At 45.3% G+C, this 57,671-nt stretch carries 48 protein-coding genes and 1 pseudogene (1 of these 49 running past the window's edge); 21 read left to right on the top strand and 28 right to left on the bottom strand.

The features are described from left to right. Nucleotides 1–534, bottom strand: the beginning of a protein-coding gene (locus QUA74_RS20695; protein ID WP_333333028.1) for a homocysteine biosynthesis protein. It extends 642 nt beyond the left edge of the window; 534 of the gene's 1,176 nt are visible here — the first part of the coding sequence; it begins with the start codon at nt 532–534; the stop codon falls past the left edge of the window. A 366-nt stretch (nt 535–900) separates the two neighbouring features. Between QUA74_RS20695 and QUA74_RS20690 the strand changes: the two are divergent. Next, a pseudogene (locus tag QUA74_RS20690) lies at nt 901–1,445 on the top strand (Uma2 family endonuclease). A gap of 121 nt (nt 1,446–1,566) precedes the next feature. On the opposite strand, the gene QUA74_RS20685 reads toward QUA74_RS20690, so the two are convergent. The 3 genes from QUA74_RS20685 to QUA74_RS20675 all read right to left on the bottom strand — a co-directional run bounded on the left by QUA74_RS20685 (nt 1,567) and on the right by QUA74_RS20675 (nt 3,836). Beyond that, nucleotides 1,567–2,742 (bottom strand): AI-2E family transporter, encoded by a 1,176-nt coding sequence (locus QUA74_RS20685; protein WP_333333026.1) that lies wholly within the window; start codon nt 2,740–2,742, stop codon nt 1,567–1,569. 179 nt (nt 2,743–2,921) lie between these two features. Continuing rightward, nucleotides 2,922–3,539 carry a Uma2 family endonuclease gene (locus tag QUA74_RS20680; protein WP_333333024.1) on the bottom strand — a complete coding sequence of 206 codons (618 nt, stop codon included), beginning with the start codon at nt 3,537–3,539 and terminating at the stop codon, nt 2,922–2,924. A 108-nt stretch (nt 3,540–3,647) separates the two neighbouring features. Further along, nucleotides 3,648–3,836, bottom strand: coding sequence for a hypothetical protein (locus QUA74_RS20675; RefSeq protein ID WP_333333022.1), 189 nt, complete (start codon nt 3,834–3,836; stop codon nt 3,648–3,650). Between the two features lie 99 nt (nt 3,837–3,935). Here QUA74_RS20675 and QUA74_RS20670 point away from each other — a divergent pair, with 99 nt between their 5' ends. Together QUA74_RS20670 and QUA74_RS20665 are read left to right on the top strand one after the other, a co-directional pair. Further along, a complete protein-coding gene (locus QUA74_RS20670) occupies nt 3,936–4,181 on the top strand; it encodes a type II toxin-antitoxin system ParD family antitoxin (RefSeq protein ID WP_333333020.1) in 246 nt (81 codons plus the stop codon). Further along, nucleotides 4,178–4,594, top strand: a complete 417-nt coding sequence (locus QUA74_RS20665; RefSeq protein ID WP_333333018.1) for a putative toxin-antitoxin system toxin component, PIN family — start codon at nt 4,178–4,180, stop codon at nt 4,592–4,594. The genes QUA74_RS20670 and QUA74_RS20665 overlap by 4 nt, the downstream gene beginning before the upstream one ends. Before the next feature lie 38 nt (nt 4,595–4,632). Here the strand turns inward: QUA74_RS20665 and QUA74_RS20660 are convergent, their stop codons facing one another. Continuing rightward, nucleotides 4,633–4,821, bottom strand: coding sequence for a hypothetical protein (locus QUA74_RS20660; protein ID WP_216670621.1), 189 nt, complete (start codon nt 4,819–4,821; stop codon nt 4,633–4,635). A 188-nt stretch (nt 4,822–5,009) separates the two neighbouring features. On the opposite strand from QUA74_RS20660, the gene QUA74_RS20655 reads away from it, so the two are divergent. The 3 genes from QUA74_RS20655 to QUA74_RS20645 all read left to right on the top strand — a co-directional run bounded on the left by QUA74_RS20655 (nt 5,010) and on the right by QUA74_RS20645 (nt 9,390). Further along, on the top strand, nt 5,010–6,332 hold the full coding sequence (locus QUA74_RS20655) for a class I SAM-dependent methyltransferase (protein ID WP_333333016.1): 1,323 nt from the start codon (nt 5,010–5,012) through the stop codon (nt 6,330–6,332). Nucleotides 6,333–6,462: 130 nt separating this feature from the next. Beyond that, on the top strand, nt 6,463–7,020 hold the full coding sequence (locus QUA74_RS20650) for a type IV pilin-like G/H family protein (protein ID WP_333333014.1): 558 nt from the start codon (nt 6,463–6,465) through the stop codon (nt 7,018–7,020). A gap of 132 nt (nt 7,021–7,152) precedes the next feature. Beyond that, on the top strand, nt 7,153–9,390 hold the full coding sequence (locus QUA74_RS20645; RefSeq protein WP_333333013.1) for an O-linked N-acetylglucosamine transferase family protein: 2,238 nt from the start codon (nt 7,153–7,155) through the stop codon (nt 9,388–9,390). Between the two features lie 5 nt (nt 9,391–9,395). On the opposite strand, the gene QUA74_RS20640 is transcribed toward QUA74_RS20645, so the two are convergent. The 8 genes from QUA74_RS20640 to QUA74_RS20605 form a co-directional block, all read right to left on the bottom strand. After that, on the bottom strand, nt 9,396–10,424 hold the full coding sequence (locus QUA74_RS20640) for an FkbM family methyltransferase (protein WP_333333011.1): 1,029 nt from the start codon (nt 10,422–10,424) through the stop codon (nt 9,396–9,398). A 6-nt stretch (nt 10,425–10,430) separates the two neighbouring features. Continuing rightward, nucleotides 10,431–15,257: an FkbM family methyltransferase gene (locus QUA74_RS20635; RefSeq protein WP_333333009.1), complete on the bottom strand. Its 4,827-nt coding sequence runs from the start codon at nt 15,255–15,257 to the stop codon at nt 10,431–10,433. A gap of 25 nt (nt 15,258–15,282) precedes the next feature. After that, nucleotides 15,283–18,558: an FkbM family methyltransferase gene (locus QUA74_RS20630; RefSeq protein ID WP_333333007.1), complete on the bottom strand. Its 3,276-nt coding sequence runs from the start codon at nt 18,556–18,558 to the stop codon at nt 15,283–15,285. A gap of 104 nt (nt 18,559–18,662) precedes the next feature. After that, nucleotides 18,663–19,055 (bottom strand): tetratricopeptide repeat protein, encoded by a 393-nt coding sequence (locus tag QUA74_RS20625; RefSeq protein ID WP_333333005.1) that lies wholly within the window; start codon nt 19,053–19,055, stop codon nt 18,663–18,665. Between the two features lie 614 nt (nt 19,056–19,669). After that, nucleotides 19,670–20,446: a Uma2 family endonuclease gene (locus tag QUA74_RS20620; protein WP_333333002.1), complete on the bottom strand. Its 777-nt coding sequence runs from the start codon at nt 20,444–20,446 to the stop codon at nt 19,670–19,672. Between the two features lie 179 nt (nt 20,447–20,625). Continuing rightward, complete coding sequence (locus QUA74_RS20615; RefSeq protein WP_333333001.1) at nt 20,626–22,116, bottom strand: MlaD family protein; 1,491 nt, start codon at nt 22,114–22,116, stop codon at nt 20,626–20,628. A 62-nt stretch (nt 22,117–22,178) separates the two neighbouring features. Continuing rightward, a complete protein-coding gene (locus tag QUA74_RS20610) occupies nt 22,179–22,553 on the bottom strand; it encodes a four helix bundle protein (protein ID WP_333332999.1) in 375 nt (124 codons plus the stop codon). 79 nt (nt 22,554–22,632) lie between these two features. Then, on the bottom strand, nt 22,633–23,415 hold the full coding sequence (locus QUA74_RS20605; protein ID WP_333332997.1) for an ATP-binding cassette domain-containing protein: 783 nt from the start codon (nt 23,413–23,415) through the stop codon (nt 22,633–22,635). A 167-nt stretch (nt 23,416–23,582) separates the two neighbouring features. Between QUA74_RS20605 and QUA74_RS20600 the strand changes: the two genes are divergently transcribed. Beyond that, entirely contained in the window at nt 23,583–24,983 is a 1,401-nt protein-coding gene (locus QUA74_RS20600) for a gluconeogenesis factor YvcK family protein (RefSeq protein ID WP_333332995.1), read from the top strand. 113 nt (nt 24,984–25,096) lie between these two features. Further along, nucleotides 25,097–25,540 carry a tRNA (adenosine(37)-N6)-threonylcarbamoyltransferase complex ATPase subunit type 1 TsaE gene (gene tsaE / locus QUA74_RS20595; protein WP_333332993.1) on the top strand — a complete coding sequence of 148 codons (444 nt, stop codon included), beginning with the start codon at nt 25,097–25,099 and terminating at the stop codon, nt 25,538–25,540. 157 nt (nt 25,541–25,697) lie between these two features. On the opposite strand, the gene QUA74_RS20590 is transcribed toward tsaE, so the two are convergent. Genes QUA74_RS20590 through QUA74_RS20580 form a run of 3 tightly spaced genes read right to left on the bottom strand, consistent with a single transcriptional unit; the run spans nt 25,698 to nt 27,758 of the window. Further along, nucleotides 25,698–26,030 (bottom strand): DUF5615 family PIN-like protein, encoded by a 333-nt coding sequence (locus tag QUA74_RS20590; RefSeq protein ID WP_333332992.1) that lies wholly within the window; start codon nt 26,028–26,030, stop codon nt 25,698–25,700. Between the two features lie 3 nt (nt 26,031–26,033). Then, on the bottom strand, nt 26,034–26,375 hold the full coding sequence (locus QUA74_RS20585) for a DUF433 domain-containing protein (RefSeq protein ID WP_333332990.1): 342 nt from the start codon (nt 26,373–26,375) through the stop codon (nt 26,034–26,036). A gap of 60 nt (nt 26,376–26,435) precedes the next feature. Beyond that, a complete protein-coding gene (locus QUA74_RS20580; protein WP_333332988.1) occupies nt 26,436–27,758 on the bottom strand; it encodes a dihydroorotase in 1,323 nt (440 codons plus the stop codon). An 89-nt stretch (nt 27,759–27,847) separates the two neighbouring features. On the opposite strand from QUA74_RS20580, the gene lepB reads away from it, so the two are divergent. After that, complete coding sequence (gene lepB / locus QUA74_RS20575) at nt 27,848–28,456, top strand: signal peptidase I (protein WP_333332985.1); 609 nt, start codon at nt 27,848–27,850, stop codon at nt 28,454–28,456. A gap of 104 nt (nt 28,457–28,560) precedes the next feature. On the opposite strand, the gene QUA74_RS20570 is transcribed toward lepB, so the two are convergent. From QUA74_RS20570 to QUA74_RS20560, 3 genes are all read right to left on the bottom strand, one after another. Then, a complete protein-coding gene (locus QUA74_RS20570) occupies nt 28,561–30,084 on the bottom strand; it encodes a peptide ligase PGM1-related protein (RefSeq protein ID WP_333332983.1) in 1,524 nt (507 codons plus the stop codon). A 19-nt stretch (nt 30,085–30,103) separates the two neighbouring features. Further along, nucleotides 30,104–30,259: a hypothetical protein gene (locus QUA74_RS20565; protein ID WP_333332982.1), complete on the bottom strand. Its 156-nt coding sequence runs from the start codon at nt 30,257–30,259 to the stop codon at nt 30,104–30,106. 190 nt (nt 30,260–30,449) lie between these two features. After that, a complete protein-coding gene (locus QUA74_RS20560; protein ID WP_333332980.1) occupies nt 30,450–32,066 on the bottom strand; it encodes a glycosyltransferase family 39 protein in 1,617 nt (538 codons plus the stop codon). A gap of 317 nt (nt 32,067–32,383) precedes the next feature. On the opposite strand from QUA74_RS20560, the gene recA reads away from it, so the two are divergent. The 3 genes from recA to QUA74_RS20545 all read left to right on the top strand — a co-directional run bounded on the left by recA (nt 32,384) and on the right by QUA74_RS20545 (nt 34,507). Beyond that, nucleotides 32,384–33,520 carry a recombinase RecA gene (gene recA / locus QUA74_RS20555; protein ID WP_333143579.1) on the top strand — a complete coding sequence of 379 codons (1,137 nt, stop codon included), beginning with the start codon at nt 32,384–32,386 and terminating at the stop codon, nt 33,518–33,520. Between the two features lie 473 nt (nt 33,521–33,993). Continuing rightward, nucleotides 33,994–34,248 (top strand): type II toxin-antitoxin system Phd/YefM family antitoxin, encoded by a 255-nt coding sequence (locus QUA74_RS20550; RefSeq protein WP_242720579.1) that lies wholly within the window; start codon nt 33,994–33,996, stop codon nt 34,246–34,248. Further along, a complete protein-coding gene (locus QUA74_RS20545) occupies nt 34,241–34,507 on the top strand; it encodes a Txe/YoeB family addiction module toxin (protein WP_333332978.1) in 267 nt (88 codons plus the stop codon). The genes QUA74_RS20550 and QUA74_RS20545 overlap by 8 nt, the downstream gene beginning before the upstream one ends. Before the next feature lie 548 nt (nt 34,508–35,055). On the opposite strand, the gene QUA74_RS20540 is transcribed toward QUA74_RS20545, so the two are convergent. Next, complete coding sequence (locus tag QUA74_RS20540) at nt 35,056–35,739, bottom strand: hypothetical protein (RefSeq protein ID WP_333332976.1); 684 nt, start codon at nt 35,737–35,739, stop codon at nt 35,056–35,058. A 648-nt stretch (nt 35,740–36,387) separates the two neighbouring features. Between QUA74_RS20540 and QUA74_RS20535 the strand changes: the two genes are divergently transcribed. Continuing rightward, nucleotides 36,388–36,861: a Coq4 family protein gene (locus QUA74_RS20535; protein WP_333332974.1), complete on the top strand. Its 474-nt coding sequence runs from the start codon at nt 36,388–36,390 to the stop codon at nt 36,859–36,861. Nucleotides 36,862–36,890: 29 nt separating this feature from the next. Beyond that, nucleotides 36,891–37,115: a response regulator transcription factor gene (locus QUA74_RS20530; RefSeq protein ID WP_083888111.1), complete on the top strand. Its 225-nt coding sequence runs from the start codon at nt 36,891–36,893 to the stop codon at nt 37,113–37,115. Between the two features lie 149 nt (nt 37,116–37,264). Here QUA74_RS20530 and QUA74_RS20525 read toward each other — a convergent pair whose 3' ends face one another. From QUA74_RS20525 to QUA74_RS20515, 3 genes are all read right to left on the bottom strand, one after another. Continuing rightward, nucleotides 37,265–38,161 carry an alpha/beta hydrolase gene (locus QUA74_RS20525; RefSeq protein WP_333224203.1) on the bottom strand — a complete coding sequence of 299 codons (897 nt, stop codon included), beginning with the start codon at nt 38,159–38,161 and terminating at the stop codon, nt 37,265–37,267. Between the two features lie 217 nt (nt 38,162–38,378). After that, nucleotides 38,379–39,821 (bottom strand): D-alanyl-D-alanine carboxypeptidase/D-alanyl-D-alanine endopeptidase, encoded by a 1,443-nt coding sequence (dacB, locus tag QUA74_RS20520; RefSeq protein WP_445302163.1) that lies wholly within the window; start codon nt 39,819–39,821, stop codon nt 38,379–38,381. Nucleotides 39,822–39,902: 81 nt separating this feature from the next. Then, nucleotides 39,903–40,229 carry a (2Fe-2S) ferredoxin domain-containing protein gene (locus tag QUA74_RS20515; protein WP_333332970.1) on the bottom strand — a complete coding sequence of 109 codons (327 nt, stop codon included), beginning with the start codon at nt 40,227–40,229 and terminating at the stop codon, nt 39,903–39,905. A 245-nt stretch (nt 40,230–40,474) separates the two neighbouring features. Between QUA74_RS20515 and QUA74_RS20510 the strand changes: the two genes are divergently transcribed. The 3 genes from QUA74_RS20510 (at nt 40,475) to QUA74_RS20500 (ending at nt 43,528) form a co-directional block, all read left to right on the top strand. After that, nucleotides 40,475–40,936, top strand: coding sequence for a CBS domain-containing protein (locus QUA74_RS20510; protein ID WP_333332968.1), 462 nt, complete (start codon nt 40,475–40,477; stop codon nt 40,934–40,936). 119 nt (nt 40,937–41,055) lie between these two features. After that, nucleotides 41,056–41,730 carry a phycobilisome degradation protein NblB gene (gene nblB, locus QUA74_RS20505; protein WP_333332967.1) on the top strand — a complete coding sequence of 225 codons (675 nt, stop codon included), beginning with the start codon at nt 41,056–41,058 and terminating at the stop codon, nt 41,728–41,730. Between the two features lie 508 nt (nt 41,731–42,238). Further along, complete coding sequence (locus QUA74_RS20500) at nt 42,239–43,528, top strand: CAP domain-containing protein (RefSeq protein WP_333332965.1); 1,290 nt, start codon at nt 42,239–42,241, stop codon at nt 43,526–43,528. 190 nt (nt 43,529–43,718) lie between these two features. On the opposite strand, the gene QUA74_RS20495 is transcribed toward QUA74_RS20500, so the two are convergent. Next, entirely contained in the window at nt 43,719–45,359 is a 1,641-nt protein-coding gene (locus tag QUA74_RS20495) for a bifunctional diguanylate cyclase/phosphodiesterase (protein ID WP_333332963.1), read from the bottom strand. A 445-nt stretch (nt 45,360–45,804) separates the two neighbouring features. On the opposite strand from QUA74_RS20495, the gene QUA74_RS20490 reads away from it, so the two are divergent. Continuing rightward, entirely contained in the window at nt 45,805–46,335 is a 531-nt protein-coding gene (locus QUA74_RS20490; protein WP_333332961.1) for an adenylate kinase, read from the top strand. A 97-nt stretch (nt 46,336–46,432) separates the two neighbouring features. On the opposite strand, the gene murQ is transcribed toward QUA74_RS20490, so the two are convergent. Both murQ and QUA74_RS20480 read right to left on the bottom strand, forming a co-directional pair. Further along, complete coding sequence (gene murQ / locus QUA74_RS20485; protein WP_333332960.1) at nt 46,433–47,347, bottom strand: N-acetylmuramic acid 6-phosphate etherase; 915 nt, start codon at nt 47,345–47,347, stop codon at nt 46,433–46,435. A 254-nt stretch (nt 47,348–47,601) separates the two neighbouring features. Beyond that, a complete protein-coding gene (locus QUA74_RS20480) occupies nt 47,602–47,976 on the bottom strand; it encodes a DUF3110 domain-containing protein (RefSeq protein WP_333332958.1) in 375 nt (124 codons plus the stop codon). A 458-nt stretch (nt 47,977–48,434) separates the two neighbouring features. On the opposite strand from QUA74_RS20480, the gene QUA74_RS20475 reads away from it, so the two are divergent. From QUA74_RS20475 to QUA74_RS20465, 3 genes are all read left to right on the top strand, one after another. After that, the gene (locus QUA74_RS20475; protein ID WP_333332956.1) at nt 48,435–55,100 is read left to right on the top strand and encodes a translocation/assembly module TamB domain-containing protein; all 6,666 of its coding nucleotides are present in this window, start codon (nt 48,435–48,437) and stop codon (nt 55,098–55,100) included. 117 nt (nt 55,101–55,217) lie between these two features. Then, nucleotides 55,218–55,583, top strand: coding sequence for a hypothetical protein (locus QUA74_RS20470; protein WP_333321168.1), 366 nt, complete (start codon nt 55,218–55,220; stop codon nt 55,581–55,583). A gap of 139 nt (nt 55,584–55,722) precedes the next feature. Next, nucleotides 55,723–56,694 (top strand): Rpn family recombination-promoting nuclease/putative transposase, encoded by a 972-nt coding sequence (locus QUA74_RS20465; RefSeq protein ID WP_333332954.1) that lies wholly within the window; start codon nt 55,723–55,725, stop codon nt 56,692–56,694. 71 nt (nt 56,695–56,765) lie between these two features. Here the strand turns inward: QUA74_RS20465 and QUA74_RS20460 are convergent, their stop codons facing one another. Both QUA74_RS20460 and QUA74_RS20455 read right to left on the bottom strand, forming a co-directional pair. Further along, nucleotides 56,766–57,269, bottom strand: coding sequence for a DUF2243 domain-containing protein (locus QUA74_RS20460; protein WP_333332952.1), 504 nt, complete (start codon nt 57,267–57,269; stop codon nt 56,766–56,768). 18 nt (nt 57,270–57,287) lie between these two features. After that, the gene (locus QUA74_RS20455) at nt 57,288–57,497 is read right to left on the bottom strand and encodes a hypothetical protein (RefSeq protein ID WP_333332950.1); all 210 of its coding nucleotides are present in this window, start codon (nt 57,495–57,497) and stop codon (nt 57,288–57,290) included. Between the last annotated feature and the right edge of the window lie 174 nt (nt 57,498–57,671).

Here is a 57,671-nt window from a genome sequence, read left to right as displayed (position 1 = left end):
GGGGCCGAGGTAGGTGAACAGCGGGCGATCGCCCCCGTTGACGCCAACAATAAAGTTTTGATATGCGTTGCGGGGATTGAATAAATAAAACTGGTTGATTGTATCGCGGGTAATCGTGGTTTCAAAGGAGGCGCGGGGGTAGCAGTCTGTTACTTGTCCGAGGGCGCGCAATTGTACGGGTTTGCCTGCTATTAAGTCTTCGATGACGTGTCCGCCGCCCCGTTCCCGGGATTCTTCGCCGTCTTCGGCTACTTGGGTGGCTCCCAGGTACAGGTCTACTGCTCCGAAGCCGGAGTAGGCTAAAACGCCGTCTAGCCAGCACTGGCGGATTTTTATCGGCGGGTCGGTATGGCCGAGGTTGATGATGGCGCCGGAGGATTCCATCGGCTCGAAGGTGCCGGTGGTAATCACATCGACTTCTTTGGCTGCTTGGGTAATGCTGGTTTCTTGAACTCTAGTTTTGAGTTCTTCTATTGTCCAGACTGTGGCTTTGCCCTGGCTGATTTTATCGTTGATTTCGTCGATCGATCGCATATATTTTATATTTTAGATTTGGGATTTTAGATTGATTTTGATTTTGGATTGATTTTGGATTGATGGATTGTCGATCGAGCTGGTTGTTTGAGATAAAAGCAATATATTATAACTGAGATGTTGCACCCTTCTCAATAAGCCTTTTATGAACAGGCATCTTGCCTGTTCCACAAGAAAATTCACTCTTCGTGGAACAGGCAAGATGCCTGTTCTTGATAATGAGGCAAGATGTAAATTATAACGGATACAATAACAATATCATAAATCAAATAAAGGGCGATCGCCATGACTCAAGCGATATTAAAACCAGTCACGTTTGATGAATTTATTGACTGGTATCCTGAAAATTCGGTAAACCGTTACGAACTGCACAATGGAACTATTGTTGAAATGCCTCCAGCAACCGGAGAACATTCAGAAGTAGCGGGCTTCCTCTGCCTGAAGCTAGGGATTGAAATCGAGAGGCTAGGGTTGCCCTACTTCGTTCCCAAAGAATGCGTTGTCAAAGCTGATAACGAGCTATCTGGTTACGAACCGGATGCGATCGTTTTAGACAGGCAAGGGACGGACAGCGAACCGAGATGGAAAAAGGAATCTATCATTACAATGGGTAGTTCTGTCCGGCTAATTGTCGAATTTGTCAGTACCACTTGGCGGGATGATTATGGATACAAATTGGTGATTACGAAGCTTTGGGCATTTCTGAATACTGGATTGCCGACTATTTACGACTTGGCGGCCGACGCTATATTGGCAATCCGAAACAGCCTACTTTTTCCGTTTACCAGTTGGTTGACGGTGAGTATCAGGTCTGTCAGTTTAGAGGGAACGAGCGGGTTTTATCGCCCACATTTCCGCAGTTAAATTTGACGGTTAAACAGATTTTTAGCGCTGGCAGAGATGCGATATAAAATGCGAGGCTTGAAAATAGTTATTTGATGGCGTTCGTACCACAATTTTCCTAACTTTTTAGTGAATACTTCTGTCCTCTACCTGGGAATGAATAAACACTTCAGTCCTTACAAACCTTAATTATTGATTGTCAGGAGCGTCATGTTCTGCACGCTCGGGAATGTCAGGTTTCTGTTCTGGTAAATATTTTTCTGGCAGGCTTTTGGCGACTCCTATAGAGTCTTGTTTTTCATGGATAGCAGAATCGATTGCTGCTAAGGTTTTAGGACTGGCACTCCACTGGTTTAAAATATCTTTAATTAGGGCTTCCCTAATCCAAACTTGAGCTACAACGGTGAGGGGGAGGGCTAGCAATAAGCCTAAAAATCCAAAGAAGGTGGCAAAGAATACTTGAGCTATTAATGTTACTGCTGGCAGCAGTGATACTTGCTGGGCCATGACGTAGGGGGTGAGGACGTTGCTTTCAAACTGTTGAATTAGAAAGTAAAGGATGAAGACAAAACCGGATTGCAAGGGAGAATCTAAAAGTGCGATCGTCATTGGGGGGATGACGCTCAGAGTGGGGCCTATATTGGGAATTAGGTTAAGAAATCCTGCTACTACAGCGTGAGCTAGTGGTAGGGGAACTTGCAAAACTGACAGACCAATTAAGCTCAAAAAAGCAATCACACTCATGCTAATGAGAGCGCCGATTACCCATCGACCGAGAGCTATTTCGCATTCATCTAAGATGCCATCGACTCGTCGCCGATAGAAAGAGGGAAATAGTTGGATGAATGATTTGCGGTAAGATAGAGGTTCGGCTAATGTCATCAAGGTCAAAACTATGACGAGCAAAAAGCTGAGGATAACGCCTAATGTGTTGCCGACAAAGGCTCCTGCACCGCCGACGAGTTGGTTGAATAAAGGTTGCAGTTGTTGCATGATGTCGTTAACATCAAGATTTGGTAGCCGCTGGCCCAATTGTCCGGAAAAGCGACTCTCAAATTGATCTATCCACTGATTTAATCTTTCTATTCCTTGAGGGGCTCTTTGGGTAAGTTGTTGAAACTGTTGGGTAAAGGGCGGTACAATTATCAGGAATAAGCCTACGAATACGAGGATTAGGAAGCTAACTGATAAGAGTACAGCGATCGATCTTTTGAGTCCGAATTTTTGCAAGTAGCGTGCTAGTCTGTTTAAGGCTGTGGCTAAGACGACGGCGGCAAACAGCAGCAGTAGGGCCTGCCTGATTTGCCACAGGATGTAACAAGATGCGATGAGGGCTAATAAGCCCATCCACTGTCCTAGCTTCATTAGATTTTAGATTTTAGATTTTAGATTTTAGATTGAGGAATAGGGTATGGGGAATTGCTGCTTGCTAATTGCTCTGCAGCCCAGAAGCGATGAATCGCCTTTATACAAGATACCTTAGATGCGCGCGATCGCATCTTTAATCAGATACCCCTACTCGGACATCAGTATAAGCAGCCTCCTCAATTCCCTTTGGCGAACACCTGCTGCGCTGTCAGCTTCAATTCTGGGAAAGTTGGGGACTCAATACCCTCGCCACCTCTGAACAGTTTGACTTGGTATTCCCCGTCAATTAGTTGGTAAACCGAAAAAGTGGGTTGTTTGGGGTTGCCTATGAACCGTCTGCCGCCCAATCCTAGATAGTCTATAATCCAATATTCTTGAATACCCATTGACTCATATGCCTCAAGCTTTAGGGCATAATCATCACCCCAATTAGTGCTAGTTACCTCGACGATTAGGGGGACTGATGAACCCATCGTGATAATTGATGATTTTTCCCATCGTGGCTCGTTTCCAATGGTTTGTTCGTTAAGTACAATAATATCTGGCTCATATCCCGACTCCTCGCGCATGGGTTTGATGACGCATTCTTTGGGGATAAAATATGGCAGTTGTAGCCTTCGGATTTCAAAGTATAGATCCGCTACAAGAAAACCTGTCAGTTTAGAATGTTTGCCTGTTGCTTTTGGCATCTCAACAATTTCTCCATTGTGTAGTTCGTAGTGGTGTTCTGAATTTTCGGGATACCAGTCAATGAATTCATCGAATGTTACTAATTCCGGTATGGTTTGAATCATGGTTAGTCCCTCAAGTTTGGTTTTGATAGCTGTACGGGGAATTAAGATTTTGGCTAAAACATAGTCTTTAGACCTACTGTAGATCGAGCGCACTTTTTGATTGCGTCTCTACTGCTGCTGTTGGCGCGATCGCCAGCCGAGGATAGCTGCTAGGATCAGACTGGGGGTAAAGACGGCGATCAGGGCGTTGAGGTCGGTAGAGGGGATGGATAAGCTAGGCCCTGCGTACTTGATGGCCAGGGAAAGTGCGGCGGAAAGGGTGAATACTTTGAGGATGGGGCTGATGTTGGTCTTCATGGACGTGGTAGTTGGTTGTATAATTAGGCATTGAGATTATTATGCCAAGTCTCTGCCGTTATTGCGATCGACATTACAGTTTTTAACAGGAAAGTGACGATGAATGTTGTTTTAAACCCAGAATTAGAACAGTTGATCCAATCTGAGTTAGATACGGGAAAATATGAAAATGTAGAAGCGGTGCTGAGAGAAGCGTTAAGGCTTTTATCTGAGCGAAATAGTCGCCGAATCATTGCTTGTAAAGTAAAGGATTTATTTGATAAAACGCAAGCGCTACCAGGGGTTCAAGAAATTACAGAGGAGGAGATTGCAGCGGAGATTGAAGCTTACCGGAGAGGTGAATGAAGATTGTTGTTGATACTAATATTTTAGTGTCTGCGATTTTGAGGGGACGGATGCCCAAAAAAGCGATTCAGTCAATCATCGATCGCCCGGACTGGAAGTGGCTGGTATCGCTAGAAATTATAGCGGAATATAAGGATGTTTTGTTACGTCCCAAGTTTAAGCTAAGCCAGAAAGTAATAGAAGAGTGGTGGGAGATTTTTGATACGGTAACGCAGTTGATTGAAGTGGAGGTTGACGTAGATTTTCCGAGGGATAGGAAAGATGCTAAATTTCTCGCTTGTGCTTTGGCTGGTAATGCAAATTTTTTAATAACTGGCGATCGAGATTTTACTGAGGTAGAAACTTTGGGCAATACTAAGATTGTTTCAGTTTCTGGTTTTCTGGATCAAATATTAGAAGAGAGGGAGGATTGAGAGTAAAGTATCAAGCTGCGATAGGGGTGCTCGCGCCCCTATCTTGGCTGTTGGCGCGATCGCCAGCCGAGGATAGCAGCTAGGATGATACTGGGGGTAAAGACGGCGATCAGGGCGTTGAGGTCGGTAGAGGGGATGGATAAGCTAGGCCCTGCGTACTTGATAGCCAGGGAAAGGGCGGCGGATAGGGTGAATACTTTGAGGATGGGGCTGATGTTGGTGTTCATGGACGTGGTAGTTGGTTAGGCGATCAGTTTTCAGACTATTATTGCAAGTATGTGTTGCGGGTGGGCTTGCAGTTGGGACGTGAGGTAGGGGCCATCGCTTTTTCCAGGCGATGCGCGGGTGAGATACCTTTACATCTTAGAATAGGGAGTACCACAGCACAATTTAGCAACATCAGGAGCGATTAAGAATGGATACCCAAGAATCAGAGTTAATAGAGAAAATTCGTCAACAATTTGACAATGCCCCTTATCCTAGAATTCCCCTAGAGACATCTCCTAAGAATAGCTATCAGACTCTCTATCTGCATAATTTGGTAACAGCTTACTATATAAGAAATCAGAAAGTCATAGAAACTGAAGGAAAAGTTATTTTAGATGCCGGCTGCGGCAGCGGGTACAAATCGTTAATTTTGGCAGAGGCAAATCCGGGAGCCAAAATTGTTGGCATCGATTTATCCGAAGAGTCTGTTAAGCTAGCCAGACAGCGCTTGCAATATCACGGCTTTGAGAATATGGAGTTTCATGCTCTGTCAATTGAAGAACTGCCTAGCTTAAACCAGCAGTTTGATTATATCAACTGTGACGAGGTGCTTTATCTCTTGCCAGACGCAGTTGTCGGATTGCAAGCCATGAAATCTGTTTTGAAACCAGATGGAATTATTCGCACCAACCTCCACAGCTCCCTCCAGCGAAGTTCTTACTTTGCAGTTCAAAAAGTATTCAAAATCATGGGATTAATGGATGATAATCCTAGAGAGATGGAAATAGAGTTAGCAAAAGAAATTATCCAAGACCTAAAAGATGACGTGGCTATTAAGGCAAGAACATGGGGTTCTCCAGCCGAAAAAAACGAAGAATGGATGCTGGCTAACTATTTGCTGTTGGGAGATCAGGGCTATACTGTACCTGAAGTGTTTTCAGCATTAAGAAATGCTGATTTAGAATTTATTAGCATGGTGAGTTGGCGATTGTGGGACTTGACGGATTTGTTCAAGGAGCCAAATAACATACCTGCGTTTCTGGCAATGAGCTTGCCAGACATTCCTGTGGAACAACGGCTGCACCTGTTTGAACTTTTACATCCAGTTCATCGTTTGATAGACTTTTGGTGCGGTCTTCCCAACCAAGCTCAGTCGTTTGTACCAGTTTCAGAATGGACTGTGGCTGACTGGCAGGCGGCAAAGGTGCATCTGCATCCTCAGCTCAGAACTCCCCAGTTAAAAGAAGATTTGATTAAATCTATCACTAACCAGAGTTCCTTCGAGATTAGCCGTTATGTCACTTCGCCAACCTTAGTGCCGATTTTAATAGAGAGCAGTGTGGCAGCTTGCTTGCTGCCTCTGTGGGAGGGCGCGCAGCCTGTGATATCGTTAGCGGAGCGCTGGCTCAAGCTTAGACCCCTAGACCTTGTAACCCTGGAACCTGTGAATCAGGAGAGAGCCTTCAATGAAATCAAGGAACTATTGATGAGCCTAGAAGTCTTTCTGTACGTGCTTTTGGAGCGTTCTTGATCTCTGTGTACCTTTCACTGAGACTGCTAAAAACATTTTTGCCGACAGTGATATGAAGTTGAGCAGAAGTGGGTAAGTTACATACAAGAGTTAGAAATCAAGCATCCCACCCCTCTAGGAGAAACAACCAATGAAAACTGAATTTAAAGCCAGATTCCTGCAACACCTCAATCAAAAAAGACAGGACAAGGGTTTTACCCTGATTGAACTGCTGGTCGTTATCATCATTATCGGTATTCTATCTGCTATTGCTTTGCCCTCCTTCCTTAACCAAGCTAACAAAGCCAAGCAATCAGAGGGTAAGCAGTACGCTGGTTCTATGAACCGTGCCCAGCAAGCAAATTTTGCTGAAAGCGGTAAATTTGGCTCAAACGTGGAGGTTCTGGGGCTGGGCATTAGAACTCAAACCGAGAACTATAAATACAGCGTTATAGCACCAGGTGCTATTGACTCAAACACCACTCAGGTTGGAAATGTCGCGCACGGTCAAAGCACTGTACTCAAATCGTATATAGGATCGGTAGCTCTGATTACTGCACCAGGCACAGTTGACAAAAGCAGCACGGCAGTATTGTGCGAGAGCGCTAAGGCTGGTGTAGAGATACCAGCATTGGGAAATACGCCTGCTGATGCTGCTGCTGGTAAGCTAACTTGCGACAACACTAACTATACTATAGTGTCGAAGTAGGAGACGCATCAAAGCAGGGATTCTTCCTGCAAGCCTAACCTGAATCTTTTAAGCAAGTGGGTAGTGTTGTTTACACTACCCATTGCTATTCAGGAGGTTTATAAAAACTGGAAATCTTTAATAACTATTACTATGACAATCTCTTTAGAAAACATTTCATCGACTGTTCTAGCTGATTGGCAGCAACAAGCCCGTCAATATCTAATCCAAGGAGATTGCACTCAGGCTGCAAACCTTTACGAGCAGGCAATGGCAGCGGAGCCGGAAACTAAGTCCCACTACTGGCACTTGGGGTTGATGTTGCTGTTGCAGGGGCAAGAGATGGAAGCCCAAACGACTTGGCTGCTGGGCATGGCCGACGGGGAACCGGAAGAAGTTGAGGAATGGACAGCTCAACTGTTAGATGTGCTGCAAATGGAAGCAGAGCGCCGGGAGGTTTTGTCAGACTACTCTGTTGCTTGGGCAATTCGGCAGCATATAAGGGAAATTAATCCGGCGGATGTTAGCAACTTGTTGCGTTTGATTGAGCTTTTCATCCGGCTTGAGACTTTTACAGGAGACGAACTGACTTCTGTTGGCTTAATCGAGTTGCTACAGGTAGAGCCAGCAATTGAGGTTGACGCAGGTCTGTTGATGCAAGTATTGCAAAGTGTTTTGGCTCGCGAACCCTCGCATCCGTCAACGCTGGAGTTTGCAGAAGCTTGTCTGGCTCATGTCCGCGAACCTCAAGTTTATATCAGAATTTTATTAGAAACCGCTTGCGAGCTAGGCTATATATTAAAAATAACTAGAGTAGCAATACGCTTGGGTGAACTGGTTTTGCGTTTAGATGCAGAGCATCCAGAGATGGTCCGCCACTTGGCTTGTTTTTATCAGAATGTCGGTGAATACGATGAGGGGATAAAGAAAGCTAAGCTTTTCTATTCATTAATACAAGAGTTACCCGCTAAAGTTTATGCGAATCACCTGATTTTGCGGGGGTTGATGAGTGCAGGCGGATACTGGGAAGAAGCTTGTGCGATACTCAAGCGGCTCAAGTCAGATCAGGAGTTGCTGATAGCAGAGCAGCCGACATCGCTTAACTTATCGACTGTTGACGACTTATTTGTTACTAGCTTTTTTTACCCATACTTTCAGGACGAGCCAAGAAATGCTAGAAACATTAGCAACCAATTGGCTCAACTATGCCAACTCAACGTTCAAAACAACAACCAGGAGCTGATAGAGGGGTACCGACAGCGACACTTAGCTCGAAAAAGCCGGGGCATTTCTGCTAAGCCACTGAAGATTGGCTATTTGTCCCACTGCCTGAGAAGGCATTCTGTGGGCTGGCTAGCGCGATGGCTGTTTCAGCACCACGATCGCGATCGCTTTCAAATTCATGCTTATTTTCTCAATTATGTTAATACCGATCATTTTTTACAAGAATGGTATGTCAATCACGTTGATAAAGCCTATCGGTGCGGGATTGTCAGTACCAACGTTGCCGAGCAAATCGATAAAGATGAGATTGATATTCTGATCGATCTCGACAGCATTACTCTAGACATTAACTGTGAAGTGATGGCCATGAAACCCGCGCCCGTTCAAGTCACTTGGTTGGGTTGGGATGCGTCAGGAGTGCCTGCAATTGACTATTTTATTGCCGATCCATACGTGCTGCCGGAGTCGGCTCAGAATTATTACAGTGAAAAAATCTGGCGCTTGCCCCAGACTTACATAGCTGTGGATGGTTTTGAAGTTGGAGTGCCAACATTACGTCGCGATCAGTTGAAGATTCCTAACGATGCTATTGTGTATCTCAGTAGTCAGAGCGGTTACAAGCGCCATCATGACACAGCGCGACTACAGATGAAAATTTTGAAGGAAGTGCCGAATAGTTATTTTTTAATTAAAGGGGGGGCTGACGAAAAATCCATTAAACAGTTTTTTAACCAGCTAGCAGAAGAAGAGGGTTTGGAGGGTGATCGTCTGCGATTTTTGCCAACAGTTACTTCAGAGGAAGTTCACCGAGCTAACTTAGGTATTGCGGATGTAGTTCTGGATACTTATCCTTACAATGGAGCCACAACTACTCTAGAAACTCTTTGGATGTGCATTCCCTTGGTGACGCGAGTCGGGCAGCAATTTGCGGCACGCAACAGCTATACTATGATGATGAATGCAGGGGTAACAGAGGGAATTGCTTGGACTGATGAAGAATATGTGGAATGGGGAATTCGCTTAGGGAAAGATGCTGCTTTGCGGCAACAAATTTCGTGGAAACTGCGGCAGTCAAGGCAAACTTCTCCGCTTTGGAATGCCCAGCAGTTTACGCGAGAGATAGAAAAAGCATACGAGCAGATGTGGCAAATCTATCTCCAAAGTTAGCATTATTAAGCTATACTCTGAAACGAGTCAATATCACAATCACTAATATAATCCCGAATTCTGGCAACGATAGGCAGGGAACCTAGTCCCTGCTTGACTAGCTCGGGAAATTGAGCTAGACCCTCAATGATATTGTTGGCAAAGTTATATTGTGGGTTATTGCCATGTTCCAAAGTCAGATATTCCAATAATTCTAAAGCGTAGTCCGGGAAATTCATAATATCGGCAATGCAAGCCAATTTAAGAATATTGTCAGGTGTTGTCATATTTGGATCAATGTCTTCTCCAATTAAATCGCGGAAGTAAAACGCATCTCCCCACAGTAATTGTCCGCCGCGGAGTGTTGAACCAATAGGGGAATGGCTGCGGAAACGGCGAGCACCTGTTAAGTCAAATAGTGTAAAACCTTGGTTCCTGAGATAGATATCTACATCTGCAAACAAAGGTTGATTTAAGTATAAATTAGAAAACGAGACTTCAACTTGAACAGCTAGAATACTTTGTTTTAAAATTTCTCCTGCACCTTCTAATACCAAAAGTTCGGCACCTTGAACATCAATTTGCAGGAAATCTATTTCATCAATTCCTTCCTGCTGGCAGAACTCATCTAAAGTGGTGGTTTCAAGTTCTATACAAAAATCTAAGTTCACAAGTTCGGGTAGTCCTGAAAAACGCTCCAAGTAAGGTTCATTCGGTGGATAAAGCGAACTGCACATGGGATGTTGTGTGACATAAAGTGTAGATTCACCTACAGACTTTGCTAAGGCTAGAGGAATATGTTTTTCAGCCCAATTGACTTGTCGTGCTTCAAGGTCAGCATTGGCGGCTTCGCAAGCATCTGCATCTGCATCAAAACCGTAGATAGTCAGCCGAGGTGCAAAAATATTCCATCCCTGGCTTCCATAGTCATCTTGGCTTGTTAATTTACGACAGCCAACATTACAAACTGTCATGTTAATTTGTTCTAAATGACCGCTTTTATGTAAGCTTTCAATAAAAAATGTCATACTCAAAGTATCCTCTTCTTTTTCCAAAACTGATTATTCTTGAGTTAATAGGTAACTTTGATTTGGGGGTAAAGCGATGATATTCATGTTTCCGTGCAACTCCTCGGCGGAGTTTACAGGAATTAGGTTATGCAAGTAAGGTTGATAGCGGAATAATCGATATCCTTTCCCTCTAAGGTAGTCAGCAACAGGTAAATTGCTGTCTTTACTTCCGGCAACAATATTTTCATACATAATGACGGGAGCAAATTCAGATAATATTCTGTCGCTGCCTGTCAATACTGACAGTTCGTGCCCTTCAACATCTATTTTGAGGAAATCTACTCGGCTCAAGTTTTCCTGCTCAATCAAGCTGTCTAGAGTAAAGCAGGTGACTTCTTCAAAAGAGTCTGGCTGCATTTCTGCGACAGCTTCGCCAGTGGCGATTTTGTTTAATTCACTGGCAGGGGAAAGAGATAAGCGAACTGTTCCAGAGCGATCGCTGGCAGCACCGGCACAAACTTTCACCCAGTTTAGATGATTTATTCTACAGGTTTCTTGCAAATAGCTAACGCAGCCAGAAAAAGGCTCTACTGCCACCACGTGGCCTTGGGAACCGACTCGCAGAGCAGCGCTAAAGGTGTAAACTCCTACATTAGCACCCACATCGATAACGGTCATGCCTGGTGCGATCGCACTGCGCCAAAATTCCATTTCTTTTTCAAACCAGTCTTTTTCGGCAATCAATACGCTGCTGGTTATACAACCGTAAAACCTCGCTTCAACTGCTAATAAAAGTTGAGTTTCAAAAGGCACGTAAGTGAAGGGACTGTTAACTTCTAACTCAGTCCATCTCCACTCTAGAGAATTAGGATGCTGTTGACTCAATTGTCGAGCAAAATTTAGCCATTGCTGGGCATATTCTATCTGCTCTAAATCTTTACAGGCGATGTATAGAGCTTGCAGCACGGGTGCTGAATCCGAGGAAATTTGTTTGGCACGGTGTAAATACATGACTCCTTCCGATTGATCGTTTAGCAGACTGTATACTCCTATTTTTAAATTTATGGAACCAGAATCTGGTAAAACTTGAGCCGTTAGGTGCAGCAGCCTCATTCCAAATTCATTGTAAGAAATTATCTGCGATCGACCTAGGGCTTCAATTAACAATAATATCGATTGACTGCGAGCGTCTTCGGCTTGTAAAATTTGAGTTAGCTGTTCTGCTTGGTACGTCTTCAAACTGTTAGCAGTCGGCGGCAGATAAACAAGAGCTGGAGGAATTTTTTCTAGTGAGCCGCCAGCAGACTGCTGAATACCAAGGGATACCAAAAAATGAAAAGCTTCTTTAATTGCTTCATCGGATTCTCCTGTCAGGGCAAGAATTAGAGCAAAATGAGCTGCACAGAGTGGATGATTGTATAAATCTACTGCACTCTTTAAGGCTTCTAAAGCTGTATTAATATATATTTCTTTGAGGGATGATTCCTGGCACTGCTCTGCTTCTATCAATGCGACTACAGCAAAATTGTTTAAATCCGTCGCTGATACAGGTTCTTCCCAAGATGTATTCTCAAGAATTGAAGCTACGCTCGACAAGGTATCTAAATCGATAGTCGGACAGTTTCTTTGGAGGTATTCTAAGTAGCAAATCGCTGGGGGGTTTTCGTTAAAATTATTTTGTCTTTGATAAATTGTGAGAAATAAACTTTCTGGTAAAATGAACTGCCAATCTCCTGTTTCTGATTGGACGGCTCGCTTGCGACTGAAGCTAGCGAGATCGCAGCAGGGAAGGTTTTCTGCTTTTGCTGCTGCGATCGCCTGTTTATTTTCGTTCTCTAAGACAAGTCTACCCTGGATGCGACTCAACAGCGCTTCCCGCTGTTTTTCCTCCAGTTGTCCTACCAAAGAAATTTCGGCACACTCAGTAACGTCCAAATCTTCTTCTATCAGCAGATTCATAGCGACACTGGATAAAATCAGATTTGCATCCTCGTTAGAAATGTTGGCAGTATCTACAAGTAATGTCATTTTCATTCGATCGGGGTGAAAGGCGATGGCCCTGATAACTTGTGTAAATTCTTCGCAAATCGTCTCTTCTGATGCTAGCCAATTTGGGAAAACGATTAAATTGATTAACCGCAGCTTTAGAGGCAAGAATGCTGCATCTATCAAAGCCAAACTCACCGTTTTCGCCATTTTCGACCACGAAAAATTTTGCGCTTGTTTGAGACCTGCCGCAATTAAAGCCTTGCGAACATCCGGCTTTTGCACTTCGCAAAGCGCATTCACCAGTTCGCTAACATCAGCATCGTTAACATATAATGCAGCTTTCCCTGCGACTTCCGGTATAGACGCATTTGCACAAGTAATGACTGGACATCCACAAGCGATCGCCTCCAGCACAGGCAAGCCAAAACCTTCATACTTTGACGGATAAACCAGTGCAACTGCGCCGGAATAAGCAGCTATCAACTCTTCATCGCTGAGTTGCAGTACGATATGCACCGTACAACCTGATGTATAGTCTCTAAACTTTGTATCTAATAACAAATCACTCCCCGTACAGACAATTTCAAACCCTTGTCTGCTTTCAAGCTGAGCAAAAGCCTGGAAAAACAAAGTTCCATTCTTATAGCCAATTCCAGGCCCGATCAAAAGAAAGTATGGCTTTGATATACCGTACTTGTTTTTAAAATGATTAACTGCCTCTGCACTCGCTGGTGCAAATTTACTGTTAACTCCGCAATGAGCTACGGTTACCGAAGTTGAGGCAATATCTGGAAAAAACTTTACTAAGTCACGGGCTGTATTTTCGGAAATTGCGATGTATGCAGATGCGTGGCGAATCCCGAAATGCTTTTCGCGCCACATCGGTGTAATTAAATTTACTCCTTCAACTTCTGGAATCATGTCATACGCTATGAATGCAGAGGGAGTTGATAGGGGAGTTGTGTAGTAAGTCGAGATAAATAAGTCTGCACTCTGTTCGTCACAAACTTGCTGTAGCATTGCGCGATCGGCATCCACTGTGTCATAGTTGTAAGCAGGCAAAGGACGGTACTGAATGCCGGGAATTTCCGGCACTGTTCCCGTTCTGTCAATAACAACTACGTGTTCGGAAAAACCGTTTTCTACCCATTCTTCTAAGAGAGATTTCCATACCCGAGCAATTCCAGTTTTATAGCGCTGAAAAAATACGCCGTCTACAATTATTTGGGGAAATGGCTTTTGAGGTTTGGCCGACTTTTGTTGCTGAGGCACTTGTACAAACTTCCAGGTATTGCTATCTTTTTCTTTCTGCGCGATCGGCTGAATGTCACAAGCCTGTGCAGTATCGACCGCCGTTAAATCTTTCACCCAGGGAAAATACTGACTCAAGCAAACCGGGAATCTCGTTTGCCGCTGCAACTGGGTCCATTTAGCAACAGCATTAGCATAACCGTAGTATTCCTCTTTAAAACGCAACTGTTCTATTGTGGCGTAAGCGAAATGTTGAAAAATTAGCCCGGCTTCTTCAGTTTCTTCGTGTAAAAAAGGATTGACCGCAGCCACATCGCGCCAACCGTCAGGATTGGGTTCCGCTAATATTGGGGGTTCGTGTGCGACCCAAAATGCTCCCGGTCTAAATCTCCAAGTACGCAACCAATCTTGTTGAGGATTCTGAGCATAACAATTGCGAGTGCTAATAACCAGATTTTCTCCAACAAAATACCAGCACCAGTAGAAAGCTGCTGTTTTTTCAGGATGATTGATAAACATCTGCCGCGCAGTACAAATTTGCTCGGCTGTCCACAGTTCATCTACATCCAATTGCCACAGCAAACCTTCCTCTCTAATGTTTGTCAATGGCGCATTCGTCATTTCGCGTTTTCCATCCCAGAAAACACCTGCCGGTTTGCGATATACTGTAACGTTTTCAGGGTATTGTCTTGCCAGTTCGTCAATGTACTCAGCAGTTCCGTCATTACTGCGTCCGTTGTTGTGAATTTCGTCCGCAATTTTTCCCCCTGAGTTTAAAGACCAAGCTGTATCGTGCTTCAAGTCTGCTACACCCTCAACAATATGCCAGTGCCACTGAAAAGGTAACTCTTTTAAAACTTGGATATGGTAACGAATAAACGGTTGTCCATTGAGAACGATTGTGAAAAAATGTAGGGGCATATCGGAAACTTGGCGATTTTTTTCGGTTGCTTCAGTCTTCTTGAAAACCGAATAACCGTGACGCAAAAATAGATTTTGCTCTACCAGTACATAGTTGGAATCTGAAAGTAATCTGCAATGATTCTGATAGTTCTTAAACGTATCGATGTCGTCAAGCATAATAAACTTGGCTCCATATATTTCGTCGAGTTCCCCTCGTCCCGTAAATTCAGAGCCGTCTATTATCACTACATCAAAAATATCGATGTTATTTTCTTGCTTTATTTTTTTGATGCCGTTCTGCTCAACCCCGGATTCTTCAACATATTTTATATTATCTCGCAGCCAATCTATTACCTGTGCGAGTGGGTAACCTCTTAAACCTGTATTAATGTTGTTGTAGAAGTTAATAACTTCTTCTTCCTCGGGAAATTCTTCTAAAGAAACAGTAGAGACGTTGTAGCACTTGACAAAATCATCATTAGCATATCTCTTTTTTAGTTCAGCAAAGCGAGGTTGTGAAATTTCTATACAGAATAGCGTTGGGTTGTTCGGATTTGGCCGAATCCCTGTCACCAATGCCTCTGTACTTCCTTCTCCCGATGACGAGCCAATTTCTAAGACAGTTTTAATATCTTCGTTCTGAACAATCCTTTGAATTGCCCGATAAAATCCATCATTTTTAATCTCAGGTGGAATTATCCTGTTGAACGACGATTGAAAAACATTATTGTTCATAGTTGCACCCGCTTAAACTTAGTTTTTATAATTTGATATTGGCGAAGTTTTCTATTTTACAATGCGGTAAGTTACCTGCTCTGTGTGCCATCTGTTTATTTTCTTGCTCTAATACAATGCGAGCCCGGAGACTGGGCCAGAGAATTTCCCATTGTATTTCGCTCATCTGTCCGATTAAGGTAATTTCCGGCACCTCGCCAACATCTAAATCCTCTTCCAGCAGCAAAGTCATGGTAACATTGCACAAAATAAGGTTAGCATCCTCTTCATCAATCTCGCTACTGTCTATCAGTAGAGTGATGCGATCGCGATCGCGATGACCCAAAACAGCTTTGATGACTCCTGACAACTCGCCAGAGAGATACTCTTCTGGCTGATGCCAATTTGGGAAAATGATTAAATTAAGTTCTCTGAGGTTTAATTTCTGGATCGTTTCTTCAATCAAGTCAAGATTAATTGTTTTCGCAGTTGTTATTAATTCGGGGTTAATTTCGTTAGTAGAGCCGATAACGTTGACATTCCGCAAAATTGGTTCGCTATTCCACGGATCGAAAGGAATGAGTTTTTGGGCAGACAAGTGCGGACGAAAGAAAAATTTGCCTTTTTCGTTGAGCATACAAGCTGCAAAGGAAAATGAGCTATTTGAAATTGCTGTGATATCGCACTGGCTCAATAAATAAAAATCTGGATAAAATTCTGCTTCCGGTAACTCCAAACCTAAATCTTTTGCCGTGATGGGATTATACTCCTCAAAATCCCTTAAAACTTTTTCCGGTTCATCGCTGGCAATAAATAGTATTGGTTCATCCAGAGTTTCCCACAAACCTTTTAGCCATTCTCTGTACCATTCGCTCGGTGCGATGAAGAAATCGCTGTAGCCATAATCTCCCCGCCGCAAATGCAAACCGACGATCGTTTTGCCGCGCGATCGCAGACGAGCGATCGCTTCCTTCATTTTCGTTTCTATTTCCCGTACAGGTTTGAACAGGGAGCGAAAATACTCTTGGTGCGGTTTGTAATACTTTGTGTGATATTGAAAATAACCCCAAAAGTTCACACTTTTAAATATTTCTTTCGCATTAGGGATGCGAGCTGCTGACAATTTATTGGTGGGTTCGGTAACTACGGGTAACTCTTGAGAAATGGGCGAATCATTGCAACCAAAGAGATATTGACCAATCCAAGCTGGCGTCTCTACTTTCAAGTTATGTTCTTTGGCATAGATTTTCAAGAAGGCATACTGAAATATTTGATTGGCAAACCGTCCGTTTCTACCCAGCGTGGACATTGTGACTGCGGGCTTTTTCACATAAAACGCATCGCCCCAAGATGGATGGAACGGTGTTGTCGTTGCTACGCGATCGAAACCGCACCTCTCCAGAAAATCATCAATTTCGTCAATTAAAGCGCAGCCTTCATAGAGTTCTTCATAATTAACTTCCGTGTTTATTGCTTCTATGTGTCTGAGAACGTTGGTTGCTCCCTGCAAAGCCAACAGCTCTGCACCTTGAATGTCAATGTTTAATATATTAAAATCTGCGGGATTAATTTGAAGTTCTTCTAGAAGTGTATCCAGAGTTCTCGACTCCACAACTACACGCTCAACTTCCTTGATTTCTGGATAAAACTTTTGATGATCCTTCAATGGTAAGATAGAACTGCTTTGATCCATAGAAGTTACATACAATGTGCTTGTGCCGTTGATGTTGCTAACTGCACAATTCACCGCTAGCACGTGAGGAAAACCCGCTATATTCGTTTTCAAACGTTCAAAGACAGCAGGATTGGCTTCAACAAACAGTACCCTTTGCACCCCCATTGCTCGGTATCTTGCAATTTCCTTGCCTTCGTGTGCCCCAATGTGAATAATCCCGCGCGGTGTAACAGAATGTTTTCCGCAAAGCTGCTGCAAATCGAGCAGATTTGGTGCTTGACTCAAAATCAAAGCTGTGAACCTCTCGTTCACCGCTAAAAAGTTGCTATACTCGTAATTCTCATATTCTGGTAAAAACTCGGGTAAGGGTTGTAAAGCATTGGGTCGTATTTTAAAGATTGTATAACGAAATTTTTGTAAATGCTCGAAGACTTGTTTTAATGTGATGTTGGCATCGACAAATGTTCCACCATACTCAAACTGAATATAATCTACTTTGCCTTTTTGTAAGAGGTTAGTTGCTCCGTGAAGGACTTCTAGTTCGCCGCCTTCTGTATCAATTTTTAAGAAATTTATTCGCTTTATGCCCCTTGCTTGGACATAATCATCAAGGGTAGCTGTTAAAATCTGAAATGGCTGAGGCGACTGAATATTATATTGTTTTTCGATTTCAAATCGGCGGTGAAATGTACTCCATCCAGAAAATTTATCGTAATAATAAAATTCCCTGATTTCCTGCTGGTGTGCTATTGCCAAGTTGTTTAACACGAGTTGACCTGTTTTAATCGGTTCAGCGAGGTTTTGTAGAAGTGTTTGATATATCGGCGGTGCTGGCTCAAACAAATGGATTTTAACGTCGGGGCATATGTTTAATACTTGATTTGTCCAGCTACCTATGTTTGCGCCAATATCGAAAACCACATTACCGGAAGCAATAAAATTTTCTATAATCTTTAATTCATAGTTATTGATAGACTCTACCTGATTGATATTATTAGCAGACACCCCAGTGCTTTGATGATTTTGTTCCTGTTTCCCGCTGCCTGTATTGCCTAAAGTTTTGAGCAAATCTTGGCCATACTGAACAATTAGTTCTTTTGCCCGCGCCGGAACAGCAATAATAACATCATCAATAATTACAATATGCCTGCTGTTTTTTCCTGAATTCAACAAATTTAGGACGGCGCTAATATCCGGCCAATGTTGAGGTGAATGGGGCGGAGGTGGAGGAGATAAAAACAATCGGGCATCATCAATAAAAATAAAGTGTTTGCAGTCGGAGCGGTTGATTATTTCGATTTCTGCGAGTAAGGGACACTCATCGATTTCTCCATAGGTTTGCCCTCCGCTCCAATGAGCGTCTATCCAGAATAAACTTGGGCTTTGAAGTTGTGATACTGTATTATCAAGAAGGTTTCTGGTATCACCGTACAAAAAGTCTATGTTTTTGATATGACCGTATTTTTCGGTAACTTTTTGATAAAGGTCTTGAGAATACTCAATTGTAAAAACTTGTTCAAATACTTGGCTTGCCCAGTATGCTGTATGACCTTGATAAGTTCCTGTTTCAATAAAATTATTAATCCCGTAAGCTTCTTTTAGTTGGGAGATGATTTCTATTGGTGGCCCCATGCGTACTATGCCCATATTCGATCCTTTTGTGAAACTAAGTCGGGTATTTTAATTAGGAAGCTACATTTAATTTAATGATTTTTAATCTATCTTAATAAAGAAATTGACCGATCGCCCTACTACTTCCCCTTCACCTGCCCCAACAGCGCCTTATAATCAGCTCTGTGAGGATTTAGCTTCACCAACTTCTCCAAAGGCTCGATCGCCCCTTTCTCATTATTCATCTGCAACCGCACATTTGCCAACCCCTCCAGAGCCGTCTGATTCTGGGGTTCCCGCTGCAAAACCGTCTCATATCCCCGTTCCTGCGCCGCCAGCAAAGACTCCTGAGAAACTGCCGCAGTCGCCGGTTTTTGTTGGTGCTGGCTGCTCAAACCGCTGCCGAATAGACTCACCATACCAAAAATTGCCGAACCAGCAAAGCCAAACATTGATACTAAAGCAAAAATCTGCTTAATTCGATCGCTCCGATGAACCCGACTATCACTAGATTTTTTCTGTGTGCTTTCCATTGCTAACTCTTGGTGTCGCTGTTTTCCAGGCACTCGCAAAGCACCTAATCTCTAGAATGCCCAAGTTCGATCGCAAAACGATCGCCCTTCGCCATTTAAAATTTGAGGCCAATTCTAGCCTACAACACAAAATCTAAGATTTGTCAAGGACATTTAGGTGAAAATAACACGCGGGCGAGCTCGGTGAAGGGCGATCGCACCCTTACTTTTTAGCCGTTACTCCCAGGCAATTCGCCAAACCGATATCGGTAACACGCCAGCAAAGATTCGAGTTTAACAGCATGCTGGCGTTCCGCTTCTAGTGCTGAGGCTAATTCATCAGGAAGCAGTAATTTTCATCCATTATCTTCCCGATAAAAACCGATGAGTTTTCCATCTATTTCTAAACGCACTTGCAACACTTCACTGCGACTGTCAGTAATTAATTGATAGCTATCTTCCTGTTGCCCGTATTGAGAGCGATCGCCCTTTTGAATTCCTTTAATGTTATTGCAGTCATGCCGATCGCTCCTTAATTGTGGTTATTTTTAATCTAAAACGCCCTTGCTGACTCGATTGTGCAATCAAAATGGGATTGGATTAAGGGCCGAAAGGCCGATCGACCTCCTACACATTCAAATGCCATCAGGATCGATGCCTTGGCTTCTCAAGTATGCCATTAGTCGAGCGGCCCTCTGGCGTTCCTCTTCGGCGTGCTGGCGTTCCTCTTCGGCGCGCTGGCGTTCCTGTGCCACCCGTTCGGCACCCCACAGCAGCAAATTGCCATTCTCATCCCACCAGCGCAACCAATAACCCGTTCTCTGAGATTTTTCACCTTCCCAAACCCCCAGAAATAAACCCATTGATTCTATCCAGAATCGCTGATTAGCATCCGGTTCTTGCAATTCGTATTCTCCAGAAGTCGAGAGTCTGTACACTTCCAATACTCCCGATTTCGGTTCAAAAATTACATAAATCGGTACTTGCAAAATTCGCTCATAAAACCGCCATTTTCCGTAAGGATATGTCGGTTTATTTGAATATTCACTACCGTCAGTCTCCGATAAAAATTCCATCACTACCGCAGGTACTTCTCCCTCAGCATTGCGCGTATAACTGCGGCGAACTTCTCCAGGTCCTGCTGGCAATACCGAGGGAACGTACACCCAATCAGGGGCTTTTACTACTGTTTTGTCGTTAACTTTGGCACAGAGTCCAAAATTGGAAGCTATTAGCATTGAAGCTAGGATAAATCCTGCGAGATCCAAGGCTTCTCGGAGGGCCGCGGCTAAAAGTGGTTGGTCGATGTTTTCCACAGGATCGTCGGGTAATTTAAAGTCATCTGGCAATTTTTCCCAAGTTACAGTATAGTGGGTTTTGGTTTCGGCCTGTTTCGATAATGTTTGCGTCATTGGTTTTCCTTGTTTCGATAGAAAGAGTTTTTTGTTAATAGGATTTGGACAATAACTTTAATACCGGGTGCGAAAGGCGCACCTTATTAACTAGCTGTAATCGGAGTGCGTATTGCCCACCTTACTAACTAGAGGAAGTCGCGAATCTTGCAATGGCGGTTATTCAATAATACCCCGTTTTAAGGGGTATTTTCGGGAGCCACTGGTTCTGCTGACCTGGCAGTTTGAGAAGGTATAACAGGCAATTTTTGCTGTTTGTTCAAGCTGGGAAATCCCGGCTCTACTGATTGATTTGTGGCAGGTGTACTCGCATTTACTTTCTCAGAAAGGGGAGCTAATGTTTGAGTGACTTTAACTTGCTGTCGCAGTTGTTCAGTCGAACCAAATAAGCCTCCCAATCCGTTGAATAACCTGCGAATGTTGTTGCGAAAAGCCGGATCTCCCGTCAAATCATCCACGTCGGAAGTAATTTTCTGCACGTTCTGAAATGTAGCTCGTGCAGAATCTAGAGTTTGCTGCAATAATAGCAAAGTGGCAGGATTGTTTACCTGGCTGGATAAATCTCGCAAACTACCAGAAGCTTGGGCAGCATTTGCTGATAAAACTTCTAAATTGTTCAGCAATTGTCCTTGGTTGATGCGATTAATTGTCGGACTCAAACTGTTGACAGCTACCCGCAGTTCCTGACTGCTTTGATTGATGTTATTCAGAGTTGAGACTAAACTGGCGCGGTTGGTTGTTACTAAAGAATTGAGTTGGTTGGCTGTTAATGTAATTTGATTGGCTGCTTGAGTGACTGAATTAGCAGAATTTATAGCAGCGGCCGATACGGCTTTTGTGGAAGTGTCCGCCGTAGCTGCTACTTTAGAAACATCAGCGGCGGCTGCTGATATTTCCGTCTTTATCGATTGATTTAAGGTGCTTGCTTCTCCCTTTAATGATTGATTTAAACTGCTGGCTTCCCCTTTTAAGGATTGATTTAAACTCGCTATTTCGGTTTTGAGAGATTGATTTAAGCTCCCAATGTCTCCTCTGACAGCTTGATTCAAGTTTTTTATTTCGGCTTGGGCAGTTTGAGTTAAATTTGATAAATCTTGAGTGAGTTTAGCTGCACCTTTAGCTGTGTTGGCTGTATTTTCGGCGAGGGATTTAATATTGTTGAACAGCGCGGGGTCGGTGTAGAAATTAGCTAGGCGAACTGTGGATCGAATAAGTTCGTCAATAGTGACTCCTGCTTGACCTTTTAAGCGCGCATTTTGGCAGATAATCTCCGAGGGACAGTCGGCACTAACGGGATTGGCGGTAAGTAACGATTCTGGCAAAATCGAGTTGGGGGTAATGTCGATCGACGATTCGCCAATTAAGCCCGATTTATTCGCTTCGATCGTAACATCCCTGGGAATCACTAAAGTACCGGGGGCAATTTCCAGGGTCACGTCTACGCCGTTGGAACCCGGTTTGAGGGCGGTAATTTTACCGACTGCAACCCCACGATACCTTATGGGCGTGCCTATTTGCATTCCTTGGGCGCTGGCAAATTCTACGGCGAATTTGTAGCTGCGGTTCCCTAGCTGCACGCCCCGCAGCCAGAGCACTAAGCCCCCAAATAAACCGATTCCTACTAAAATTAAGAACCCGACAGAACCTTCTCTTACAGTTCGCGATTGCATATTACCTCCTTTGGCAGTTGGGAGTTGGCAGTTGGCAGTTGGCAGTTGATAGTTGGCAGTTGTTAATTTTTTTCTGATGTGTTGCCTATAGATTTTAGATAGGCGTTTAGCCGGGGCGACAGTTCATCAATAATTGGCTTGAGTGTTTCTACTTGCGTACTTGTTAGTAGTTGCCTAGTATAAGCCCGTCTCAACCAGTGCTTGGTTTCATATAAAGAGCCTCTGGCGATCTTGATAAATCGCCGATGATACTGATAGCTACCTCGACCATCTCCTTCCGCAATATTAGCACCAATACTATCAGCAGATCGAATAATTTGCTTGCCGACAGTATCTTTTGCTAGTGCGTCCCATTTTATAACAATATTCCAAATTTCATCAGCTAATTTTTCAGATAATTTATAAACATCTAACTTCTGAAAGTTTGTTTGTGACATATACTATCTCCCAACAAGACAAACAATTAACCACGGCCTACTGACCACGGACAACTGACAACTGACAATTGACAATTGACTATCCAATCACTTGAATTGGCCCAGTAACACTGCCACTAAAAAATTGTCGGATCAGTAAATTATCTGTTGATGCAATATCGCTGACAGTTCCCTCCCATTGCACTTTGCCTCGATAGAGAAATACGATGCGATCGGCAGTGCGGCGGATGGTACTGTCTTGGTGAGTGACGATCGCATAAGTGCTGCAAACACCTTGGGCAGCCTGCAAGTCGCGGATTAAATCTTCAATTACCGTCGAAGCGATCGGATCTAAACCCGCCGTCGGTTCGTCGTACAGCAACACCTCTGGATTATCCCTGTCATTATCAGGATTCGCCATGATAGCGCGGGCAAAACTTACCCGCTTCCTCATTCCCCCAGACAACTGCGCCGGATAGCGTTCGCCAATTCGCGGCAAACCCACCATCTCCAACTTTTCCTCCACCAATTCCCGAATGCGGCGGCGCGGCAGCTTAGAATGCTGGTAAAGTAAAAAACCGACATTCTCCTCCACCGTCAGCGAATCAAACAAAGCCGCTTGCTGAAACACCATCCCAATTCCGATCGGATCTGCCACGTCGTCTACCCATCCGACCCTGCGCTGTCCCTGAACGAAAACCTCACCGGCATCCGGGGCCAACAAACCCGCAATTATCCGCAAAATAGTAGATTTCCCCGTCCCCGAAGGGCCAATAATTGCCAGGGCCTCTCCCCGATAAATCCTCAGATCGACTCGATCGAGGATCGGGCTCTGGCCGAAGGACTTACTTACCCCCTTGAGTTCGATTAGTGGCTCAACCATAAGATGTTATCAATAAGTTGTCAGTCATCAGTCTAGCTAATGACTAATGACTAATGACTAATGACTTTAATTGACTAATGACTTAAATTGACTGCCAGAATCAAAACTCTCTTGTATTGTAAATTTGTCAGCTCGAGCTGTTCCAATACCCTTAAGACTAATTAACCATGTCAATTAGTTCACTTCCTAAAGCCCTCCGCGTCTTGGCTAAAGCCAAGCAGGTTTTTGCCCAATCCAGAAATCCTTACCCCCCTTCTTTGCGGAACGGGCGAGTTCACCAGTGGTTTAAGTGGTTAGCCCCCGGACTGTTAGTGAAACGGTGGCTGCTGATTAGTGCCAGCGGTGTAGTGCTTGCCACTTTGGGTTTAGCGATTTGGACTGGGATGACTCCCATTTTCTTCTTATTGCAATTGTTGAGAAATTTTTTGGCGTGGATTGCGGAAGTTATTCCCAATTACGTGTCGGGGCCGATCATCATTGCTGGCGGGATTTTGTTAATTCTGTGGGGGCAAACTCGCAGTTTGAACTCTATTACTCAAGTGTTGATGCCGGAAGGGAATGAGGAATTGGTCGATCGACTCCTCAACCACCGCCGCTTGCACCGCGGCCCGAAAATTGTGGCAATTGGGGGCGGTACGGGTCTTTCTAACTTGCTCAGGGGATTGAAGGATTACAGCGCCAAAATCACTGCTATTGTCACGGTGGCCGATGATGGGGGGTCTTCCGGGCGGCTGCGGCGGGAAATTGGTGTATTGCCGCCGGGAGACATTCGCAATTGTTTGGCTGCTTTGGCAGATGAGGAAAAGTTATTGACTGAGTTATTTCAATATCGTTTCCGGGCTGGTGACGGTTTGGTGGGTCACAGTTTTGGGAATTTGTTTTTGACGGCGATGAGCGATATTGCTGGAGATTTGGAACAGGCGATCGCCGCGAGTTCTAAAGTTTTAGCAGTGAGGGGAGAGGTGCTGCCGGCTACTCTGAGCGACGTTTCTTTGTGGGCAGAACTGGCGGACGGCCGCAGGATTGAGGGGGAGTCCAGCATTACAAAAGCTAACGGAAAAATCCTCAGAATTGGCTGCACTCCTGCTAATCCTCCGGCGTTACCAAAGGTGGCCCAAGCACTTCGGGAAGCGGATTTTATCATTATTGGGCCGGGGAGTCTTTATACGAGTGTCATTCCGAATTTGTTGGTGCCAGAAATTGCTGATGCGATCGCCAACAGCGAAGTTCCGCGCATTTATGTGTGCAATATTATGACTCAGCCAGGGGAAACTGACGGATACAGTGTTGCAGACCACATTCGGGCGATCGACCGCGCTTGCGGCCGGCCGCTGTTCGATGCTGTAGTAGTTCAAGGAAAAGTCCCTTCTGCAAAGGCTTTGATCCGCTATTCTCAGGAGAATTCTTATCCGGTTGTACTTGATCGGGAAGCAGTAACGCAATTGGGGCGGCGAATTGTCATCGCAAATGTGATGGATGAAGATGAAAATACGGGTTTAATTCGCCACAATTCTCAAAGGTTGGCGGGGATGTTGCTGCGTTGGTACGGCCGCGCCCAGAACATTTAAGCTGGTGACTGCTGACTGTTGACTGTTGACTCATGTTATTGGTTATTGGTTATTACCAGCCGCAAGCGAGTAACAAATAACAAATAACAAATAACAAATGACTAATTATTGAAATGAAAACTTTGCTTCCCGATTCTGAGGCTACGCAAAAGTTTGGTGTTGCGTTAGGTCGATCGCTCCCCGCTGGCACTGTAATCTTATTACAAGGAGATTTAGGTGCGGGCAAGACTACCTTGGTTCAAGGTATAGCTGAAGGTTTAGGAATCTCAGACTCGATCGAAAGTCCTACTTTCACGCTAATTAACGAGTATTTTACAGGGCGAGTTCCGCTGTATCATCTAGATTTGTATCGACTGGAACCCGAAGAAGCGGAGGCTTTGCACTTAGAAAGTTATTGGGACGGCTTAGAAATGGATTTGGGAATTGTGGCGATCGAATGGGCGGAAAGATTGCAGTACAAACCCGAAAATTATTTGCAAATTTCTTTGAGTTATCTAGATAACGGGCGGCAAGTCGAAGTAATTGGTAATGGCGACTTATTGGATTGGCAATGGTAAATTTGAGAAAAGGCGATCGAATTTAGATGTTGCACCATTCTCACTCAGCCTTTTCTGAACAGGCTTTCCGGCCTGTTCCACAAGAAGAAAATTCACTCTTTGTGGAACAGGCCGGAAAGCCTGTTAAGAGAGAATAGTGCAACCTCTCAGCGCGAACTTACTGCGGACCGTTGACACGAATCAATTTGCCTCTCAAACTTTCTTCACCAGCAATAGCATCATTGATGCGTGTTGCCAACCTTTCTAGATTTTTATCGTCTGTACACACGATAATACCAGCATGATGTGGTTGTTGAGTGTGCAAGAGAATGAAATGCCGACGATTTTGCGTCATAACCGCCCGATCGTTATTCACAGCAAAGGCTAATACTTCGGGGTCATCATCTCCGGCATTTCCTACCTCTTGAATAGTCAGGGCATCGTGACCGAAATTTCGCAGCAATGCCACAACAGAAAACGGGAACTGTTCATCTGCATACAGACGTGCCATAAATTATACTTCCTGCATCATTGCTGCTGCTTCTTCTCGGAGTGCTGTTTCAATTTCTTTGGAGTTAGCCTCAGCATAAGTCCAGACATTTACTAAGTTTGCAGCATTCAACTGGGGATAAAATTGTAGAAGTTCAGCATCACTTGAACCTTGACGGCGCAAACTCACGAACAGCCAAACGGGAAGTCTAGTTTTGGCAATGCAAGCATCGCCACCACACACGTCGGGAGTTTTGGTAATTCCTGGCCAACTATTGTTTATACTTTGGGTTAAAAGCCGGATCACTTCAGCTTTCTCAGTCGGAGTTAAGGCCAGGAGTTGTGTTTCTAGTTCTTGGAGAAGCATGGGTAATATCGCCTTTGCGATCGGGAATACCCAATTATAACACTTGAGTTAAATTCAGGCTTACTCAGCGTCAAATGTCAATGCTTCTCCCCTCACATTTGTATCCAATTTACCATTATCAAAAACAACTTTTCCTCCCACAACCGTGACCACAGGCCATCCAGTCAAACTCCAACCTTCAAAGGAACTCCAGCCGCACTTGCTCGCCATCTCTGCGCCGACCACCTGGCGGTATTTCTCCAAATCAACTAAGACTAAATCGGCGTCAAAACCCGGAGCAATCGCCCCTTTGTTCGGAATCTTATAAGCCTTAGCAACTGCAGCCGACATCCAATTAGCAACTTGAGCAACTGTACATCTTCCCTCTACTGCTTGCGTCAGCATCAAAGGCAAAGAAGTTTCGACTCCCGGCATTCCTGACGGCGTATTTGGATATTCTTGAGCTTTTTCTGCTAATGTGTGCGGCGCGTGGTCGGTGGCGATAAAATCAATTACGCCGTCGAGTAAAGCTTGCCAAAGTATTTCGTTATCGCGGGGTTCGCGCAAAGGCGGATTCATCTGAGCTAAACTGCCAATTTTTTGATAGGCGCTGGTATTTAACAACAAATGCTGCGGCGTAACTTCTGCTGTCACCCAACTCGGTTTTTCCTGGCGCAAAAACTCAGCTTCATCCCCCGTTGAAAGGTGCAGAATGTGCAGTCGGCGCTGATATTTATTAGAAAGTTTTACTGCTAGTTGAGTTGCCAATAAAGCTGCTTGATTGTCTTGAATTTGGGAGTGCACTGCAACATCGGAAATCCCGGCAAATTCCTGACGCCTCTGGTTGATTCTAGCTTGGTCTTCTGCGTGCACGGCAATTAGTCGATCGCCTGCAGCAAAAATCGCCTCTAAAGTTGCTTCTCCATCCACCAACAACTGCCCGTGCATCGAACCCATAAACACCTTAATTCCCGGAGTCGGATTCGCATTCAACAAATCCGGCAAATTCTCCGGCGTTGCACCAATAAAAAAGCCGTAATTCACCAAACACTTCTCGGCAGCGCGACTTAGTTTATCATCTAAGGCAGCTTGGGTTGTAGTCAGGGGTCGCGTATTCGGCATTTCGAGAAACGATGTCACGCCGCCTTTAGCGCAAGCACAGCTAGCGGTAAACAAGTCTTCCTTGTGTTCTAAACCCGGTTCCCGGAAGTGTACCTGGGGATCAATTACTCCGGGTAACAGAGTTAAGCCTTTCGCATCTATTTCTCGATCGCCAGATTCGACAATTTCAGCAGCAACCTTGACAATTTTGCGATCGCAGATTTGCACATCTCCTACCAAAAACTCACCATTGGGCAAAAGAATGCGAGCGCGACGGATTAACAAACTTGATTGGGGAGTCATAAGATATCCTTAATTGAGTAAACAGCGTGCTAGCATGGAAGCATTATTAAGTTTATAATTCGTATCCAGCTCAGTCACTACAATACCCTATGACTCGTCTAGACAAGTCAGCCGACGAAAAACCTCCGCAAGACACCGAAAATCCTTGGATCGAAGGAATTAAGACGATCGGCTTAGCAGCATTTTTAGCCTTTGGTATCCGCACCCTGGTTGCCGAAGCACGCTACATTCCCACCGGCTCAATGCTCCCAACCTTACAAATTAACGATCGATTAATTATAGATAAGGTAAGCTATCGATTCCAAGAGCCCCAGCGAGGAGATATTATCGTATTTATGCCTCCAGACCAGGCTAGTTTGTGCACGGGACAGCCGCCACCGATCAAAGATGCCTATATCAAGCGAGTGATCGGGCTTCCAGGGGACACTGTGGAAGTCAGAGAGGGAAAAGTTTTTATTAACAAGCAGCCGCTACAGGAAAAATATATTGAAGAAATTCCGCAGTATCCCTACGGGCCTGAAGTTGTAGCTCCAAATTCTTACTTGGTGCTCGGCGACAACCGCAACGCAAGCTGTGACAGTCATTACTGGGGCTTTGTACCCAAGCAAAATATCATCGGTAGGGCGATCGTCCGTTTTTGGCCACTCAACCGCACAGGTTCGATCGATCCCACGCCCATTTATCCCGCTAAAAATTAGCTACAACCCGCAACCCGCAGATTTTAATCTGCGGTTGTCAGTTTAAAGTACCAATTAGCTATTAGCCATTTTCCACGACCAAATAATTAATGGTTAAATGAGATTTAGTAGGAGGTTTCGCGATCGAGAACTTTCACAACTTTGTTATACATCTCCTCAGCTTGTTGCGGCGAATTGCCGATACTCGTCACTCCCAATTTGCCAAACTCCGACAAACAACCCATTAAATGAAACACACTGCCCGTCTCTGTACCGCTGTCAAAGTGCAGTTGATTGTCAGCAATAATATCCATCAAATCGTTCGGTAATAACCCCCGATAACGCTCTTTTTTCAAATTGTCCGAAGCGACATAATATTTCGGACGACCCTGCTGGCTGTAAAATAATCCGGTACTACGCTCGTACCGACCGTTTGTTAACAGCTTCAAAGCCATAAACGGATGAGTTGTGCCTCCTTTCCGCAAGTTAATTTCTATTGCTTGAATATCCCATTTCCCATCGGATTGCTTTACCGCGAGAAAATCTACTCCAAATCTCTCTAAAGCCCCTTTTTTAGCTAAGTTTTGCCCAACTTTCCATGCCAATTCCTGCAACGCTATTCGATAAGATTCGTCTGCCGGAAATTGGCAACCCAAGAAAATTTGACCGTCTGGGCCTCCTAAAATTTGGTCGTGGGTTGAGAGAATTTCTACTTCGCCACTGGGGACAATTCTGCCTTGAACGCTGGGCGAGAACTTTTCTTCTCCTTCGATAAATGCTTCGGCAATTGCCCCTAATTCGGGAATGCGGCTGCTAAAATTTTCCCAGGTTTCGCCCGTTGCTTGAAAGCGCAAATTATGGAAGTGATCGCCAATTGCCTTCGCTCTTTCTGTAGGCGCTTTACCTGCGAGGGGCTTCAGATCTAAAATGGCATTTCCTTCCCCCGAAAAACCTTCATTTAACTTAATTACGATCCGTTGCAAATGCGGCTGCCGTCCCCACAACTCTGCCGCAGCTTCCGCTAAATCTTCCGCATTCCAAACCAACTCGGAACCGTCAGGATAAGGCACGCCACATTCTTTAAAAATTTGCCTGCTACCGCTTTTTGTTCCCCAGTATAACAGATCGGGATCGCTGGCCCACAAAGGAATCCCCAATTTAACAGATAACTCGCGTTCTAAGGGCGTTGAGTTATAACAAACCATATAAGATTTTGTCGGCCGCACTGCTTGACGAATGCGCTCCATCAAGCGGGGACGATCTAAAATTTTCTGGGTGAGGGATTTGGCAGAAGCGTCGTAAGCACTGAATAGCAAAAGCCGATCGCGCGCGTGAGAAAACGGAATTCCCGGCAGCAATTGCAGGTAATAATCCACAATCATCGGGTGTAAGGGCTCGGAGGTAATGTAAATTAAGCGCGTGCGCGGATTTCGCAGGCGAATCAATGAAAATAAATGCCGCTCTTCGTAGTGGTAAGCACCCTCAACTTTCTGCATTTCTTGCTGATCTAAGCTGAGAGAAGGAATGATAATAATGTCACAATCTCCGCTGTCGAATTCTTCTATCGCTCGCCAACGTTCGCGTAATTCTGTCTGAAGATTGCGAAACTTCTGTGCGGATTCGGAAGATGATTTATTTAACTCTTGCATTGCGTTTTATCCTAAGTATTCAAATAATTATTGCTGATGATGTCGGGTGTGTCAGCCCCAATACTTGAGACAACTGACACAGTTTTTTTGTCTGACGCACTTTACCGGGAATATTGACAAAAATGCCCAAATAGTGATTTAAGGTGCGTCCTGCCAAATATTTGAGGCAATTCAAACAGTTTTTTCTGCCCCCACCCAAAAACCGATACCATGCCACCTACTCCTGTCGTGAATCTCCAAAAATTTTAGACCAAAGTTTAACCTCCCAGATTCATCTGTGGAATAAATCTAAAATCTAAAATCTAAAATCTAAAATTGACTGACGCACCCTACCGGGGACGCTCGTCCATTTCTGTCCATCTGCTCTAAGAAGCTCGCCGCACTCTAAAAAGTCTGGCATATTCCAATATCGGCTCTAAGCGGCGTTGATTTTGCTTGAGTGCCGATCGCAATTTTTCCGAAGGGCGGAACACCAGGGGAGCCGAATATTTGTTCAGCATCTCGATTTCTGGCGACTGACTCATCAGCATCAGCCGCACGTCTTTGTCGAGCAAATAACTCAGAGACAGCAAATCTCCCATGTTCGTAAAATCGTTGCCGCGATCGCTAATTACAATTGTATCTTTAATCGACCGATTAGCTATCGCCTCTTTGTTAATAATTTTCGCAACTTCAGCATTAAAATAGCTCAAGTCTTTGCTCCACCAAGTATCAGAAAAAGCGCTAACTGTACAGGAGGCTACACTTGCTGTAAATACCAAGGCTAAAATGACTTGCCAAAACCGCTGCTGAGTTTTCACGTTACTGGCGAGCAAGTAAGCAACTGCTAGCTGCACTCCCGGAAAGCAAGAAATCAGATAGCGGCTGACCGCCGAACGTTTGCCGCCTAGGATTAGATCCGGTAACGCCAGGATCAAAAAAGGTACAAAAATTGATGTTAAAATAAACAGCCAAGTTGAACTGCTAGTCCGGCGGCAGATTTGGTAAAGGGCTGCCGCAATTAACAGCCCAAATGGCAATCTCAGCAGATAAGTCCAGATATTATCAAACCCGAAGTCGAAGTCAAAAAATAAGGCTGTAAAGCTGAGCGTCCACAATTTGAGAAGATACAGCCAACCCGGAGATACTCGCGTCCAATCTGTCGTAGCTGATGCTCGTCCCAGGTTGGTCGCCAGCACGTAAATCCAAGGAAGATACAATATTAAAGCTGCTGTTACTGCTAAAAAAAATTGGGAATTAGTTACATGACCTGGCAATTTGGTTTTTTTGACAAACAACCAGTAAGCAATTATAAAAACTCCGTGTCCGATGAGTGTTAAACTGAAGAAAGGATGAGTGTAGAAACCAAGGGCGATCGCCAGCGAGTAAAATACCCAATCTTGCCAACCCCGCAACCGCACTGCTCTCAGCAGCAGCCAACTGCTGCCAATAACTGTGGCTGTCAGCAAACTGTACTGCCTTGCTGTCTGAGCAAACAAGATGTCAAAGGGAGATAAAGCCAAAAGTGCTGTTGCTAATAACGCGGCCAAATTCGAGGCGAAAAGTTCCTGAGCTAACACGTACATCAAAGGCAACGACAGCAAACTCAATAGTGCTGGCAAACTGCGGGATGCTGTTAGAGAACTGCCAAATTGCTGCATCCACCAACGAGCCATGAGAAAGTATAAAGGCGGATGCTGCGGGTCTTCTAGTGCTAAAGAACGAATTGTTTCGGCTTCTGTACTTCCCGGTTTAATCCGCTGATATTTTTGCAATTCTGGTGCCGGAACAATCCGGTTTTGGAATAGTTCGTCGTCGATTTCTTGGCGGGTGAAACCAGCGGCGCGGATTGATGTGTAAGCTTCGTCGTGCCAGTACAGTTTGCGATCGATCTCAAAAAACCGAAATCCGATACCTAATAAAATGCCGATCGCCAATAAGTTCATCAGCCAGCGGGAATTTTTGGTATTAACAGATGTGTCTTGATGTGTTGTAGATCCCATGCTTGTCCTAATTGTGGCGATTCCCTCCGGGATAGCTACGCTTCACGGAATTTGGAACTGTAGATCATCGTAAACCTCACTCCAAGAGCGATCGATACTAACTACATCCCCTAACAGACAATAATTCTACCCTCTGCCGGATGCCGAATACTTCTACATCAGAGCCTGCTGAAAGCTGGCTGAGGCTGAACCCTCCCCAAAATCCAGAATCTTCAACCAGATCCTCCCAGAACCTCCAGACCCCAAAAATAACTGCTAACATACGTGTTGTACAGTTAATCAACAAGCTCCGCAAGGGGTCTACCCGCGTACCGCAAATGGCAAAAAAAGAAGCGTCTATAAAAACTTCCACTGAAAACTCAGAAAAGCAAAAAGCTCTAACTTCCGTACTCTCCCAAATCGAGCGCAGCTTTGGCAAAGGGGCGATCGTCCGATTGGGAGACTCCACTCGCATGAGGGTAGAAACCATTCCCACCGGAGCCCTGACACTGGACATTGCTTTGGGCGGCGGTTTGCCAAAAGGCCGAGTTATTGAAATTTACGGCCCGGAAAGTTCCGGTAAAACCACTCTAGCCCTCCACGCGATCGCCGAAGTCCAAAAATCCGGCGGTATCGCAGCCTTCGTCGATGCCGAACACGCCCTCGATCCCACCTACGCCTCCGCTTTAGGCGTCGATATTGAAAATCTCTTAGTTTCCCAGCCGGATACCGGCGAAATGGCCCTAGAAATTGTCGATCAACTCGTGCGTTCCGTCGCCGTCGATATCGTAGTAATTGACTCCGTAGCCGCCCTCGTCCCCCGCGCCGAAATCGAAGGCGACATGGGCGACTCTCACATGGGTTTGCAAGCCCGATTGATGAGTCAAGCTTTGCGGAAAATCACCGGCAATATCGGCAAATCTGGCTGTACCGTCATCTTCCTCAACCAATTGCGGCAGAAAATCGGCATAACTTACGGCAACCCCGAAACAACAACCGGCGGCAACGCACTCAAATTCTACGCCAGTGTGCGGCTTGACATTCGCCGCATTCAAAGCTTGAAAAAAGGTACAGAAGAATACGGCAACCGCACGAAAGTTAAAGTTGCTAAAAATAAAGTTGCTCCGCCTTTCCGTATTGCCGAATTTGACATTGTATTTGGCAAAGGCATTTCTACTTTAGGCTGTCTGACTGACTTGGCCGACGAAATGGGAGTAATTATCAAAAAAGGTTCTTGGTATAGCTACAACGGAGAGAACATAGCTCAAGGACGAGACAAAGTGATCCAGCACATGGAGAAAAACATCGATTTCAAAAATGAAATTGAGGAGCTAGTTAAAAAGAAACTTGAGACTGGTGCTCTAGTTTCTGCTAATTCTGTCGCTCCTATTGAGGTAGATGATGTAGATGATGTAGATGATGTAGATGATGTAGATGATGTAGATGATGTAGAAGTTTTGGACGAAGAAATCTAATTTTTTTAGTCCTCAATTATTACTCGTTTACGGGTTGTTTACTCGTTTTACTTGTTACCAAGCTGGAGCGAAAGTAACGCTCAACAGCGACAAGCGAGCCTCGCTCGAATTTAATTTTCGCTCGGCTTCGGCTCGCTTGTCGCTTACACGGGTTAAGAGGCACAGCCAGTAAACCAGTAAACCAGTAACACAGCGAAAGGAACCAGTAAAACCAGTAAATTATGCTTCGGCGCGATCAAATTTACTGGTTTACTCGTTTTACTCGTTACCAGGCTGGAGCGAAAGTAACCCTCAACAGCGACAAGCGAGCCTCGAATTTAATTTTCGCTCCGCTTCGGCTCTTCCTCTAGGTATCGGTTCCCAGGCTTCAGCCATAGAACCAGTAAATTGACCGGACATGATATGAGTTCGGGATGGCCGAATATATTGCGGATTGCTATACTTGTACAGTAAGTAGTACAAGTGTCAAGTACATGAATATTGTTTCTTTTAGCGAAGCGAGAAATAACCTCAAGGCTGTTTTAGACAGAGTAGTGGAAGATACGGACTATACCATCATCACTAGACGGGATGCGGAGGATGCCGTGGTGATGTCGCTAGAGTTCTTTAATAGTTTGCTGGAAACAGTTCATTTACTCAAATCTCCCGCCAATGCTGCCCATTTGGAGCGTTCTATTGCTCAGTTTAAGCAGGGGAAAGTGGTGGAGCGAAACTTGTTGGATGACTAGAAAGTTAGCATGGACGGATGAGGCTTGGGGCGATTATTTATATTGGCAAGGGCAAGACAAGAAAACGTTAAAACGAATTAACAAGCTAATTGAGGCAACAATCCGATTGCCGCTTGAGGGGATCGGAAAGCCAGAACCACTGAGGGAGAATCTGGCTGGTTTTTGGTCGCGGCGAATTGATGATACGAATCGATTAGTTTATGCTGTGGATGACGAGTATTTAACGATTATCTCTTGTCGATACCACTATTCTGATTGACATCCTCCTTGGCAGGCTGTAGCTATGGTGCGACGTTTTTGTTTAACAGGAAAGTCGGCGATTCTTTGATAAGTTTAATTTTAATTTAATGACGATAGCGAGTTTCTATTTAACGGGCGAGCGTAACTTTTGTCACGCTATGTAAGTTTTGCAGGATAAACAGGGATGAGAGGGTACTCCTTTGCATGGCAATTGTTATGCAGTGATCCATTGTTTAGTAGTGAAGCCACAAAATAACGCGGACTTTTTATTTAAATTGCATATTCGAGGCGGGCGGGACGCCCAACCCCTACTCCCCACAAGAGTTTTATTGTTTTTTGACATACAATTTAAATCCAGAACAACTTATCCCAACAGAATTGTTTTCAAAATACTCCTTGTAAACTGGATTCATGTCTTTTGGTAAGCCGCGTGGCTCTGACAGCAGAACTGGGAGCATCTCATATTTGTAAAAATACTTCTTCTGGCTCCTTCCTTCTGCCTCTTGCCTCAAAACTCCAATTTCTAGCTTGGCTGCTTTTATTGAGATGCTCCCTACTTACGATAACTTATTCAGGCATAGAAACTGGCTGAACGTATTGAGAATTAGCGCGCACATAACAGTTTTGTCTTGTCCGCAACCAGGGTTGACCGTTCGTCATCGTAATCGCATTTACTCCCCTGAGTTCAGCAGCAATTGTATCTCTATCCGCGCGGTAAACTTGTTGAATGGCTCCGTTTGGCGTCTTACGGCAGTTGAGTTGTCCATCTCGCGACGTGACTCGCCAAGCAGGCCAAGTTGCAGAACCAGCAGTTTCAGTCAACCAAGTATTAGAATTGCTAGAAGTATAGTCGCCACTTGCATTAGGACGCGGTAAAGGTTCGACTAAATTTACTTTAAATGTCTGGCCAATAGAAGGACAATTTTCTCCTGCTTTCACCTTCCAAGTAACTTCGGCTCCCAATTGGCTGCTTCTTCCAACTTGACGCCTGACAATGGCAATATCTCCAGAACAAACAATTTTTCTGCCAGGGCCGGTCGCACTGTCTTTGAAAGTCCCATTGTAATAGTAAGAGCCGGCTGCTCCTTCGGAACGGGTAATTTGAATATTGCCCAAAAATTCCCGATTGCCTACTTTGGTCAAGTAAAAACCTCTGCGATTGTTCCCTTTTTCTGACAAGTTTAAAGTAGTTTTACCGTTAGGATTAACATAAGTCGTAGCGCTAGCAGCACCGCACCAAATCAATGACACAACTCCTGTGGATAACAAAATGGAAAGTTTTTTCACAGCAACACCTTGTATGAATCTCTACTTTATTTGTAGCTGTTGGTGGAAATGCTTGACCAGTCGCTCAAATGAGTGACACTCATTTGAGCGACATTCTAACGACATACGGGCAATCGCCCATGATTGCCACGACAAATTCGGCAACTACGGGGGATTGGCACTACGGCGTAATTCCGAAACATCAACTCTGCATAACTTCACCTTGCTTCAGCTTGCTTCAACTCTCTTCACTTGTATGCACCTGCATCACGATGCCTGCAAGCTTCCACTTCTGCCTCATTGCAAGTTCCAATAATTAGCAGCAGAATAAATTTATATACGTAAGTAAAGGGGTTCCAATGACCGCTAAATAGTGTGGATTTTACGGATGCCTCCCGGTGGGTCAAGTTGGGATTCCAAAGACTAGGGCGATTTTTACAGATAGCAGATTTCACATCTAAGAAGGTTTGTAAAGAAATGTAAAAGCTCCTGATAGCCGATTGCTTTGATAGAAAGTACGATTTTTAAGCTGAGTCGGTAAAAAAAGTCGTCTTGATTCAGCGCAAAAATGAACTTGACAAACAAAAATTAATTTGCTCGAAACTTAAATCATTGTTGAAGGGAGAATAAATTATGGCTGACGGTCAATTAGGAGTTATATTAAAGATGGCTCAAACAATTAATCCTCAAATTGAGAGCGATCGACATTTTGAAATAGACTTGGCAAAGTTGCGCCAACTGCCAGCAGGAACATTAGGGTGCGAAGTGGCGCGATTTCTAGACGAACAAGGCTTTGAGCCGATCGCATCGGGAGACTGGATTCAGCGAAACCACGACGTGTGGCACGTTCTGACTGGTCTTTCGGCTTCAACAGAAGATGAATTTATACTTCAAGCGTTTACTCGCGCTCAAGTATTTCGCCCTTCTTGTGCGATTTTAGTGTTAGTTGGACTGATTAGCGGCAAATGCGCGATCGGACAAATTATCAAAGGCTTAAAACACGGAAAATTAGCCACTCAGTTAATTAATTGGGACGTTGCATCTGATTGGGAAACTCCTTTATGTGAAGTTCGAGAAAAACTCGGAATTCTACCCTTAATTGATTAGATTTTAACTCGTTACCTCATTGCAAAAGTATGCAAAGCACAAGTTACAAACCGGAAATTAGCCTGAGTCCACGGGAAAGAGCGATCGCGCAATTAGTAGCCCAAGGGCTGCCCAACAAATGTATTGCCAAAAATTTAAATATCAGTCACTGGACGGTTGCTACTTACGTAAGGCGGATTTTTATCAAACTCGGTGTTTGTTCCAGAACTGCGATGATTGCACTGCTGATCCAAGAAAATTTGCTCTGGGACTGATCAATAAGTAGGGTGCGTCAGCTAGCTTTAATTCTCTGGTAATCCAGAAACTCTAGGCACGACGCACCCTAAAAAAAACCTATCCCTAGACAGATGAAAACCCGGTTTAGCTGTAAAACCGGGTTTTAATTTGCAATGTTTAAAACTTTCTATGCCAAAGCCAAAGAAGGAGAAGAATTTCTCAGAAAACTCAGCAATTCTCGATTCACCGTTTGCGGCGCTTCCTGCTGAATCCAGTGACCACAGTGAGGAACTAATTTCAACTTAAACGGAGCCGTAATTAATCTGTCTAAACCTTCTACAAGTTTGTGGCTCAAAAACGCATCTTCTTCTCCCCAAAGCACCAAAGTAGGCACTGTCACAGGTTCTAATTTCTGCCCCAAATTCCAAAGCCTCTGCGGATGAAACATCTGCCGGTAATAATTGATAGCGGCGGCTAATACTCCCGGCTTTTCTAAAGCAGTCTGATAAATCTTAGTTTCCTCAGCGCTAAAAGCTCCTTTGCGAACAGCTTGTCCTTGGAAAACATTGTGCACAAAATCTTTCAAATTTTGCCGGATCAACCATTCGGGAATGCCGGGAACCTGAAACGCCAAAACGTACCAACTGCGGCGGATTTGATCTAAATTGCTCGCCATTTCCTGCACGAATCGCTGCGGGTGCGGAGCGTTTAAAATTGCCAAGCGGTTGAGTTGTTCGGGGAATTTTTGAGCTAAGTGCCACGCAATCGCCCCTCCCCAATCATGACCTACAACGTGAGCTTTTGTATAACCGAGGCTCGCAATCAAACCGCGAATATCCGCGCTCAGCGTATCTAAATCATAGCCGCTTTCCGGCTTGTCGGAATCGTTGTAGCCCCGCAAATCCGGCACCACAACCTTGAAATGACGCGCTAAAGCAGGGATTTGATGACGCCAAGAGTACCAAAACTCTGGAAACCCATGCAGGAGGAGAACGAGCTCGCCTTCTCCTTGAGAAACGCAGTGGAGGCGGATGTTGTTGGTTTCGACAAAGATGTGTTGCTGTTCGGAATCGAAAGAATTCATAGTTGGAAAGTTAGACTTATTTTCGGGAAGTACACAACCCGCCGACTGGTAGCAGGCTAAAACGTCCCAATGGTGTTAATTTTTCTACTTTTATTGTAGCTGCTTTTCGATCCCCGCCGCTGCAATCTAATTAAAATTAAAACTTGTAGGGTTTTGGGGTGTCCTGTGTTTTAGGTGTAACTACTGAGTTCAAGTTTATCACCTTAAATGTATTGTTTTAACAGCGACGCAGGCGATTCAATAATAGCACAATTTCGTCAGTTGCCGATCGCATTTTTGCAGTCGATAGGTCAGATTGATTGACGATAATGCTAAACACCAGCGGCTCGTAATTCGGAACTTCGATATATCCCGACAGCGCCGAAACTCCGCTCATTGTTCCTGTTTTTGCTTGCAAAATTACGCGGTTTGGTGTAATATTAAAACGATTTTTCAAAGTGCCGCTCTCGCCAGCGATCGACAGTGACTGGCGGTAAATCGATGCAGCAGGTGAATTAGCCATCAATCTCAAAGTTTCCACCAAGGCTTCTGGAGTAATTAAATTGTGCCGAGACAAGCCGGAACCGTCGGCTAATATGTAGCTGTTTGGATTTACTCCTAATTGAGTTAAAACTGTCTCTAGCTCTTTCAAACCGCTTTCACCTGTATCCTCTTGTGGCACTGGCATCTTGTCTGTAACTTTTCCCAGCAATCTCAATAACACTTCTGCATAAAGATTGTTGCTTTCGCGATTAGTTTCTCTCACCAATTCCGCCATCGGGGGCGATTCAACGGTCGCTAATTCTTGATTTAAATTGCGAGAAGCAGATGCAACTAAAGCCTGTTTAACAGGAATTCCCTCTGCTGCCAGGGCTTGTTGAAAATACTGCAAAAAATTATTAGCGGGGTTGACAACTGCGACATAAGCTGATTCAGGTTCCCCACCAACTTTCAACTGTCCGCCCACTCGAATTATAGGTCGATCGAACTCCCGGCCAACTTCAATAAACTCGGATTCGTTTTGAGCGACGGTAACAGTATTGTTCTGAAGTTGCCACTGATTTGCCAGCTTTGCTTCGGCAAAAGTAACTTTCAGAGGTTGCCCCAGAGCCTGTGGGGACAAAAGAAGGTCGATCGCGTTTTGATTGAAAATTAAACTGTTAATTGGCGCTCCGTAGCCAGCTTGCGCGTCTTCCCATTCCCAATTCGGATTGACTGCACTGCCTTGAAAATAGCTGTCATCGCCAATCAACTGGTTAACTTGACTGATTCCCCGCTGCTTCAACTGCTGCGCCAAAGATTTCAACTGAGCCTCAGCAATGCTCGGATCTCCCCTGCCGGCAACGTACAAACTCCCATTTTCGCCGCTGTAAACCGATGTCTTAATCCGAAAATCTGCACCGAGTTTCTGCAAAGCAGCGGCTGTAGTTAGCAGCTTGGCATTTGATGCTGGAATAAAATATTTTTGGGAGTCGCGGCTGTAGAGAGTAGTAGTAGAAGATAGAGGTTGAATCAAAATGCCCCAGCGCGATCGACTAAATTCGGGACGGTTGGCGATCGCATCTACTTGCGATCCCAATTCCCCAGGACAAATATCCCCAGAAACCGCCGACGTTTGAGCAGTAACCGCCGACGGACGCCCCAGAACTAGGACTAACAAACTAAGCGCAATTCCTTGGATTTTCAAAGTACCAGTTCCTTAACAATAACTATTAAAATTAGATACGCCCGATCTTGGAAGTTTCACCGAATCAAGTCAATATTAATAATAATAACGCGCATGAATTCTCGGATTGAACAGCGCCTCTACAGGTTTTCCCTCTTTGAAGTGCTCTTCCACAATTAACAGTACATCACTCGGTTTAACTCGACAATACCAAATTTCGTCCGGGGTAACTCGTACAGTCGGGCCAGTGGTGCACTGTCCCTGACAGCTAGTAGCCTCAACTTTCACCCCTGCAACTTGTTGAGCTTCAAAAGCAGCTAGCACTGCTGCTGAACCATTTTTCAGGCAAGATAGATACTGGCAAACCAATACACAGCGCGCTTCTGGTTGGGAGCCTGGTTCTGAGGTTGGAGATTCTGGCATTGGTAAGGATTTATCTGCTCTTTAATATATCTTAACAATCTTGGCAGGTTGATCGCTCGCCAGAGGGAGGCAAACGGCCGAATTTTATAGTGCGATCGAAAAAAACCGCAAAATTCTGGCATTCAAACTTTTTCCTTCTTTACTACCTTCAAACCAATCCTTTCAGCAGAGTTGCCTTTCTTCAGTCTGTGTCACGCTTTGCCTATATGATCGATTTAGAGCAACAACTCAATCAACCGCTAATCATGCCAAAAACAGTAGCCGATGTAATGAGCCGCGAGCCGATTTTGGCGCGACCAGAAATGCCCTTGAACGAAGCGATTAAAATTTTAGCCGATCGACGCATTAGCGGTCTTCCCGTCGTAGATGAGAATGACTTGTTGGTAGGAGTCATCTCCGAAACCGACTTGATGTGGCGCGAAACCGGCGTAACTCCCCCCGCTTATATCATGGTGCTCGACAGCGTGATTTACCTAGAAAATCCAGGTCGTTATGAGCGAGAACTCCACAAGGCTTTAGGGCAAACAGTAGGAGAAGCGATGAGTAAAGAGCCAGTTACCATCGATCCCGACAAATCTCTCCCAGAAGCTGCAAAACTAATGCACGATCGCAGCATCCACCGATTGCCAGTAGTCGATGCTGCGGGCAAAGTAATCGGCATCCTCACTAGGGGAGATATTATTCGAGCGATGGCGGCCGAGTCTTAATTAACTTTTGCAGTTCCAGGACTGTATCAGAAAACGAGCCGATCGCTCTTTCAATCTGCGAATTTTTGGCAATGGCCAATTACCAAATCTAAAATCTAAAATCTAAAATCTAAAATCCGATGAGCATTACCCCTGAGTCTGTCGAACAATTGCTGAATTCCGAGGATTTTGGCGAAAGACTGCGAGCAGTCAACCAACTGCGGCAACTAGAACCCGCGATCGCCTATAAACTCATTCAAATTGCGATCGGCGACAAAAACGTCCGGGTTCGCTACGCAGCAGTCAGCCAGATATCAACCCTCGGTACGCAGAATCTGCCGAACGCTTTAGAGGTACTGCGAAACAGCCTGAACAACGACCCCGAACCCGACGTGCAAGCAGCAGCAGCCGATGCTTTGGGCGCATTGAAATTAACCGATGCTTTAGAAGATTTGCAGCAAGTTTATAGCAGTACCTCTGAATGGCTGGTGCAACTGAGCATCGTCGCGGCTTTGGGAGAAATGGGAGATCCGAAAGCCTTTCCCATGTTAGAAAATGCCCTCACTTCTGAAAACGAATTGATCCAAACCATTGCCATCAGCGCATTAGGTGAATTGGGAGATAAACGGGCGCTGCCGCTGCTGCTTCCCTACGCTTCCAATGCAGATTGGCAGATCCGTTACAGAGTCGCCCAAGCTCTGGGGCGGTTGGGCGGTAAAGAAGCAGAGGCGGCTTTGGAAAATCTCGCCAAAGATGAGGTTGAACAAGTTGCTCTGGAGGCTAAAGCAGGACAAGAAAATAGTTTGAAATCTTGAGATTGCTTTGGCGATCGCGAACAACCCTGCGCGGTTGTGAATTTTGAATTTATTGAGATTTTTTTGTGAGGATTCTACTAAAAACTCTGTTCGCGATCGCACACAGAATTCAGAAACCCGGTTTCTTCCTATATTTGTCGTTCCTCTCTGCAAAACTCGTAGAAACCGGGTTTCTAGCCAGCCAGCCAGCGGGCTGGGTGCGTAGCGCAAACCTTACTAATCAGGAAAAATCTAAAATCTAAAATCTAAAATTGTATTGATGCCACGGGCGATCGCAAATTCCTTTGAAACTCTCCTTAAATTCGAGCGTACTCTTCGCTTTCCCAACCAGAGCCGGGATCTTGACATCCGCACTTTGAGAACAGCTATAATCAAGATAGATAAAGCAGCGGCAGGGATTAATACAAGTATTTAATGTTGCCCAGCTAGCTACTGATCGGGGAAACTATCGTTAAGACGGTAAGCCATCTACCAGCAAAACCATGTCTTAAAACTCTCGATCATCCCCATGCTTGAACTACAAAATTCCGGTTCTCAGTCCTTGGACATTTTTACAGGAGAGCGATCGGCCTCTCAAGTAGCACCAACTTCAACCAATCAAAACTTTATTTATAGAGTTTTAGAACTTACCAACTTAGAACGCAGTAAATTAGGTTTGTCGCCGCTAACCTTAAATACTCAGTTACTAAATGCGGCGGAAAATCACAGCCAAAACATGGCACTGCAAGACTTCTTTTCGCATACCGGAAAAGATGGTTCGTCATTCACCAGTCGCATTACTACAACGGGCTATCAATTCTCAGCGGCAGCAGAAAACATCGCTGCGGGATCTTCTACACCCGAACAAGTTGTATCCTCTTGGATGAACAGCAGCGGCCACCGGACTAACATTCTTAACCCCAATCTCAAAGAAATTGGGATTGGTTACTATTTCTTAGCCGACGATACTGGCACAGAAAATTTCAATCACTATTGGACGCAAGTTTTTGCGACTTCTCTTGACGGTAGTGTCAATCCCGCACCGACACCGACACCTACTCCCACGCCTACTCCCACACCTACTCCCAACACATTGGTATCGATTACTTCGCCAATACCCAATGCTACAGGGGACGGCAGCCCGACGACAGCACCCAAAAATACAGCCAGCGACGGCAATTATTTCCTATCAGATAGTGCCGATATTCAAATACCGACAAATGCTGCGGGATTGCCAATTTTTGCCCTTTCCGGCAAAGACAATATCATGGGGGGAGAAGGTGCTGATAGCATTAATGGAATGCAAGGTGCGGATACAATTAATGGCGCAGGAGGCAATGACAGCTTATCCGGCGGCAAAGAATCCGATTTGATTGATGGCGGTGTTGGCAATGATTTTATCAGCGGCAACAACGATAACGATCGACTAATCGGATCTGACGGTAACAATACTATTCGCGGTGGCAAAGAAGATGATGTCTTGATGGGCGGTAACGGTGACGATTTGTTGGCGGGCGATCGCGGGCAAGATATTTTGACCGGCGGCGACGGAAATGATACGTTTATTTTAGCAGGAGGTTTGTCTGCTTCGGCTACTTTAATTAGTGCAGATGTGATTACCGATTTTGGGGCTGCGGATAAAATAGGTTTGACTGACGGTATCGGATTTGCAAATTTGACTTTTGAAGCTGTGAGTTTGCAGTTGGATGGAGGTGCAAGCGTCGCTTCTACGGCGATTAAGTCTGGTAGTAATTATTTGGGAATCGTGCAGGGTGTAAGTCAAAGTCAGCTTACATCTTCTGTTTTTGTTAACGCCTAAAAAACAGCATACCCAGATTCCCGACTTCTTGGAGAAGTCGGGAATCTAAAAACGAGAGCGCTTTACGATCGCATTACCAGTGACAGCCAATGGTTCAGCTTAGGAATGAGAATTAAATAACTTCCACAAGTTTGTGGGACGCCCATCCCACAATAACAATTAAAATTGTAAGTTATTTAATTCGCGCTCCTTAAATGTGGCCGGCAAGAGCGAGAGATGCTGCATCAGACTGAAACGACTCGTTTAGCAGTTTGGCGATCGTGTCAGCGTTAGCAGGGCGACTGAAGTAAAACCCTTGACCTTCATCGCAGCCTCGCGCTTGCAGGTAGTCACGCTGCTCCTTGGTTTCAATACCTTCTGCGGTGATCGTTAATCGCAGACTTTTTGCCAGAGCAATGATCGCATCAGTAATGGTGGCGCTGTCCGGGTTAGACAGTACATCTTGGACAAAGGATCGATCGATCTTGAGCATATTAACCGGAAACCGTTGCAGGTAGTTGAGGGAAGAATAACCTGTGCCAAAGTCGTCTAGGGCGAGGGACACGCCAAGTTCTCGCAGTTGCGTTAAGGTTTTGACCGATCGATCAATGTCAGTCATCAAGGCAGTTTCAGTCACTTCCAGTTCTAAATACGCAGCTTCGAGTTCCGTCTGGGCCAAAATTTGGCGAACCATCTCAACCAGATTCGGCTGCTCAAATTGTCGAGCCGACAGATTCACCGAAATCCGCAGGGCTGGCAGCCCAGCCAGTTGCCAGCTACGGGTTTGAGCGCAAGCCGTTCGCAAGATCCATTCACCAATGGGCACGATCTCGCCATTGGCCTCGGCGATCGGAATAAATTTTGCCGGAGAGACCAAACCCTCTGTAGAATGCTGCCAGCGAACCAGCGCCTCCGTTGCTGTCACCTGTCCGCTGTGCAGGTCGATCAGCGGTTGATAGTAAACCAGTAGTTCGTTACGCTCCAGCGCTCCGCGCAGGCTATTTTCTAGGGCCAGTCGCTCCTGTAACTGAACGTTCATTTCTGGTGAATAAAACTGATAGTGACTCCGCCCTTGCTGCTTTGCCTGATGAAGTGCGAAGTCGGCTTGCTGAAGAAGTTTCTCTACAGAATTTGTATTTTCTAGATGGTTCAATGTAATGCCAAGACTGGCAGTGATATGGATCGGGTTGCCGTTGATAGAGAAAGGTTTGACCAGCGTACTCAGCAGCAATTGGGATAGCTTGACCACACTCTCCAGTGAGGGGAGTTCGCTGCGAGCGATCGCAAACTCACCATCGCCCAAACGCGCCAAGACATCTGACCGATCCATGCACTGTACCACCCGTTGGGAAACGGCTCTAATTAGTAAGTCGGATATCCCAGGCTCCAACGCATGGCGCATCCCTGTGAAATCATCGATACCCAATACCAGCACTGCGACCAAGGGTGAGTCATTTTGAGATCGGGTTTGATTCAGGCGATCGCAGAATAAGTCACGATTTGGCAATCCAGTCAGTTCATCGTAGTGGGTAATGTAATGAATCAATTCATCTAGTTTGTAAAGCGTTTGTGAGGAATTTGCCATCAGCGTACCGACTTCATCAGTAAACTCTGTGGGTAATTTCGGCAATGTTCTTGTATCGAGGTAGTTTTGTAGAGCCTCCGAGGTTAAGATTACCGGAACCAGGAGGTAGCGTAGCGTAGAAAGCGTTACTGCCGTACCCGCTAATGTCGCCAGCAGAGCAATCAGCAGAACCCGGACTGATGTCTCTACAGAGTAAGCGTTTGAGGTAAGAAACCAGACCATTAAGGTTAGCAAAGGAACGTGCGTGCCTAAAAATGCAACCACCATAATTTTGGCAGTGTAGCTTTTTTTAAGCCAGGGGAGATGCCCCAAGAATGAGTATAGGTTAAGGTTAGGCTTTGGTTGCATAGGACTGGGTTTGAAATTTCAAAGTGGGTAGAGTATCCAGCAGTCTCGTACTAGGTGCGTTGGCTTCAGAAACGGCTTTTTTAACTAAGGAGCGATCGCCTTAGATGTGACAGATATTTTACAAATCGATCGACAGACAATACCGGGCCGCGATCGCTTGTCTGATAAAATATCCAAGCGATCGCCAAACAACAAATATATATACTGACCCTAATCGCCTTTCTCAAAAACGTCAATGATCTGCGCCAAAAATCACCGAAATTGAGTTTTTTGAAACCTATAAATTAGATGTACCTTTAGCTTTTATTCCGCTACTGATAACTAATGACTAATGACTAATAACTAAATTACTAAAAGGGGAACTATGAAAAAAGTAGCCGTGTTTGGCAACACTGGAGGCGGTAAATCAACTCTCAGTAAGAGATTATCAGAAATCACTGGTTTGCCACTTTACGCCTTGGATAAGATTCAATATCAATCTGGGGGCGCTGAGGTTCCAAATGAAGAATATAAGCAGATCCATGAGAAAATTTTGGCTACTGACCGATGGATTATTGACGGGTTTGGTTGCATGGAAACCGTCTGGCTTCGACTGAATGAGGCGGATAGTCTGGTTTTTGTCGATTTACCGTTATACGTGCATTTTTGGTGGGTGACTAAACGGCTGATTTCAGGTAGCTTTATACCGCCAGAAGGCTGGCCTGAAAACAGTCCGATATTGAAGAGTTCAATTAATAGTTACCGCGTTCTTTGGTTGTGTCACAAGTATTTGACTCCCAGATATCGCGAGTATGTCGATCGCGCTCAAAATACCAAAAGTGTTTATCACATCAGATCCACTGAAGAGATTTCACAATTTTTTGAATCGATATTGCAAATGACTAATGACAGATGACTAATGACAAATAGACCTCTCCAGAAATTAAGTTTTTGCCCAGACAGTGCAAGGGTTTGAGCTCCTTTTTTGGAGAGGTCTAATGACTAATGACTGACTAATGACTAATTGATGCCACAGCCGATCGCAAATTCCCTTGAAACTCTTCCAAAATTCGATCGCACTCTTCCTTCTCCAAATTAGTCCAGTGCATCATCAAAGCTAATTTAACAGACTTGCCGCTTTTTTCGAGCAAAAAACCCGCCTCATCCCGGTTTAAATCAGTCAAATCCTGCAACATCCGCACAGCCCGATCGCGCAATTTCTTATTAGTTACTGCCACGTCAACCATCCGATTGCCGTACACCTTCCCCAGCTTCACCATTACCCCAGTCGAAAGGATATTCAAAGCCATTTTTGTGACTGTACCGGCTTTCAAGCGCGTCGAACCCGCCACTACCTCCGGGCCAACCAACAACCGAATATCAACATCAGCCTCAAAATTCACTTGTTCGACGGGTACGCAGGCCATAAACACAGTCTTCGCCCCCCGCTGGCGCGCCGCCTGCAAAGCGCCCGCGACAAACGGCGTCGTACCTCCAGCCGTAATCCCGACAACCACATCTAAGTTGGTAATGTGACGGTGGGCGATCGCCTCAGCCCCATCCTCAGCCCGATCCTCCAAATCCTCCGAACTCCGCACCAAAGCCCCCGCACCCCCGGCAATTATGCCCTGTACGAGTTCTGGCGGCGTACAGAAGGTGGGGGGACACTCAGCCGCATCCAGCACCCCCAAGCGCCCGGAAGTACCCGCACCGACGTAAAACAGGCGACCTCCTTGACGTAGAGACTCGGCTGCAATGTCGATCGCTTGGGCTAACTGTTCGCGGGCACGGGCGATCGCGCTTAAGGTTTGGGCGTCTTCGCGGTTGAACAAGTCCACTAATTCTATCGAACTGAGTTGGTCTAAATTCTCGCTGTTGGCATTCACCTGTTCCGTCAGTAGATGCCCTCTTTCTTCTAAATTTTTCATATTTTTTGATTAGTCATTTGTCATTTGTCATTTGTCATTGTCATTAGTCGTTATCATTAGTCATTAGGTGTACAAAATAGGGTAAGCATTGCCTGCCCGCTGGTGAGCTTGGTGAAGTCGTGACTCAAAGGCTCGAAATTTGCGGTTCTGGCGATCGGCTAAATCTACTTCCGAGAGAGAGGCAATTACCCATTACCCATTACCCATTACCCATTACCCATAACTGCTGACTAATGACTAATGACTAATGACTATTACAAAAGTCCTTCGAGTCGGCGGCGAATAGAATCCAGTTCGTTTTGGGAAACCTCAGAATCAGGCTCGGGCTCGGACTCGGACTCCGGCTGCCACTGAGTCTGTGTTACATTGTCTTCTGGGGGAATAGCCAGCGCGCCCGCGGGCACAAGTTCCCAATCATAATCAACACTGTTGCAGAACTCCTTAATTTCCTCCTCGTCGATCGCCTCGACAGTGGGCTCCGGGAAATCCTGAGCTTCCAACATCACGCCAAAGCGGGTGGCGTCGTCTTCTGACTCAAACATCAGAACTTTGTTGCGATCGCCGAGTTGAATGGTATGAATTCCCTCATTCTCGGTGCGGGCATTGAAGAGTAAGACGAACACTCGCATAAGTTTTAAAGACCTTCTTAACCACCGTTTTTTTATCTTAGAAGCGATCGGGCAACCGATTTTAAATTTTATATTTTAGATTTTAGATTGACCACCGATCCTGCACTGGCGGGATCGAAAAGAGTTGGGGCATTTGGACGACTTGGTTTGAAATTTTAGATTTTAGATTGACCACCGATCCTGCACTGCGGGGGGAATCTAGAGGATTTGGGAGAGTTGGAGGACTTGGTTTTAAGTGGTGTTGCGTGTTTTGATTAAGTTCGGTAAAGGTTTCTGGAGTTTACCCTGGAGTGGGGGCGTGCCTTTTGCCTGCGATCGATCCTGGGATCGGCACTTCCTACCTCACTTTTGAGTCTACCAAAGGCAGAAGCCACCCTGGCGAATCACAGAGATTATACCTGTCTAAAATCGGCTGATTCCCTATAATTTCTGAATTCTCTGATTTCTGAGAAACACCCATGACTAACTCGGACGATAACAAAAATCAACTCGCACCCCGTCCCCACCGCCGCTGGTGGCGTCTGGTGCTGCTTAGCGGTACGGGATTGGGCATTATCGCCTTGGTTGGGGCGGCGCTAGGATACCAGTGGGTGCGGGAAAAGTTAGCTCCCTTGGTGGAAACTGAAGTCAGTCAGTTGCTGAAGCGGCCCGTGCAACTCGGACGTTTGGAGGGATTTTCTCTGACAACTTTGCGCTTTGGTCGATCGACTTTACCTGCAACTCCTACCGATCCGGATTACGTTTCTACAGAAGCAGTTAAAGTGCAGTTTTCGGTTTTGCAACTGCTCTTCACCCGCACTCTCAAATTAGATATTACTTTAGTTAAAGCCAACGCTTATATCGAACAGGATGCTAAAGGCCGCTGGGTTAATCTTCCAACTGCGGAGCAGAAATCTCCGGGTTTATTTAAAACAGAAGTTGAAGCATTTCGAGCTGAAAATTCCGTCGCAGTTTTGGTACCGAGTCCCGCAGTCGGACAGAAAACTTCGGCTCCGATTTCTGTAAGCGTGAAAAATGGCAGCGCTCTATTTCGCGACCAAAATCAGCGCGTTCTCTACGAACTAAACGGTCAATTTACTAATAGCGATAATTTTATAGTTAAAGCTGATTCTATGTTACCTGCGGCTCAAACTAACGTACAGTTGCAAGGTCAAAAATTGCCTTTGCCCGACCTCGCTCGCTTGCTCAAACTTCCCGGCATTTATTTACAAAAAGGTCTTGCTAATGGCAACTTAACCGTGCAATTGCGAGACAATAAACTATGGGGAATTACCGGAACCGCTAGTTTTGGAGGAGTGCAAGCGAGTATCGCTCCGCTGAAACAAATTATACAAAATAGCAGCGGTCAGTTGCGGTTTCAGGGAACTAATGTGATTGTCGATAGTCTGGCGGCTAATTACGGTCTAATTCCGCTTAGAATAGCAGGAACAGTTGCAACTGGAACTAATTTTAATGTGGAGAACGCTAGCTTCAATCTGACAACTAACGTGCAACCAGTGGCTTTCGCAAGTGTTGTCAGTGCGGTGGAGACAGAGTTAGGGAAGAAAGTAGTATGGCCCGTTGCTGTTGCGGGGGAGGTGAAGGCGGATGCCAAGCTAACTGGAACCGTTGATCTGCCGGTGCTGACAGGTGTGATAGCCTCGACAAAACCCGCTACAGTCGATCGACTGCAATTAAACAATATTAGCACTAATTTCAAATTGGAACGCGGGAGAATGGCTCAAATCCCAACTCCCAATTCTCAATCTTCTATTCCCCCGTTTTCCTCTTTAGCATTGACTTTGAGCGATATTTTGGTAGTGCCGGCGGCGGGTGGTAAAATTGGCGGGAAAGGTGAAGTCGATATCAGGTTGGGAAGTGAGAATTCGCGATCGGGTTTGGTGTTTGACCTCCAAGCTGAAAACGTGCCGGCCGATGCGATCACCCAAATTTACGATCTCCCGATTCCTGCTACTGTTCAAATTGGCAATGTCTCCGCCAAAGCTCAAATTTTCGGCCCGTTAGACAACATTCAAGCTAGAGTTCAATGGCAAGCACCGCAAGGGACTTTCCCCGCTGCGGGCGAAATTCGAGCCGGAGGCAATTCGGTGGATTTGCAAAATACGGTTGTGAAAATTGGCGACGCTTCCGTTAACGTGGATGCTGCGTTAACAGGCCGTCAGTGGCAAGCTTTGATCGAGGGCGATCGCGTAGCCCTGAACAGTTTGCAGCAAGCCCTGCCAGACCTTAATTTGCCTCCTGAACTAGCCGGTTTGTTCAGCGGAACCGCCGAAGCTGCGGGAACTTTGGACGATTTGAGTTTAAATGCGATCGCTGCGACGGGCAAAGGAACGCTGAATATTGCTGACAGTATTGTTGATGTTAATGGTGAACTCGAATCGGGTAACTGGCAAGTTATTGGCAACACTGAAAAAGTAGCTGTCAATCAATTGATTGATATTGGCTTGCCGTTTTTAACACGGGAAACGACCGCCAATCGGGAGAATCTAGAATCTAAAATCCAAAATCTAAAATCGCTCGGCGGGCAGCTAGCAGGTGAATTTCAAATTGCGGGAAATGTTGACAATTTGACTGCTGACGCAATCAATGTTACTGGCAACGGTAGACTCAATTTTGCCGACAGCAATGTCAATTTACAAGGAGAATTGGTAGCGGGAAACTGGCAAGCAACAGCAGAAACAGATCGCACTTCCATCAACCGCTTGGTAGATTTGACACTGCCGATTTTAGATGTGGCTTCAGCATTCAATACCGAAAATCAGCAATCTGCAAATCTCAACAATCTAAAATCCAAAATCCAGAATCTAAAATCGATTGACGGACTGCTATCGAGTCAATTTACAGCATCGGGAAGTCTTGACAATTTGACTGCTAGCAGCATCAATGCCAGCGGCAGCGGCAGACTCAATCTTGCCGGCAGTGATGTTAATTTTAAAGGAGAAGTGGTAGCCGGAAACTGGCAAGCAACAGCACAAACCGATCGCACTTCCATCAGCGGCTTAGGAGATTTAGGAATACCGCTGTTAGATGTTGGCTTAGCTTTCGCTGCTGACAATCCCCAAACAGTCGCCAATATCAACAATCTAAAATCCAAAATCCAAAATCTCCAATCGCTTGACGGACAAATATCCAATGAAATTCAAGCCAGTGGCAGTCTTGATAATTCAACCGCCCCCGAGATAGGCGTCAGCAGCAGCGGCCTACTCAATATAGGGGACGGTACTCTTGCTTTTAGAAGTAAATTAGAAGGCAGACGCTGGCAAGCTTTCGCCGATGCTGATCGAGTTATTCTCAGTCGCTTAGAACAAACAATCCGCAATACCCAACTCTTTACCCTAGCGGCGACTTTGCCTAAAGGATTTGACGGCAGAGTTAACGGCGAATTCCAAGCAGCGGGCAGTTTGGATAACTTGACAGCAAAGGGAATTAGTGCAAGCGGAGAAGGAGTGATTGTGGTCGATCGACTCGGGGCGATCGATACTACGGCCAAATTAGAAAACGGCAACTTGCAAGCATTGCTGGAAACGAACGGAATTGCCGTCAGTAATTTAGAACAAACCCTCAAACAAACTGGTTTGCTGACAGCGGATTTACCGCCAGAAATTAACGGAACCCTCGACGGCCAAGTCCGCATTTTGGGAACAGTAGATAATCTAACAGCCAACAACATCACCGCCAACGGCGACGGACAAATTAGACTCGCCAACGGCGGAGGAATTGTCAATGCTAAAGGCAGCGCCGCATCGGGGAATTGGCGCGCGTCAATCGAGGGCGAGCAAATTGCTCTAAGTCGCTTCCAGCAAGCCTTTGAGTCGCAGCGACAAAGCTTGCAAACCGGAGGGGTAGTCTCCAGTACCCAAAATCTCCCCCAGCTTGGAGGACTGTTTAACGGCAATATCAATTTATCCGGCGCGATTGCCGGTTCCCTACAAACAGTTCGCGCTGGGGGAAGTTTCCGCATCTCGGAATTGCCGTTTTTGAAACAACCTTTTGAGGCAGTATTTAATTGGGACGGCAAACGGGTGGAAATTGAGAACGCCACAACTCCCGGTTTGACAGCAAACGGCTTTGTTAACGTCGAACTCGAAGGTAAAGGAGGGCCCTCAATTTCCAACTTAGATTTGGATGTCAAACTCGCCAACTTTAACCTGGAAGCCTTACCAGCAGAACAGTTAGGATTTTTGTCGGCAATTGCGGACAAAAATTCCTCACAGCAAAACTCACCCCTGCGCGGCAATGTCGATTTTACCGGCAGCCTCACCGGAACCCTCGCCGCCCTCAGCTTAGTTGGCGACGTGGAAGTTCGGGATTTAGCAGTAAATCAAATCGCTTTTGACCCGGTATTGGCGGGGAGTGTGAATGCGGATGCTGGGAAAAGTGTAGATTTGCGTTTAACCGGCGCCAGCGACAAAATTCAAGTAGCTTTAAATCAATCTTTTCTGCCGACATCTTTCTTAATTCAACGCGGGGAATCTGTGGCTAGCGGCCAAACCGAGGGAGAAACTTTGCGAGTTAATTTAAGCGATTTTCCCCTGGCTGCTTTGAATCTATCGCCGGGGAAAGAGGCTGGTTTGGGGCCGATAACCGGTACGGTTTCGGGACAAGTAAATGTGCCTGGTTGGAAGCTGCCGTTAAATCCGGCGACTTTGCAAGCAAGCGGACAAATTGCGATCGCCCAACCTGCGATCGGCTACATTAAAGGTGACAGTTTCCAAGCCGAATTCAGCTACGCTAACGGCAGCGCCACTCTCACAAATGGCATATTCCGCCAAGGCAGCGGTCAATACTTAATTTCTGGCAATGTTCAAACAGGCGCAAATCCGCAATTTGCCGGGAAAGTTAACGTCCAGCAAGGCAATTTGCAGCAGGTTTTAACCGCTTTGCAATATTTCAATTTAGGCGACTTGGCTAGAGGCATAAAACCTCCCGTTTACGGTGACAGTGGCGACGTGCAAACTGTAGCAGTGGGAGAACCAGAAGCCCCGCTAATCGAACAGTTGCGCCGCTTGGCAGAAATAGAAGTAATTTTGCAGCAGCAGCAGGCAGTGGAAGCATCAGAAAAATTGCCTCCCTTATCCCAATTGCAAGGCACTTTTGGTGCGGAAATTGCTGTAGCCGGTTCTTTGCAAACGGGTGTGGAAGCTCAATTTAATGTGAAAGGTGATAACTGGCAGTGGGGAGAATATGTCGCTGAAACGTTCAGCCTTGAAGGCAGTTTTCAGGACGGGATTTTAACTGTTTTGCCTTTGGAAATTCGATCGGGCAAAAGTGCGATCGCCTTTTCGGGACAACTCGGGCAAAAATCTCAATCCGGGCAGTTGCGGGTAGAAAATGTGCCGGTGGAAGAGTTGGCAAAACTGGTGGAATTACCTTTTGTGGATGTCACGGGAAATTTGAATTTGCGGGCGAATTTGGCCGGCAGTTTGGAAAATCCGCAAGCCACCGGGGAATTGAGTTTGCTTGAGGGCACGCTAAACGGAGAACCGATTAAACAAGCCGACGGCAGTTTCAGTTACAGCAACGCCCGCCTGAATTTTGGCGGCAGCGCTTTGGTAACTCAAACCGAACCAATTGAAGTGCAGGGAAGTTTGCCTTTTGAGTTGCCGTTTGCAGCGGTGAAAGCTGATAGCAATCAAATTGATTTGAGGGCGAATTTGCAAAATGAAGGTTTGGCAATTATTAATGTATTGACTCCGCAAGTTGCGTGGGTCAGCGGCCAGGGACAGGTGCAAATTCGCGTGGGAGGGACGCTGCAAGACCCGGTAGCGCAAGGAATTGCGAATTTTGAAAATGCAACTGTCCGCGCGAATGCCTTCCCAGAACCGCTGACAGGGCTGACTGGGACGGTGCGCTTTGAGGGCGATCGTATTCGGGTAGAGGGAATTCGGGGACAGTTGAGTCAGGGACAAGTTGTCGCCCAGGGCGTGATTCCGTTGTCTGTGCCGTTTGCGGAGGGTGATGTCGATGCGGATAATCCTTTGGCTGTGAATTTAGACAAGTTGGCAGTGAACCTCAGAGGATTGTACAGCGGCGGCGTTGTCGGTCAAGTGCAAGCAAGGGGCACGGCTAGGCGCCCGCAGTTGAGCGGTAATATTGAACTGTACAACGGTGAAGTATTTCTCCGGAGTCCCGGCGGCGGCACAACTGACTCAGCTTCTTCCTCTTCTGGTTCTGATTCTGCTTCCACATCTTCTCCTTCCGCTGCGACTGAGGTTTCTGATTCCCCTACAACTGAGGTTTCTGCTTCTCCTGCGACTCCGACTTCCCCTTCCTTTGAAGTTGGATTGAACGATTTGCGGCTGAATTTGGGCCGGGGAATTCGGGTAACGAGTGCGCCGATATTGAGTTTTCAGGCGACTGGGGGCTTGACGGTGAATGGAACTTTAGATGACCTTCGCCCGGAGGGTACGATTCGGTTGACTTCCGGGTCGGTGAATTTGTTTACGACGCAGTTTAGACTCGATCGAGGATACCCGCAGACTGCTACCTTTGTACCAACACAAGGACTCGATCCGACGCTGGATGTGAGATTAGCAACTTCGGTGCAGGAAGTAACGCGGTTCCGCATTCCCGGCACATCTGTAGCTTCTGAAATAGCAGACGAACCGACAAGTTTCGGCAATGTGCGGAGTGTCCGAGTTCAAGCGTTAGTGCAGGGAAGGGCTTCTCAGTTGGGGGAAAATCTGGAGTTGAGGAGTTCTCCGAGTCGATCGGAAATAGAGATTGTAGCGCTGTTAGGCGGCAGTTTCGTGGAGACTTTGGGACAGGGAGACAGTACACTGGCGATCGCAAATTTAGCTGGTGCGGGTTTATTGAACAACCTTCAATCTGCGGTTACAAACGCCACAGGATTGAGCGAATTTCGCTTATTTCCCACTCGGATTAGAGGGAACGAAGCACAAAGTGCTAGTTCCAGTTCTGGTGCGGGTTCTCTCGGCTTAGGTTTAGAAGTTGGGTTTGACATCACGCGCAATATTTCAGCATCAATCATTCGAGTTTTGTCAGCAAATCAACCGACAGAATTTACTGTGCGTTATCGATTGAGCGATAAACTTTTACTCAGGGGTTCGAGTAATTTTCAAGGAGACAACCGCGTCACTGCGGAATATGAATTGAGGTTTTAGGCATCAGCAAACAGTCAACAGTCAACAGTTACCAATTTCCAAATAATTTGCTATAATAGTAACAGCAGCAAATTGGTACTGCTAACCCCACACACAAGGTTATAGGAGTTAAGTCAAATGGCAAACAAACTCCAAGTTAATACACAGTCGATCGGCTACAGCGACTTTTACTGGAACCGCTTTAGTCCGAGAGTTGCGACTATCAGCAGTGTCCGCAACGCCAATCACTGGGAGGGCGGATTTATCACCTATATTGCATTTCCCACAAAAGTAGAAGCTACAGCAGCAATGAAATATTTGCTCTTGCATCAAAAAGCTGCTGATGTCGATATGCGGAAAGCCAAGCGAATGAAAGCAAAAGGCATTCGGTGGGAACTCAAAATTCGGGGTTTAGCTTTTAATGAAGTGCTGAAACTGGCAACAATGGATATAACTGGAAAGCTAGTTATGTCACCTGCAACTACTACTGAAGCCACAGGCTGATAAAAGCATTCAGATAACAGGTTGGGTTGAGACAACAAAACCCAACCCTTCCAATATTTGTCAATATCCATCTTCCTCTCTTTTCTCCTCCTCTGCGTCCTCTGTGCCCTCTGCGGTAAAAAAAAATCCTCTAAAATATATGCGTTTCATCAGTCCCAAAACAGACTTTGCATTCAAAAAAATATTCGCTTCTTCCGAACATCCAGAAATTCTCATCAGCTTTCTAAATGCAATGCTGTATAACGGAGAACCAACAATCCAAGAATTAGAAATAATTGACCCTTATTCAGCCGGAAGCGTTACAGGATTGAAAGACAGTTACCTGGATGTCAAAGCCAAGATTACCGGCAACAAAACCGTGATTGTGGAAATGCAGGTACTCAACGTTGCCGCCTTTGAAAAACGGGTAGTGTACAATGCAGCCAAAACCTATTCAACTCAACTCAAAGCGGGAGACGGTTACTTAAGATTAAATCCAGTCATTGCTTTAACCATCACCGACTTGATCTTATTTGAAAACACCGAAAAACTAATTTCCAATTTTGAATTCACAGAAACCGAAGAGAAATTCGTCTATCCCAACTGCGAGTTAAAATTAGTGTTTGTCGAGTTACCGAAATTCAAAAAAGAATTGAACGAACTTGAAACTCTGCCGGAAAAATGGATTTACTTTATGAAAAACGCGCCCTCTTTGGAAGCAGTACCAGAGACATTGGAGTCTGTTGAAGAGATTAATACCGCGCTGGAAATTGCCAACCGAGCTAATTTGACAGTCAAAGAAGCGGCAGATTTGGACAAGCGAGAAATGTTTATCCAAGATCAGCTTGGATCTGTAATGAAAGGGATAGAAATTGGTATACAACAAGGAATCGAACAGGGAATACAACAAGGAATCGAACAAGGAATCGAACAAGGAATCGAAAGGGGTAAAATTGAGGGGGAAATAGGATTAATTATGCGTCAGATAGTGCGGCGGGTGGGTGAGGTTACACTGGAAGTTCAAACTCGCATCCAGGGGTTATCTGCGGAACAGTTAGATGATTTGGGAGAGGCTTTGTTGGATTTTAGGAGTCAAGAGGATTTGATTGCGTGGTTGGAGTCTGCGGGATGAACTGATGAGTTAAAAAGAGAGGCAGGGATTTTTAACGCGGATTTGGTAGAATTCCCAATCTCTGCATTCATTTAAACTTTAGTATCTGCGGGAACTTCACTCTGTACCAGCATCCAACCTAACAGCGCTAAACTAACTCCAAGAGCGAGAAATCCTAAATCCCAAGCTAACTCGTTGATACCGGGTTTGACGTGGTGGATTCCCAAAATTTGATGGTCAACAATGCCTTCAACAAAGTCAAACAATCCAGCACCAATTAATATTGAACCGAAAAAAGTTTGAGTTGACAAAGGAACATCTTTGCGCTTCACAGCACTCCACAAACAGAGGATTCCCGCTACTGTTACCAACCAATCCGCAGCGTGAAACAGTCCATCTCCGAGGGTATTTAATTCTAAACCGCCAACAGTAGCATCGGTTTTAACGCTGCTAAACATATGGTGCCACTGGAGGAGTTGATGGATCACAATGCCGTCAAAAAAGCCGGATTGACCGATACCGAGGAGAATTCCTGCGATAATTAGAGGTCGGCGGTTGTTAACAGGGGTGGCTGGTGAGTTTGTGCGATCGTCCAATGGAAAACCTCAGATTATTTAACTGCTGAGTCTGGGTCGGTGAAGGGATTTGCCAATACATTTTTTAGTTTTGCTGGGGAGGAGGGGCGATCGCATCATCCGCGAGATAGATTTATCGAGTAAAGTGCGATCCTCTTCGAGGGCTTCGCTAACGCGCGTTGATTTTTGATGGATGATTGGAAAGTGCGATCGAATCTTGCCTGCAATAACTTTTACAACACCATCCACATACTAATTGATAGTTTTCATTACATTAAACCTCAACATATTTGCATAAAGTCCTGGCTTCAGGAATAGACGAACCAGATTGACGCAACTCTTCTAAATCAATACTCCGGACAGTTTTTAAGCAGCCAAAGTACCATAAGACAAGACTGAAGAAAGATTAGGATGGTTTAAAAT

It is taken from the genome of Microcoleus sp. LAD1_D3 (genome assembly GCF_036702135.1).
Taxonomy (GTDB): Bacteria; Cyanobacteriota; Cyanobacteriia; order Cyanobacteriales; family Microcoleaceae; genus Microcoleus.
This window is presented reverse-complemented; position numbering and strand designations above follow the sequence as displayed.

Bases quoted from the DNA above. Each gene is read 5' to 3' on its own strand.
- QUA74_RS20635 (WP_333333009.1), bottom strand. From the start codon at position 15,257: ATGAACAATAATGTTTTTCAATCGTCGTTCAACAGGATAATTCCACCT.
- QUA74_RS20665 (WP_333333018.1), top strand. From the start codon at position 4,178: ATGAAGATTGTTGTTGATACTAATATTTTAGTGTCTGCGATTTTGAGG.
- QUA74_RS20580 (WP_333332988.1), bottom strand. From the start codon at position 27,758: ATGACTCCCCAATCAAGTTTGTTAATCCGTCGCGCTCGCATTCTTTTG.
- QUA74_RS20465 (WP_333332954.1), top strand. From the start codon at position 55,723: ATGCGTTTCATCAGTCCCAAAACAGACTTTGCATTCAAAAAAATATTC.
- QUA74_RS20645 (WP_333333013.1), top strand. From the start codon at position 7,153: ATGACAATCTCTTTAGAAAACATTTCATCGACTGTTCTAGCTGATTGG.
- QUA74_RS20680 (WP_333333024.1), bottom strand. From the start codon at position 3,539: ATGATTCAAACCATACCGGAATTAGTAACATTCGATGAATTCATTGAC.
- QUA74_RS20620 (WP_333333002.1), bottom strand. From the start codon at position 20,446: ATGACGCAAACATTATCGAAACAGGCCGAAACCAAAACCCACTATACT.
- nblB (WP_333332967.1), top strand. From the start codon at position 41,056: ATGAGCATTACCCCTGAGTCTGTCGAACAATTGCTGAATTCCGAGGAT.
- QUA74_RS20545 (WP_333332978.1), top strand. From the start codon at position 34,241: ATGACTAGAAAGTTAGCATGGACGGATGAGGCTTGGGGCGATTATTTA.
- QUA74_RS20530 (WP_083888111.1), top strand. From the start codon at position 36,891: ATGCAAAGCACAAGTTACAAACCGGAAATTAGCCTGAGTCCACGGGAA.
- QUA74_RS20660 (WP_216670621.1), bottom strand. From the start codon at position 4,821: ATGAACACCAACATCAGCCCCATCCTCAAAGTATTCACCCTATCCGCC.
- QUA74_RS20615 (WP_333333001.1), bottom strand. From the start codon at position 22,116: ATGCAATCGCGAACTGTAAGAGAAGGTTCTGTCGGGTTCTTAATTTTA.
- QUA74_RS20470 (WP_333321168.1), top strand. From the start codon at position 55,218: ATGGCAAACAAACTCCAAGTTAATACACAGTCGATCGGCTACAGCGAC.
- QUA74_RS20685 (WP_333333026.1), bottom strand. From the start codon at position 2,742: ATGAAGCTAGGACAGTGGATGGGCTTATTAGCCCTCATCGCATCTTGT.
- QUA74_RS20675 (WP_333333022.1), bottom strand. From the start codon at position 3,836: ATGAAGACCAACATCAGCCCCATCCTCAAAGTATTCACCCTTTCCGCC.
- QUA74_RS20625 (WP_333333005.1), bottom strand. From the start codon at position 19,055: ATGGAAAGCACACAGAAAAAATCTAGTGATAGTCGGGTTCATCGGAGC.
- QUA74_RS20510 (WP_333332968.1), top strand. From the start codon at position 40,475: ATGCCAAAAACAGTAGCCGATGTAATGAGCCGCGAGCCGATTTTGGCG.
- QUA74_RS20525 (WP_333224203.1), bottom strand. From the start codon at position 38,161: ATGAATTCTTTCGATTCCGAACAGCAACACATCTTTGTCGAAACCAAC.
- QUA74_RS20600 (WP_333332995.1), top strand. From the start codon at position 23,583: ATGTCAATTAGTTCACTTCCTAAAGCCCTCCGCGTCTTGGCTAAAGCC.
- QUA74_RS20515 (WP_333332970.1), bottom strand. From the start codon at position 40,229: ATGCCAGAATCTCCAACCTCAGAACCAGGCTCCCAACCAGAAGCGCGC.
- QUA74_RS20535 (WP_333332974.1), top strand. From the start codon at position 36,388: ATGGCTGACGGTCAATTAGGAGTTATATTAAAGATGGCTCAAACAATT.
- QUA74_RS20480 (WP_333332958.1), bottom strand. From the start codon at position 47,976: ATGCGAGTGTTCGTCTTACTCTTCAATGCCCGCACCGAGAATGAGGGA.
- QUA74_RS20500 (WP_333332965.1), top strand. From the start codon at position 42,239: ATGCTTGAACTACAAAATTCCGGTTCTCAGTCCTTGGACATTTTTACA.
- lepB (WP_333332985.1), top strand. From the start codon at position 27,848: ATGACTCGTCTAGACAAGTCAGCCGACGAAAAACCTCCGCAAGACACC.
- recA (WP_333143579.1), top strand. From the start codon at position 32,384: ATGGCAAAAAAAGAAGCGTCTATAAAAACTTCCACTGAAAACTCAGAA.
- QUA74_RS20590 (WP_333332992.1), bottom strand. From the start codon at position 26,030: ATGGCACGTCTGTATGCAGATGAACAGTTCCCGTTTTCTGTTGTGGCA.
- QUA74_RS20610 (WP_333332999.1), bottom strand. From the start codon at position 22,553: ATGTCACAAACAAACTTTCAGAAGTTAGATGTTTATAAATTATCTGAA.
- QUA74_RS20495 (WP_333332963.1), bottom strand. From the start codon at position 45,359: ATGGTGGTTGCATTTTTAGGCACGCACGTTCCTTTGCTAACCTTAATG.
- QUA74_RS20490 (WP_333332961.1), top strand. From the start codon at position 45,805: ATGAAAAAAGTAGCCGTGTTTGGCAACACTGGAGGCGGTAAATCAACT.
- murQ (WP_333332960.1), bottom strand. From the start codon at position 47,347: ATGAAAAATTTAGAAGAAAGAGGGCATCTACTGACGGAACAGGTGAAT.
- QUA74_RS20475 (WP_333332956.1), top strand. From the start codon at position 48,435: ATGACTAACTCGGACGATAACAAAAATCAACTCGCACCCCGTCCCCAC.
- QUA74_RS20655 (WP_333333016.1), top strand. From the start codon at position 5,010: ATGGATACCCAAGAATCAGAGTTAATAGAGAAAATTCGTCAACAATTT.
- QUA74_RS20605 (WP_333332997.1), bottom strand. From the start codon at position 23,415: ATGGTTGAGCCACTAATCGAACTCAAGGGGGTAAGTAAGTCCTTCGGC.
- QUA74_RS20570 (WP_333332983.1), bottom strand. From the start codon at position 30,084: ATGCAAGAGTTAAATAAATCATCTTCCGAATCCGCACAGAAGTTTCGC.
- QUA74_RS20550 (WP_242720579.1), top strand. From the start codon at position 33,994: ATGAATATTGTTTCTTTTAGCGAAGCGAGAAATAACCTCAAGGCTGTT.
- QUA74_RS20585 (WP_333332990.1), bottom strand. From the start codon at position 26,375: ATGCTTCTCCAAGAACTAGAAACACAACTCCTGGCCTTAACTCCGACT.
- QUA74_RS20630 (WP_333333007.1), bottom strand. From the start codon at position 18,558: ATGGGCATAGTACGCATGGGGCCACCAATAGAAATCATCTCCCAACTA.
- QUA74_RS20670 (WP_333333020.1), top strand. From the start codon at position 3,936: ATGAATGTTGTTTTAAACCCAGAATTAGAACAGTTGATCCAATCTGAG.
- QUA74_RS20650 (WP_333333014.1), top strand. From the start codon at position 6,463: ATGAAAACTGAATTTAAAGCCAGATTCCTGCAACACCTCAATCAAAAA.
- tsaE (WP_333332993.1), top strand. From the start codon at position 25,097: ATGAAAACTTTGCTTCCCGATTCTGAGGCTACGCAAAAGTTTGGTGTT.
- QUA74_RS20560 (WP_333332980.1), bottom strand. From the start codon at position 32,066: ATGGGATCTACAACACATCAAGACACATCTGTTAATACCAAAAATTCC.